Annotated in this window: 50 protein-coding genes and 2 tRNA genes (2 of these 52 cut by a window edge); 34 read left to right on the top strand and 18 right to left on the bottom strand. The window is 63.4% G+C overall.

All coding sequences use genetic code 11. The features are described from left to right. From ACXAG6_RS14115 to ACXAG6_RS14125, 3 genes are all read left to right on the top strand, one after another. Window positions 1-226, top strand: the 3' end of a protein-coding gene (locus tag ACXAG6_RS14115) for a lipid-binding SYLF domain-containing protein (RefSeq protein ID WP_140014089.1). The gene continues 335 nt to the left of window position 1, outside the view; only the last 226 of its 561 coding nucleotides appear in the window; its start codon lies beyond the left edge, outside the window; it ends in the stop codon at window positions 224-226. A gap of 132 nt (window positions 227-358) precedes the next feature. Then, window positions 359-2,431 (top strand): DEAD/DEAH box helicase, encoded by a 2,073-nt coding sequence (locus tag ACXAG6_RS14120; protein ID WP_475338368.1) that lies wholly within the window; start codon window positions 359-361, stop codon window positions 2,429-2,431. Between the two features lie 84 nt (window positions 2,432-2,515). Next, window positions 2,516-4,147 carry a tannase/feruloyl esterase family alpha/beta hydrolase gene (locus ACXAG6_RS14125; RefSeq protein WP_475338369.1) on the top strand — a complete coding sequence of 544 codons (1,632 nt, stop codon included), beginning with the start codon at window positions 2,516-2,518 and terminating at the stop codon, window positions 4,145-4,147. A gap of 36 nt (window positions 4,148-4,183) precedes the next feature. On the opposite strand, the gene ACXAG6_RS14130 is transcribed toward ACXAG6_RS14125, so the two are convergent. From ACXAG6_RS14130 to ypfJ, 5 genes are all read right to left on the bottom strand, one after another. Next, window positions 4,184-8,887: a Hint domain-containing protein gene (locus ACXAG6_RS14130; protein ID WP_475338371.1), complete on the bottom strand. Its 4,704-nt coding sequence runs from the start codon at window positions 8,885-8,887 to the stop codon at window positions 4,184-4,186. Window positions 8,888-9,214: 327 nt separating this feature from the next. Beyond that, window positions 9,215-11,062 (bottom strand): Hint domain-containing protein, encoded by a 1,848-nt coding sequence (locus ACXAG6_RS14135; RefSeq protein ID WP_475338372.1) that lies wholly within the window; start codon window positions 11,060-11,062, stop codon window positions 9,215-9,217. A 441-nt stretch (window positions 11,063-11,503) separates the two neighbouring features. Next, window positions 11,504-16,066, bottom strand: a complete 4,563-nt coding sequence (locus tag ACXAG6_RS14140) for an Ig-like domain-containing protein (RefSeq protein WP_475338373.1) — start codon at window positions 16,064-16,066, stop codon at window positions 11,504-11,506. 1,004 nt (window positions 16,067-17,070) lie between these two features. Further along, window positions 17,071-17,156, bottom strand: a tRNA-Leu gene (locus ACXAG6_RS14145). 57 nt (window positions 17,157-17,213) lie between these two features. Continuing rightward, window positions 17,214-18,062, bottom strand: coding sequence for a KPN_02809 family neutral zinc metallopeptidase (gene ypfJ / locus ACXAG6_RS14150; RefSeq protein WP_475338375.1), 849 nt, complete (start codon window positions 18,060-18,062; stop codon window positions 17,214-17,216). A gap of 84 nt (window positions 18,063-18,146) precedes the next feature. Between ypfJ and ACXAG6_RS14155 the strand changes: the two genes are divergently transcribed. Continuing rightward, on the top strand, window positions 18,147-18,725 hold the full coding sequence (locus tag ACXAG6_RS14155) for a YqaA family protein (RefSeq protein ID WP_475338376.1): 579 nt from the start codon (window positions 18,147-18,149) through the stop codon (window positions 18,723-18,725). Beyond that, window positions 18,725-19,195 carry a disulfide bond formation protein B gene (locus tag ACXAG6_RS14160; RefSeq protein ID WP_475338377.1) on the top strand — a complete coding sequence of 157 codons (471 nt, stop codon included), beginning with the start codon at window positions 18,725-18,727 and terminating at the stop codon, window positions 19,193-19,195. Before ACXAG6_RS14155 ends, ACXAG6_RS14160 begins: the two co-directional genes overlap by 1 nt. A 26-nt stretch (window positions 19,196-19,221) precedes the next feature. Here ACXAG6_RS14160 and ACXAG6_RS14165 read toward each other — a convergent pair whose 3' ends face one another. Beyond that, entirely contained in the window at window positions 19,222-19,491 is a 270-nt protein-coding gene (locus ACXAG6_RS14165) for an usg protein (protein ID WP_140014079.1), read from the bottom strand. Between the two features lie 216 nt (window positions 19,492-19,707). Here ACXAG6_RS14165 and gyrA point away from each other — a divergent pair, with 216 nt between their 5' ends. From gyrA to gluQRS, 7 genes are all read left to right on the top strand, one after another. Continuing rightward, complete coding sequence (gene gyrA, locus ACXAG6_RS14170; RefSeq protein ID WP_475338379.1) at window positions 19,708-22,488, top strand: DNA gyrase subunit A; 2,781 nt, start codon at window positions 19,708-19,710, stop codon at window positions 22,486-22,488. Continuing rightward, window positions 22,485-22,694, top strand: coding sequence for a hypothetical protein (locus ACXAG6_RS14175; protein ID WP_475338380.1), 210 nt, complete (start codon window positions 22,485-22,487; stop codon window positions 22,692-22,694). Before gyrA ends, ACXAG6_RS14175 begins: the two co-directional genes overlap by 4 nt. Window positions 22,695-22,899: 205 nt before the next feature. Continuing rightward, window positions 22,900-23,766, top strand: coding sequence for a LysR family transcriptional regulator (locus tag ACXAG6_RS14180; RefSeq protein ID WP_475338381.1), 867 nt, complete (start codon window positions 22,900-22,902; stop codon window positions 23,764-23,766). 177 nt (window positions 23,767-23,943) lie between these two features. After that, entirely contained in the window at window positions 23,944-24,345 is a 402-nt protein-coding gene (locus tag ACXAG6_RS14185) for a hypothetical protein (protein ID WP_475338382.1), read from the top strand. A gap of 358 nt (window positions 24,346-24,703) precedes the next feature. Next, window positions 24,704-25,492 carry a hypothetical protein gene (locus ACXAG6_RS14190; protein ID WP_475338383.1) on the top strand — a complete coding sequence of 263 codons (789 nt, stop codon included), beginning with the start codon at window positions 24,704-24,706 and terminating at the stop codon, window positions 25,490-25,492. A 39-nt stretch (window positions 25,493-25,531) separates the two neighbouring features. Then, entirely contained in the window at window positions 25,532-26,896 is a 1,365-nt protein-coding gene (trmFO, locus tag ACXAG6_RS14195) for a methylenetetrahydrofolate--tRNA-(uracil(54)-C(5))-methyltransferase (FADH(2)-oxidizing) TrmFO (RefSeq protein WP_475338384.1), read from the top strand. Next, window positions 26,893-27,738, top strand: coding sequence for a tRNA glutamyl-Q(34) synthetase GluQRS (gene gluQRS, locus ACXAG6_RS14200; protein WP_475338386.1), 846 nt, complete (start codon window positions 26,893-26,895; stop codon window positions 27,736-27,738). The genes trmFO and gluQRS overlap by 4 nt, the downstream gene beginning before the upstream one ends. Here the strand turns inward: gluQRS and hisI are convergent. Next, complete coding sequence (gene hisI, locus ACXAG6_RS14205) at window positions 27,735-28,097, bottom strand: phosphoribosyl-AMP cyclohydrolase (RefSeq protein WP_475338387.1); 363 nt, start codon at window positions 28,095-28,097, stop codon at window positions 27,735-27,737. The genes gluQRS and hisI overlap by 4 nt on opposite strands. A 64-nt stretch (window positions 28,098-28,161) precedes the next feature. Between hisI and ACXAG6_RS14210 the strand changes: the two genes are divergently transcribed. Next, on the top strand, window positions 28,162-28,602 hold the full coding sequence (locus tag ACXAG6_RS14210; protein WP_475338388.1) for an iron-sulfur cluster assembly scaffold protein: 441 nt from the start codon (window positions 28,162-28,164) through the stop codon (window positions 28,600-28,602). Between the two features lie 50 nt (window positions 28,603-28,652). Here the strand turns inward: ACXAG6_RS14210 and ACXAG6_RS14215 are convergent, their stop codons facing one another. The 5 genes from ACXAG6_RS14215 to ACXAG6_RS14235 all read right to left on the bottom strand — a co-directional run bounded on the left by ACXAG6_RS14215 (window position 28,653) and on the right by ACXAG6_RS14235 (window position 32,313). Beyond that, window positions 28,653-29,756, bottom strand: coding sequence for a cystathionine gamma-lyase (locus ACXAG6_RS14215; RefSeq protein ID WP_475338389.1), 1,104 nt, complete (start codon window positions 29,754-29,756; stop codon window positions 28,653-28,655). A gap of 6 nt (window positions 29,757-29,762) precedes the next feature. Continuing rightward, entirely contained in the window at window positions 29,763-30,278 is a 516-nt protein-coding gene (locus ACXAG6_RS14220) for a hypothetical protein (protein ID WP_475338391.1), read from the bottom strand. After that, the gene (locus ACXAG6_RS14225; protein ID WP_475338392.1) at window positions 30,275-30,817 is read right to left on the bottom strand and encodes a hypothetical protein; all 543 of its coding nucleotides are present in this window, start codon (window positions 30,815-30,817) and stop codon (window positions 30,275-30,277) included. The genes ACXAG6_RS14220 and ACXAG6_RS14225 overlap by 4 nt, the downstream gene beginning before the upstream one ends. Further along, entirely contained in the window at window positions 30,814-31,767 is a 954-nt protein-coding gene (gene lipA, locus ACXAG6_RS14230) for a lipoyl synthase (protein WP_475338393.1), read from the bottom strand. Before lipA ends, ACXAG6_RS14225 begins: the two co-directional genes overlap by 4 nt. Window positions 31,768-31,875: 108 nt before the next feature. After that, complete coding sequence (locus tag ACXAG6_RS14235) at window positions 31,876-32,313, bottom strand: N-acetyltransferase family protein (RefSeq protein WP_475338395.1); 438 nt, start codon at window positions 32,311-32,313, stop codon at window positions 31,876-31,878. A gap of 226 nt (window positions 32,314-32,539) precedes the next feature. On the opposite strand from ACXAG6_RS14235, the gene ACXAG6_RS14240 reads away from it, so the two are divergent. Next, window positions 32,540-33,088, top strand: a complete 549-nt coding sequence (locus tag ACXAG6_RS14240) for a redoxin family protein (protein WP_475338396.1) — start codon at window positions 32,540-32,542, stop codon at window positions 33,086-33,088. Between the two features lie 110 nt (window positions 33,089-33,198). Here ACXAG6_RS14240 and ACXAG6_RS14245 read toward each other — a convergent pair whose 3' ends face one another. Then, window positions 33,199-33,930: a GNAT family N-acetyltransferase gene (locus ACXAG6_RS14245; RefSeq protein WP_475338397.1), complete on the bottom strand. Its 732-nt coding sequence runs from the start codon at window positions 33,928-33,930 to the stop codon at window positions 33,199-33,201. A 102-nt stretch (window positions 33,931-34,032) separates the two neighbouring features. Here ACXAG6_RS14245 and msrB point away from each other — a divergent pair, with 102 nt between their 5' ends. Beyond that, the gene (gene msrB / locus ACXAG6_RS14250; RefSeq protein WP_140014062.1) at window positions 34,033-34,425 is read left to right on the top strand and encodes a peptide-methionine (R)-S-oxide reductase MsrB; all 393 of its coding nucleotides are present in this window, start codon (window positions 34,033-34,035) and stop codon (window positions 34,423-34,425) included. 54 nt (window positions 34,426-34,479) lie between these two features. On the opposite strand, the gene ACXAG6_RS14255 is transcribed toward msrB, so the two are convergent. After that, window positions 34,480-34,902: an outer membrane protein assembly factor BamE gene (locus tag ACXAG6_RS14255; protein WP_254695475.1), complete on the bottom strand. Its 423-nt coding sequence runs from the start codon at window positions 34,900-34,902 to the stop codon at window positions 34,480-34,482. 159 nt (window positions 34,903-35,061) lie between these two features. Here ACXAG6_RS14255 and ACXAG6_RS14260 point away from each other — a divergent pair, with 159 nt between their 5' ends. The 8 genes from ACXAG6_RS14260 to ACXAG6_RS14295 all read left to right on the top strand — a co-directional run bounded on the left by ACXAG6_RS14260 (window position 35,062) and on the right by ACXAG6_RS14295 (window position 41,196). Further along, window positions 35,062-35,577, top strand: coding sequence for a YceD family protein (locus tag ACXAG6_RS14260; protein WP_475338398.1), 516 nt, complete (start codon window positions 35,062-35,064; stop codon window positions 35,575-35,577). A gap of 271 nt (window positions 35,578-35,848) precedes the next feature. Next, the gene (rpmF, locus tag ACXAG6_RS14265; protein ID WP_140014059.1) at window positions 35,849-36,055 is read left to right on the top strand and encodes a 50S ribosomal protein L32; all 207 of its coding nucleotides are present in this window, start codon (window positions 35,849-35,851) and stop codon (window positions 36,053-36,055) included. Between the two features lie 24 nt (window positions 36,056-36,079). Beyond that, the gene (plsX, locus tag ACXAG6_RS14270; RefSeq protein WP_140014058.1) at window positions 36,080-37,174 is read left to right on the top strand and encodes a phosphate acyltransferase PlsX; all 1,095 of its coding nucleotides are present in this window, start codon (window positions 36,080-36,082) and stop codon (window positions 37,172-37,174) included. Window positions 37,175-37,192: 18 nt separating this feature from the next. After that, window positions 37,193-38,167, top strand: coding sequence for a beta-ketoacyl-ACP synthase III (locus ACXAG6_RS14275; RefSeq protein WP_475338400.1), 975 nt, complete (start codon window positions 37,193-37,195; stop codon window positions 38,165-38,167). A 194-nt stretch (window positions 38,168-38,361) separates the two neighbouring features. Then, the gene (ihfA, locus tag ACXAG6_RS14280) at window positions 38,362-38,664 is read left to right on the top strand and encodes an integration host factor subunit alpha (RefSeq protein ID WP_140014056.1); all 303 of its coding nucleotides are present in this window, start codon (window positions 38,362-38,364) and stop codon (window positions 38,662-38,664) included. Between the two features lie 50 nt (window positions 38,665-38,714). After that, complete coding sequence (locus ACXAG6_RS14285) at window positions 38,715-39,896, top strand: MerR family transcriptional regulator (RefSeq protein WP_475338401.1); 1,182 nt, start codon at window positions 38,715-38,717, stop codon at window positions 39,894-39,896. Between the two features lie 74 nt (window positions 39,897-39,970). Beyond that, a tRNA-Pro gene (locus ACXAG6_RS14290) sits at window positions 39,971-40,047 on the top strand. A 63-nt stretch (window positions 40,048-40,110) separates the two neighbouring features. After that, window positions 40,111-41,196 (top strand): 2'-deoxycytidine 5'-triphosphate deaminase, encoded by a 1,086-nt coding sequence (locus ACXAG6_RS14295; protein ID WP_475338403.1) that lies wholly within the window; start codon window positions 40,111-40,113, stop codon window positions 41,194-41,196. An 18-nt stretch (window positions 41,197-41,214) separates the two neighbouring features. On the opposite strand, the gene ACXAG6_RS14300 is transcribed toward ACXAG6_RS14295, so the two are convergent. Continuing rightward, window positions 41,215-42,129, bottom strand: a complete 915-nt coding sequence (locus ACXAG6_RS14300) for a hydrogen peroxide-inducible genes activator (RefSeq protein WP_475338404.1) — start codon at window positions 42,127-42,129, stop codon at window positions 41,215-41,217. 175 nt (window positions 42,130-42,304) lie between these two features. Here ACXAG6_RS14300 and ACXAG6_RS14305 point away from each other — a divergent pair, with 175 nt between their 5' ends. After that, window positions 42,305-42,970, top strand: coding sequence for a VIT1/CCC1 transporter family protein (locus tag ACXAG6_RS14305; protein ID WP_475338405.1), 666 nt, complete (start codon window positions 42,305-42,307; stop codon window positions 42,968-42,970). Window positions 42,971-43,045: 75 nt separating this feature from the next. On the opposite strand, the gene ACXAG6_RS14310 is transcribed toward ACXAG6_RS14305, so the two are convergent. Next, a complete protein-coding gene (locus ACXAG6_RS14310) occupies window positions 43,046-44,182 on the bottom strand; it encodes a DUF6456 domain-containing protein (protein ID WP_475338406.1) in 1,137 nt (378 codons plus the stop codon). Between the two features lie 219 nt (window positions 44,183-44,401). Here ACXAG6_RS14310 and ACXAG6_RS14315 point away from each other — a divergent pair, with 219 nt between their 5' ends. Beyond that, the gene (locus tag ACXAG6_RS14315) at window positions 44,402-44,746 is read left to right on the top strand and encodes a DUF6477 family protein (protein ID WP_475338408.1); all 345 of its coding nucleotides are present in this window, start codon (window positions 44,402-44,404) and stop codon (window positions 44,744-44,746) included. 216 nt (window positions 44,747-44,962) lie between these two features. Here ACXAG6_RS14315 and ACXAG6_RS14320 read toward each other — a convergent pair whose 3' ends face one another. Beyond that, window positions 44,963-46,504: a trimethylamine methyltransferase family protein gene (locus ACXAG6_RS14320; protein ID WP_475338409.1), complete on the bottom strand. Its 1,542-nt coding sequence runs from the start codon at window positions 46,502-46,504 to the stop codon at window positions 44,963-44,965. A gap of 178 nt (window positions 46,505-46,682) precedes the next feature. On the opposite strand from ACXAG6_RS14320, the gene ACXAG6_RS14325 reads away from it, so the two are divergent. The 4 genes from ACXAG6_RS14325 to ACXAG6_RS14340 all read left to right on the top strand — a co-directional run bounded on the left by ACXAG6_RS14325 (window position 46,683) and on the right by ACXAG6_RS14340 (window position 50,939). After that, entirely contained in the window at window positions 46,683-47,399 is a 717-nt protein-coding gene (locus ACXAG6_RS14325) for a DUF2270 domain-containing protein (protein ID WP_475338410.1), read from the top strand. Window positions 47,400-47,490: 91 nt separating this feature from the next. Continuing rightward, window positions 47,491-49,080 carry a glutamine-hydrolyzing GMP synthase gene (gene guaA / locus ACXAG6_RS14330; RefSeq protein WP_475338412.1) on the top strand — a complete coding sequence of 530 codons (1,590 nt, stop codon included), beginning with the start codon at window positions 47,491-47,493 and terminating at the stop codon, window positions 49,078-49,080. A gap of 71 nt (window positions 49,081-49,151) precedes the next feature. Then, a complete protein-coding gene (locus ACXAG6_RS14335; protein ID WP_475338413.1) occupies window positions 49,152-49,940 on the top strand; it encodes an FkbM family methyltransferase in 789 nt (262 codons plus the stop codon). A 54-nt stretch (window positions 49,941-49,994) separates the two neighbouring features. Then, window positions 49,995-50,939, top strand: a complete 945-nt coding sequence (locus ACXAG6_RS14340; protein ID WP_475338414.1) for a glycosyltransferase family 8 protein — start codon at window positions 49,995-49,997, stop codon at window positions 50,937-50,939. Here ACXAG6_RS14340 and ACXAG6_RS14345 read toward each other — a convergent pair. Further along, window positions 50,923-52,512, bottom strand: a complete 1,590-nt coding sequence (locus tag ACXAG6_RS14345; protein WP_475338415.1) for an AMP-binding protein — start codon at window positions 52,510-52,512, stop codon at window positions 50,923-50,925. The two genes, ACXAG6_RS14340 and ACXAG6_RS14345, sit on opposite strands and share 17 nt — an antisense overlap. Window positions 52,513-52,725: 213 nt before the next feature. Here ACXAG6_RS14345 and ACXAG6_RS14350 point away from each other — a divergent pair, with 213 nt between their 5' ends. The 5 genes from ACXAG6_RS14350 to ACXAG6_RS14370 form a co-directional block, all read left to right on the top strand. Next, on the top strand, window positions 52,726-53,010 hold the full coding sequence (locus ACXAG6_RS14350) for a putative quinol monooxygenase (RefSeq protein ID WP_475338417.1): 285 nt from the start codon (window positions 52,726-52,728) through the stop codon (window positions 53,008-53,010). Window positions 53,011-53,099: 89 nt separating this feature from the next. Then, entirely contained in the window at window positions 53,100-53,933 is an 834-nt protein-coding gene (locus ACXAG6_RS14355) for a DMT family transporter (protein WP_475339069.1), read from the top strand. A 161-nt stretch (window positions 53,934-54,094) separates the two neighbouring features. After that, entirely contained in the window at window positions 54,095-55,192 is a 1,098-nt protein-coding gene (locus tag ACXAG6_RS14360; RefSeq protein WP_475338418.1) for an OmpP1/FadL family transporter, read from the top strand. Window positions 55,193-55,307: 115 nt separating this feature from the next. Then, window positions 55,308-56,222, top strand: a complete 915-nt coding sequence (locus ACXAG6_RS14365) for a DMT family transporter (RefSeq protein ID WP_475338419.1) — start codon at window positions 55,308-55,310, stop codon at window positions 56,220-56,222. A 59-nt stretch (window positions 56,223-56,281) separates the two neighbouring features. After that, window positions 56,282-56,591, top strand: partial view of an ATPase gene (locus ACXAG6_RS14370; RefSeq protein WP_475338420.1) — the 5' portion only. 563 nt of this gene lie beyond the right edge of the window; the window shows 310 of its 873 coding nt (coding positions 1-310); its start codon is at window positions 56,282-56,284; its stop codon lies beyond the right edge, outside the window.

Consider the following 56,591-nt stretch of genomic DNA (forward strand, 5'->3'; position numbering starts at 1 on the left):
CCATGCGCTGTTTTTCATGACCCCGGCGGCGCTGCGCGAGTTTCGCACCTCGACCGGCTGGTCGGTGGGCGCGGATGCCGAATATGCGTTGAACGACAATGCTGGCAACCTCTCTGCCGAGACGCTCACCGCGCTGGCACCGGTTATCGCCGTGGTCTTTGGCCAAGCCGGGCTGATCCTGGGCGCGACGCTGGAAGGCTCCAAATACAACCGGATCATTCCCTGATCCTGCTCTTGAGGCCGCGATAAGGCACGGGCTGTGCACCCCCGCGGGGGTGTGCGGCGTCTTCGTGCTATACAAAGCGCGTGCCAGCCTGTAGAGAGCGCGGCTTACGCCCTCTCTCCCCGGACAATCACCTTGAAACAAGCTCTCGCCGACGCCATCGCAGACCGTGGCTATACCCAATTGACCCCCGTGCAGGAGGCCGTTGGCGCTGCCGAGCATGAAGGCCGTGACCTGTTGGTTTCGGCGCAGACCGGCTCTGGCAAGACGCTGGGCTTCGGGATTGCCATCGCCCCGCGCCTTCTGGGTGAGGCGGAGACCTTTGAGGAGGCCGCCGCCCCGCTTGGCCTTGTCATCGCCCCCACCCGCGAGCTGGCGATGCAGGTGAAACGCGAGTTGGCGTGGCTCTATGCCCGCACTGGCGCTGTGTTGGCCTCGACCGTGGGCGGGATGGACTATCGCGATGAGCGCCGCGCTCTGGCGCGTGGAACGCATATCGTCGTCGCCACCCCGGGCCGCCTGCGCGACCATATCGAGCGTGGCTCGGTCGACCTTTCGTCGCTGCGTGCGGTGGTGCTGGATGAGGCCGACGAAATGCTTGATCTGGGCTTTCGCGAAGATCTTGAATTCATCCTCTCCCAAGCGCCAGAAGAGCGCCAGACGCTGCTGTTTTCGGCCACCGTTCCGGCTTCTATCGCGGCGCTCGCCAAGGGCTATCAGCGCGATGCTGTTCGGGTGGAGAGCCGCGCCGAGACCTCGCAACACGCCGATATCGACTATCTCGCTATGGCCGTCGCCGAGCGCGACCATGAGAACGCGGTGATCAACCTGCTGCGCTATCACGAGGCCCCGAACGCGATTGTCTTCTGCAACACCCGCGCGACGGTTTCGCGGCTTACGTCGCGGCTTTCCAACCGGGGCTTCCGTGTGGTGGCGCTGTCTGGCGAGTTGTCGCAACAGGAGCGCACAAATGCCCTGCAAGCCATGCGTGACGGCCGTGCACGTGTGTGCGTGGCCACCGACGTTGCGGCGCGTGGCATCGACCTGCCCAATCTGGACCTTGTGGTGCATGCCGAGCTTCCCGGCAGCCATGAAACCCTGCTTCATCGCTCCGGGCGCACAGGCCGCGCCGGGCGCAAGGGCACCTCGGCACTAATCGTCACACCCCGCGTGCGCAAGAAGGCGCTGCGGGTGCTTGGGGCTGCCAAGCTCACCGCACGCTGGGCCGAGCCGCCCTCTGCCGAGGCTGTGGCCGCGCGCGACTGGGAGCGGATGCTGGAAAGCCCCGATTGGCAGGAGCCGGTATCGGACAGCGAGGCCGCGCCTGTGGCCGAACTGGTGGCCCGTTTCTCGCCTGAACAGATCGCTGCGGCCTACATGCGCCTGCATGCCACCCAGCATTCCGCGCCAGAGGAGCTTTCGGGCGAAGACCCGGCTCCGAAGCCGCGCGTCGAATTTGGCCCCTCCGCATGGGTGAGCATTGCGCTTGGGCGCAATCAGCAGGCCGAGCCGCGCCGCCTTTTGCCGATGCTCTGCAAGGCCGGTGGGCTGACCAAGGGCGACATCGGTGCGATCCGCATCGCGGGCGACGAAAGCTTCATCGAGATCCGGCAGCCGAGCCTCAAGGGCTTTCTGGATCATCTGGGCAAGGAGCGGAAGGTTGAGGGGGCCGAGGTGCGCCAGCTTGATCGCCCGCCCGAGGGGCTTGACCGTCCGCCTGCTCGCCGCCCTGCCCCGCGCGGCGACAAGCCTGCGCGCCAGGAGAAGCCCGCCCGCCCACCGCGCGCCCCTCGCCCACAGAGCGAGGCCAAGGCAGCGCCTCAGGCGCTCGTGTCGCCAGCTCCTACGCCGGAGCCGGAGGCCCCGCATGTGCCGCGCCAAAAGGAACGCAAGCCCCGAGCCAAAGCCGGCGCGGCGGAATCGACTCGTCATCGCCCCGGTGCGGCAAACCCCTCGGCCTCGATGAAGCCCGGGCGAAAAGGGCCGCCGCCGCCCAAGGGCAAACCTTCGAGCAAGAAGAACAAGGCGCGCGCTGAGGGCCGCGCCGAGTTTGGCAAAGGCCCCGACGGGCCTCCGCGCCGCTCCGGCAAAGGCCCCGGAAAGCCGGGTGGCAAGCCGTTTGGCAAACCCGGTGGCAAGTCTTTCGGGAAGCCGGGCGGCAAACCCACGGGCAAATCCACGGGCAAGCCGCACCGGGGGAAGAGCTAAGCATCTTCTCTCCCGGTGAGGCCCGAATTCGCGCTGACAAGGCCCGGCGCGGGCGCTAAGATACAACCAGGAGGAGAGATTGCCATGAGACTTGCCCCACGCCGCGCAGGGGCCGCCTGCGCCCTCGCCATTCTGATGCCCGGCACCGCCGTGGCGGCCACGGACTGCGCCGATATGGCCGGAACCGCGCCCGCAGGGGTGACGATCACCGAAGCCATCGCGCTGCCCGAGGGCGATGACCATTCGATGGTGGCGCAATGCCTGCTGCGCGGCACAATGGCTGAACGCATCGGCGCGGACGGCAGACCCTATGCGCTGCGCTTCGAGCTGCGCTTGCCAGCGGCTTGGGAGGGGCGCTTTCTGCACCAGTTCAACGGCGGCAATGATGGTGAGGTAAAGCCTGCAACCGGCGCAGGCACCGGCGTGGGCGTGCCTGCCTTGGAGCGGGGGTTTGCCGTTGTCAGCTCGGACGCGGGCCATGATGGCAAGGCCAACCCCGAGGCCGGGCTTGTAGGCGGCAACCTCTTTGGCCTCGATTTTGAGGCGCGGCGCGACTACGGCTATGGGGCCGTGGCCAAGCTACACCCGGTTGCCCTGGCACTGACCGAAGCGCACTACGGCACGGTGCCCGCCTATGTTTACGGGTACGGAACCTCCAATGGCGGGCGTCATGCGATGGTGGCCGCTGAGCGGATGCCGGAGGCCTTTGACGGGCTGCTGGCTGGCTACCCCGGCTTCCGCCTGCCCCGCGCGGCGATTCAACATGCGTGGGATGTGCAGCAGCTACGCTCGGTCGCGCCGACATTGGCCGAGAGCTTCAGCCCGGCGGAACTGGGGCTGGTGGCCGAGAAGATCAACACGGCCTGCGACGGGCTCGATGGGCTGGAAGATGGCGTGGTGGCCGATACGGCGGGGTGCCAGCAGGCCTTCAACCCCGCCGATATGGTATGCAAAACGGGCCAGAACTCCGCCTGCCTGAGCGCCGAGAAGGTGGCGGCACTGGAGGCAATGCACGCGGGGCCGACGGACGGGGCTGGCACGGCGCTGTACAGCGATTGGCCGTGGGATCCCGGCATTGCTTCGGGCAACTGGCGGTTCTGGAAGATTGAAAGCACGGTGCCGCCTTGGGGCATGCGGCCGATCATTGCGGTGATGGGCGCGGGCAGCCTTGCGCATGTGTACTCCACCCCGCCAACGATGGTGGAGGGCAGCCCCGAAGCGCTGGAGGCCTACCTGATGGGCTATGATTTTGACAGCGAAGCCGCCAAGGTGGATGCGGTGACCGAGGCCTTCCCCGAAAGCCCGATGCAGGTGATGAGCCCGCCGGGCGCTAGCAACCCGACGCTTGAAGGGCTGGAAGCGGCGGGCGGCAAGCTGGTTGTCTTTCACGGCACGGCTGACCCGGTGTTTTCGTTCAACGACACCGCCACCTGGTTTGAGAAGCTGACCGCAAACACGCCCGGGGCCAGTGCCTTTGCGCGGTTCTACGCGATCCCCGGCATGCCTCACGGACGCGGAGGCAACGCTGCCGACAGCGCCGATCTGCTGGGGGCGCTGATGGCTTGGGTGGAAGGCGATACGCCGCCGCAGGCCGTGCCAACCACATTTCGGGCCGGAAACGTGGAGGCCGGCGAGAATGCGGGCGGCGAGCGTATGCTGTGCCCCTGGCCGCAGGTTTTGCGGTTTTCGGAAGGGGTGTTTGCCTGCGCCGAGTGAGCGCAGGCAGGCCCGGGCGGGCCGAGAGCCGCCCGGTTAGTAGAGGAGCGCGGCCACTTCGCGCTTTTTCAGCGACATCCGGGCGGTGACGACGGCATTTGCATCTTCACGCAGTTCGGGGAAGATCTCGAAGATTTCCTCGCGCTGTGGGTCATCCATCTCACCCATGACATGGGCACCCGGCTGGTAGCTTTCGGTCCATGCGCCTTCGGCCATGACGATTTCATGGGCGTCGAACATAATGTGGACGTAAACCACCTCATCCACCGTCACCTGTTCAATCCCGGGCAGCCCGACCAGATGGACGGCCGAAACCAGCACCTCATGCTCGCCAAAGAGCATTTCGGCGCGGGCGTCGGAGATCAGCATCTTGTGCTGTGGGCTGACCATGATGTCACGCTCCGGCAGGCCATAGCCCAAGGCACCGGCCTTGATCCGCACCGGCTGAAGGCGCGGGTTGGCGGCGAGGTGGTGGGTGTTGAGCAGGCGCTGGCCGACCCATTGCAGGCGCTTGACGCCGTTGTCACGGGTCAGCACCCTGTCGCCCGGGCCGAGGTCTTCCACCGGGCGCGGGCCATCGGGCGTGGCAATCAGGGTGCCCGGCGTGAAGCAGGGGATGAAATTGACCGTCTCGATCTCGGAGAAGGTCATGGTGCCGGTGACGTTGCCGAACCCGTCGAGGAACTGGACAGTGCCGCTTTCGGGATCGTTCTCGTCGTAGAGAACCCGCGTGGGGCCTGCTGTTGTGAGGTCGAGCACGTCGGCATCCGCGCCGCCTTCACCGCCTGCCACGTGGTCGCCGTTGCCCGCGATGAAGGTATCGGCGTCATCGCCGCCGAGCAGAATATCGGCGCCTGAACCGCCCACCAGCACGTCATTGCCTGCACCTGCATCTGCGGTGAATCCTGCAGTGTTGGCAGTGCCGGTGATCACATCGTCACCCGCGCCGGTTTCGACCCGCTCGATCTCGGAGAAGCTGGCCGTGTCGGTGCCATCGGTGATGGTGCCTGCTTCTGCGCCCGTGAAGGTTACGGTGGCGTCGCCGGTAAGGGCGGTGGCATCGAGCGTGTCGCCCGTGGTTTCGCCCGCCTCGCCGCCAAGGATGTCATCGGCGCCGAAGCCGTCTTCGAGCACAATGGTATCATCGCCCGCGCCAGCGTCGATCTCGTCAGCGCCCGCGCCGCCATAGATGGTGTCATCTCCGGCGCCCGCTTCGATGATGTCATCATCCACGCCTTCGCCGGGTAGAATCTCGTCACCTGCGTCGACCATGTCGCCGTGCGGATCGCCATCGTAGGAGGCGTCGATCACATCGTCGCCTGCGGTGCCGGACACGATGCCATCGCCCGGAATGCCCGCTGCGATCAGCCACATCGGATCGCCGGCTTCCACCGGATCCACCCCGACAAGGGTGACGCTTTCGCCGCCCGGGAAGCTCAGCACCGCGTTGCCGGAGCCGTCATCGGTGACGGTCACATCGTGGACAGACACCGGATCGCCGCCCGCGTCGGTCATGCCGCTCACATCAAGCTGGTCGGTGCCGTTATAGGTGCCGTCACCGTTGGATGTGGGGGCGTCGAAGTAGTGCACGGTATCGGAGCCGTCGCCATCGCCCATCACAAGGGTATCAACGTCGCCGTCACCCTGCCCGGTGCCATCGCCAAGGTCGATCTCGTCGTCGCCCGCGCCTGCCTCGATGGTGTCCGCACCGGTACTGGTGGCGAACATATCGTCGCCCGAAGAGCCGGTGACGGTATCATCGCCAGAGCCGGTCACGACCACCTCGACTTCGGAGAAGGTCACGGTGTTGGTGCCGTCGGTCAGCGTACCGCTCTCTGGCGCGCCGGACATATCGACCGTCAGATCATTGGTGACATCTGCGGCCCAGAGCGCATCGGTATCACCTCCGCCAGCATCTTCTCCGGCGGTAAAGCTGTCATTGCCGAAGCCATCGGAGAGTTGCAGGCTGTCGTTGCCTTCGCCGGTGACAACCACGTCATCGCCGGAGCCGCCGATAACGCCGTCATCCCCTGCCCCGGTGTCGAGGTTGACGCCCGAGGTGGTGGTGCTTGCGTCGATGGTATCGTTGCCGCTGCCGGTCGCAATGCGCTCGATTTCGGAGAAATCTGCCGCATTCGCGCCCTGGGTCACGGTGCCGCTTTCGTCGCCGGTGAAGGTGACGTCGACGCCAGAGGTCATGCCGCCCGCATCGAGCAGGTCGCCTGTGGTTTCGCCGCCTTCGCCGCCGGTGATGGTATCGTTGCCGAAGGCCTCGCCCAGCGTGATCACATCGTCGCCGCTGCCAGCATTGATGGTATCTGCGCCGGTGCCGAGGGCGATGGTGTCATCGCCTGCGCCGGTATCGACCGTTTGGTCGCCCGCGTCGCCGGTGACGGTATCGTCGCCCGCGCCGGTGGCCACGTTTTCGATCTCGGAGAAGCTGGCCGTGTCGGTGCCATCGCTCAGTGTGCCGGCTTCAGCGCCGGTGAAGGTTACGGTTTGATCGCCCGTCACCTGCACGGCGCTCAGGGTGTCGCCATCAGTTTCGCCGGTCTCGCCGCCGACGATCGTGTCAGCACCGAAGCCATCTTCGAGCATGACAGTATCGTCACCCGCCTCGCCGAACACCTCGTCATCGCCCAGACCGGCATAGATCGTGTCATCGCCTGCGCCGGCTTCGATGATATCGTCGTTCGCCGCCTCGCCGGGGAGGATCGCATCGCCATTGTCGACCATGTCGCCATGGGGATCGCCGGCATAGGCGGTGTCGATCACATCATCGCCTGCGGTGCCGCTGACGATGCCGTCACCGGGGATGCCCGCCGCGATCAGCCAGTTGGGATCGGCCGCGTCGGTGGCACTCACGCCCACCAGCGTCAGGCTCTCGCCATTGGGGAAGGTCAGAACGGCCGAGCCGAAGCCATCATCGGTGACAACCACATCATGCACCGAAACCGGGTCGCCGCCCGCGTCTTGCATGTTGCTCACGTCGATCTGGTCGGCGCCGGTGAAGGTGCCGTCGCCGTTGGGCGTGGGGGCCTCGAACTCGAAGACGGTATCGGCACCGTCGCCATCGCCCATCACCACGGTATCCACCGCGCCATCGGCTGCGCCGAGGTCCACGGTATCATCGCCCGCGCCCATCTCGACAGTGTCTGCCCCTGCCCCGGTTTCGATGTAGTCGTTGCCGGTGGAGCCGGTGACGCTGTCGTCACCAGAGCCGAGGCGCACGTTCTCGATCTCGCCGAAGGTGGCGGTGGCGGTGCCATCGCTGATGGTCCCGCCCTCCGGATCAGAGAAGGTGACTGTGAGGTCGTCGGTCACGGCCGTGGCGTCGATCTCGTCGCCAAAGGTTTCGCCGGTTTCGCCGCCGGTGATGGTGTCGTTGCCGAAGTCGTTCTCGAGGATGAAACTGTCATCCCCTGCCCCGCCTGTCAGAATATCGTCGCCCGTGCCGCCGGAGATATCATCATCGCCCGTGCCGCCGTCGATGGTGTCATCGTCGCTGCCGCCATCGAGGGTGTCATCGCCGCCGTAGCCATAGATTTCGTCATCGCCAGCGCCGCCGGTGACGGAATCATCGCCTGCGGTGTCGTCGGGGATGGTGGTGAACTCAACATCAGTGATCCAGAGCGCCTGCCCCTGACCACCGCCGTTCTGGTAAGACACGACAACCTGAGCGACCGGCCCCTCTACCGTGATAAGGACCGAACCGCCTGCCCCTCCAGGGGCATCGCTGCCTGCGCCGTTGATCGTGTCGGCGTCGTACATGGTTTCGTCGCCGTCGATCTGAAACGTGACGGGCACTTCGTTGCCGTCAGCATCATAGGCGACAACGGTGACGAGGTCGTCCCAGCCGCCCTGGTCGATATCGTTGATCCGGAAGGTGACATCGCCCACCTCATTGGCCATGCCGGACCCGGCAACCGGATCGAAATCGAGCGTAACAGTCGCGGTGTTGGCAAAGCCGCTTGTGTTGCTGCCACTGCCACCGAGATAGAGCGACGAATTGGTAGCGAAGGTCTCGCCGGCGCCGGTGTCGACATACTGGGTGTCGCTCGATACCTCGGCGTTGTTCAACCCGCCATCATCCGTGATGCCGACGGTCACGTTCATTGTGCCGGTGTTCTGGGTGAAGCCGCCGCTAACGTCGATGCCGTCACCTGCGTGGGTCGTCCAGCTGAGCGTTTCGCTGGTGGCGCTGACGGAGGCGTTGTCGGCATGAATCACATCATTGCCGCCGCCGCCCGAGATCGTGTCAGACCCGCTACCGGCGTAGATGCTATCTGCGCCGGTGCCACCATTGATCGTGTCATCGCCCGCGCCCGCAACGACGGTGTCATTGCCACCGCCTGCGTTGATCGTCTGGCCGGTGTCGTTGATCTCATCGCCCTGAGTGTCTTCAAAACGCCCGTCGATAACATCGTTGCCGCCGGTGCCATCGACCGGGCCGGGCGCGTTGGGCGTGTAGGTTGGCGCAGAGTTGGCTGTGGCCGAAGTGACAGTTTCGACGAAGTAATTGTTCGGCACAAAATAGACGAAGCCGTCGGACCCAAGATAGTAGGTGCCGGAATCGGTGATGTTATTATAGTTTGCGCCGTTTCCGGTGTAGGTGCCGGACCATGTCCAACTGCCGGTGCCGATCGTTTCGTCAATCGAAAACGCCTCCATCCCACCGACGATGGAGTCGCCGCTGTTCAGCGTTCCGTTACCAAGGCTTACGCGATACCCAATCGGCATTTTTTCTTCGTTCCTGCTTGCATCAGCGGTCGCCCACGAACCGCTTCGTTTCCGTTACATCTGGTCTTCTGGGTTAGGCGCAAAACAAGATTAGCCCCACGAGAAGAGCGCCTTTCAGCCGCCCGTATGGAGGACTAAAGCGGCAAGACTTTGATAAAACCTGAAAATGGCCGGGCAATTGCGCGGCAGAAATGTGGCCGCGTCCGGAAAATTCGCTTACTTTTCAGGCACAAAGCAGCATTGCGGCACGAGTTGCTTCGCGCCGCTCCAGGCATTGTTTGACTAAGGTCTTAACGGGCCCGTTTACGGGCGATTAAGAGCGTCATGTCACGCCTTCAGCAGAAGCGCCTCGTGGCGTTTGAGCGAGCGGCGCGCAGCACTGTAACCCTCGCGACCCTCTTTCTCCTTCAGTTCGGGGAAGAGCGAGAGGAGTTCCTCGCGTTGCTCGTTGTCGAGGCCCTCAAGGGTGTAGTCGCCGGGCTGGAAGCTTTCGGTCCAGGCCCCGTCGGAGAGCACCACCTCGTGCTGGTCGAACATGAAGTGGATGTAGGTCACGGAGGCCACATCCTGCGCTTCGGCAATGGCTTCACCGTTCATCAGGTGCTTGGCTGCGACCAGAACTTCACGCTCTTCAAAGTAGAGCGCGGCACGGTCGGAGGCCACCAGCACGCGGTGCTGCGGGCTTACCAGCATGTCACGCTCTGGGAAGTTGGCGCCGAGCGCGCCTTGGGCAATCCGGATCGGGCGCAAATGGGCGCGCAGCAGCAGATCGGCTGCGGACAGATCGCGCCGTCCGATCCAGCGGATCGGCTGCATCCCGTGGTCGCGGGTCATCACCATGTCACCGGGTTTGAGATCTTCCACCAGCACCTCGCCACGCGCGGTTGCGATGCGGGTGCCGGGGGTGAAACAGGGGATCACCTCTTCGATGTCGGTGAAGTTGATATTCACCGTTTCGCCGGTGTCGGGATTGACCATTTGAACCTGGCCGCTGAACCCGGGAGTGCCATTGTTTTCAGGGTTTTGCACGAGGTTCGTGATCTGGTACCCCTCGCTGCGGAGCGCGCCGAGGTTGAGCACGTCATAATCGTCGCCACCCGCGCCGCCATCGACGGTCGTGTTGCCCGGGGTGTCGACGAAAAACGTGTCACGATCATCGCCGCCCGAGAGCATATCATTATCGCCGCCGCCGTAGATCGTATCGTTGCCTGCGCCGCCTTCGACCTCGTCGGTTCCCTCGCCCGCCGTGAGCACATCATCGCCGGTGCCGCCGTCGATCACATCGTTACCAGTGCCGCCGTCTATGGTGTCGTTTCCGCCCTGACCGTAGAGCGTGTCATTGCCGTCACCGCCAAAGATCGTGTCGTCGCCATCAGGGATCGGCTCGACCACCGCATCGTCGATCAGGTCGCCGTTCATCGAAAAGCCCGACGGCGTGCCACGAGTGGTTAGCGTGAACTCGATGGAACTGCGGTTGTCGAACTCGGCCGAAAACCACGCGTCCTGATCGGTCGGACTATTCTGCTCGGTGCCTCGCGCCGTTACGAAGCCGGGGCCGGAACTGACCTGAAGCGAGGTGTCGGCGGATGTGCCGTAGGCGCCAAAGCTGTTTGCGTCCAGCGTGACGGCCTCAAAATCGTTGCTGCTGTTCTGATCGAGGTCGTTGAATGTGGCGGTGGAGTTGAGCGCAATCGGCTCGCCGGTTGCCGGATCGAAGAAATCCAGCCGGAAGGTGGCCTCTTCTCCCGCACGGGAGCTTCTGCCAGATGCGTTGAGCAGGATCTCGAAGCCCTGGCCGCTGGCGAGGTCCACATCCAGCCGGGAGTTGGACATGCTCACAAGGGTGAGCCGGGCCGAAACGCTGGTGCCATCCTCCAGCGTGGCGACGTTGTCATAGATCACCGAGTCGCCGGGCTGCGCATCATTGGCGCGGCCAGCCGTTTCACTGCCCGGGCGGACATTGTTGATCGACAGATTCAGGGGCGTTGCATCGTTGCCCGGCGCGGTCCCCTCGCCCGCATCGCCGAATACGGTGTCATCGCCGCTGCCCGCGTCGATCACGTCATCGCCGCCCTCGCCGGAAATGCGGTCATTTCCGCCGTTCCCGTTGATGACGTCATCCTCGGACGAGCCTTGGATGTTCTCACTGGTGTCATTTCCGTTGACAGTGGCCATGGCAGAGCCCCCTCAATCGTAGATACATGGTACAGCCCAGCAAAAACCGGCCCGGAGCAGAGCTGCCTCTAATACATCGCAAAGCTGCCGTGAATATCGCTCATTTTAGTTACGTTGCGGAATCTTGCTTGGATCAGCTCACGTTCGCTCAATTGCCGGTGAGACTTGGGCTGGAGGGTCATTCTTTCGGCACTGCAGCGACGGCACAGCCGCACAACACCTAAGCCATGAAACGCAGATGTCCGCGGGGCTCTCACCACGCGGACAAGCTGCATATGTCCCCTCGGGGATCGCCCGTTTCGGCTGCCTACCATGGGCCCTTGCGGGCCCGCCCCAAGGCAACCGGGGCGCGGATGAGTTGGAAGTCTCCCCAGCCGAAACATCCGGCGTGGGGGTGTGGTGCGCCCGGCGATTAACTGGGGTCGCCGGGCGCGTGCTCCGTCACTCGCTGAGCAGCAGAGCCTCGTGTTTTTTCAGGGTCTTGCGTGCAGCGGTGTAACCCTCGCGGCCCTCTTTCTCCTTCAGCTCGGGGAAGAGCGACAGGAGTTCCTCGCGTTGCTCGCTGTCGAGCCCCTCAAGGGTGTAGTCGCCGGGCTGGAAGCTTTCGGTCCAGGCCCCGTCGGAGAGCACCACCTCATGCTGGTCGAACATGAAGTGGATATAGGTCACGGAGGCCACGTCCTGCGCTTCGGCAATGCCTTCACCGTTCATCAGGTGCTTGGCTGCGACCAGAACTTCACGCTCTTCGAAGTAGAGCGCCGCACGATCGGAGGCAACCAGCACGCGGTGCTGCGGGCTCACCAGCATGTCACGCTCAGGCAGGTTGCCGTCGAGCGCGCCTTGGGCAATGCGAACCGGGCGGAGTGCGGGGCGCTTCAACAGCTCCACCGTGTCCACATCGGTCCGGCCCAGCCAACGGATCTCTTGGATGCCGTTGTCGCGGGTGATGACCTTGTCGCCGACCTTCAGCTCTTCGACGGCCACTTCGCCACGCGGCGTCGCAATCAGCGTGCCGGGGGTGAAGCAGGGGATGACATTTTCGATTTCCTCGAAGGTCATCGTGCCGCCGTCCTCGAAGTGGACGATACCGTCTTCTTTATCGGGCGAAGTGTACTCGATGTAGTCGACGTTGGAGCCGGTCAGGTCGAGCGTGTCGAAGTCATCGCCGCCGTCGCCGCCGTCAACGTGGTCGCCCGCGTTGCCGCCGATGAAGGTGTCACGGTCGTCGTCGCCATAGAGCTCGTCTTCGCCCTCGCCGCCGATGATCGTGTCATTCCCGGTGCCGCCGTAGATTTCGTCGTCGTCCACACCGCCGTCGATGATGTCGTCACCCTCGTCGCCGTAGATCAGGTCGTCATCGTCCTGGCCGTAGATGGTGTCGTTGCCGGCACCGCCGTGGATGACGTCATCACCGTTGTCGGGGCGAAGGTCGCCCTCTTCATCGGGGATGTTCAGCACGTCAGGGAAGGCCGGGTCCAGACCACCGTAAATGGTGTCGTTGCCGTCACCGCCGTCGATGATGTCGTTGCCTTCGCCGCCAACAATGTAGTCATCGCCGGCACCACCAAGCACGGTGTCGTCGTCGAAGCCCGCGTCGATGGTGTCGTCGCCGTCGCCGCCTTCGATGTAGTCGTCATCGTCGCCGGTGATGATGGTGTCGTTGCCGGCACCCGCATAGACGGTGTCTTTATCATCGTTCGGATTGGCATCAGGCGCCCAGATGCCCGGGTAGCCCTGGTCGGGCGAACCGGAAACGCCGAAAGCGTCGATATTGCCGGAGGTGTCGATGTAGTCGTCACCGGAGCCCGCATCCACAGTGTCATTGCCATCACCACCAATGATGGTGTCGACGTTGTTGTGGCCGATCAGCTCATCGTCACCTGCGCCGCCGTCGATGTAGTCATTACCGCCGCCGCCGAGGATGTAGTCGTCGCCTTCACCGCCGGTGAGGGTGTCATCGCCGGACATGCCGTCGATGGTGTCATCGCCGTCACCGCCTGCGATCACATCGGCATCTTTGCCGCCGCGGATCCAGTCGTCGCCCTCGCCACCGTCGATGGTGTCGTTGCCACCCTGACCGTAGATGATGTCGTCGCCCTCACCGCCGTCGATGGTGTCATCGCCGGTGTTACCACGGATATCGTCGTTGCCGGTGCCACCGTCGATGGTGTCGTTGCCGCCACCACCGCGGATGAAGTCGTCGCCAGCGCCGCCATCAAGGGTGTCGTTGCCTTCACCGCCGTCGACCTCGTCATCACCTTCGCCGGCCATCACGATATCGTCGCCAGCGCCTGCGTGGATGATGTCATCGTCGGGGTTGCCGCCGAAGATGTTGTCGCCGCCGTCGACCACATCGCCTTCCGGGTCGCCGGTGTAGCTGGTGTCGATCACGTCGGCACCCGAGGTGCCCTCGACGATGCCGTCCTTCAGGGTCAGCGTTACGGTGGCCGTGTCGAAGCCGCCGTTACCGTCGCTAACGGTGTATTCGAAGGTCACATCGCCATCGACCGTGCCATCGGGCGTGAAGGTGACGGTGCCATCGCCGTTGTCCACCACGGTGCCGCCCTCGGCGGGCTGGGTGATGCTGTCGATGGTGAGCGTGTCGCCATCCGCGTCGGTGTCGTTTTCGAGCACGTTGATTGTGACCGGGTTCAGAATGTCGCCGCTGGCAACATCGTCTTTCGCGTCGGGATCTTCGTTCACGTCATTGACGGTCACAGTCACGGTGGCGGTGTCAGTGCCGCCCTGCCCGTCGCTCACCTCGTAGGTGATGGTGTCTTCACCGGTGAAGCCGTCATTCGGTGTGTAGGTGATGGTGCCATCGCCATTGATCGTGACGGAGCCGTTCCCGGCAGAGGCATCGGACACGGTGAGCGTGTCGCCGTCCACGTCGGTGTCGTTCTCAAGCACCGGAATGTCGATGCTTTCGCCCTCATCCACCTCGGCCAGATCGTCATTGGCTTCCGGATCGTCGTTCACCGGGTTCACGGTGACGGTGACGGTGGCGGTATCGGTGCCACCCTGACCGTCGCTTACCTCATAGGTGATCGTGTCGGTGCCGTTGAAGTTTTCGTTCGGCTCGTAGGTGATCGTGCCATCGGCGTTGACGGTCACGGTGCCGTTGTCGGCATCTGCGCTTTCAACGGTGAGCGTGCCGCCATCGGGATCGCTGTCATTGGCAAGCACGGGGATGGTAACGGAGCCGTCTTCATCCACCTCGGCCAGATCGTCATTGGCGACCGGCAGCTGGTTGACCGGCGTGCCGTTGATGTTTTCGATCTCGGTGAAGGTCATGGTCTCGCCGGTCGGCTCGCCGTCCGCATCGAGATAGACGACCGTGCCGTTCCAGCCATTGCCGTTGGAGTCTTCTTCCAGATCGGTCAGGTAGAAGGGATCGCCGAGAGACAGATCGAGGGTGTCGTTGTCGTCGCCACCGGCACCGCCGTCGACCACATCGCCCGCACCGCCGATAATGGTGTCGGCATCGTCGCCGCCCAGCACCGTGTCGGCACCTTCGCCACCGTCGAGGGAGTCTTCGCCGCCGTTGCCTTCGATGTAGTCGTCGCCAGCGCCGCCGAGGATCACATCGTCACCGGCCTCACCCGAGCCTTCGCCCTCGGTAATGGTGTCGAAGTAGATGTCGGTGACGTTCACGCCGCTGTCGCTGTGGCCATCCTGAACATGGGTGATGACGATTTTCGCCACCGGCCCGGGAATGCTGACCAGACCGGAATAATCCGGCGAAGTGTCAGCTGCGCCGCCGCCGTTGGAAACGGCAGTCTCGAAGCCGGCCACGCCATCGTTGTCTTGCAGGGTCACCCCGCTGCCCGCTGAGATATCGACCGGCACCTCGTTGCCATCGGCATCATAGGCGGTCACCACCACGGTGCTGTCAAAGTCGATGTCATTGACGCGGAACGACACGTTTTCGGCGTCTTTTTCGAACTCCAGCGTGTAGGTCTGGCTGTCGCCCTCGTAATCCAGCTCGCTTTCGAGCGAGGAATGCGGGTTGGCGCCGGGCAGCTCGCCGGTGTCGATCGAGTGGACCTTCTGCTGATCGGTCGAGAACCGGTTGTCGTAGGACGTTTCCAGCGTCAGCGTTACCGTGTTTTCGCCGGTGTCCTGAGTCTGGCTGGTGATTTTCTCGCCGTCAGACAGATGGCCGCCGTGTTTGTCGTCCAGTTCAGACCACTTGAAGACCTCTTGGGTCTCGGTGCCAGCGCCAGCGCCGTCGCCATAGTCCCCGCCGTCGTCACCGATCAGAATGTCGTTCCCGTCGCCGCCCTCAAGGTGGTCGGAACCGCCGTTGCCATAGACCTCGTCGTCGCCCTCACCGGCCAGCACCGTGTCGTCGCCGTCGCCGGCCACCACGATGTCGTCATTGGAGCCGACGTTGCCGATCAGCGCGTCGTTGTTGTCGATCATGTCGCCTTCGGGATCGCCAGTGTAGGTGACGTCGATCAGGTCGTCGCCGCCCGTGCCTTCTACGATACCGTCACCTTCGGGCGCGGGGGTGGTGTACGACACGTTGTCGACCGCGCCTGAGCCGTTGAAAACAACCTCAACCCTGCCAACACCTTCAATGTTGCCGAAGTCCACGTTGCACTGGCCGTTGTTGGCCGTGGTGACGTAATGATAGCCCATGTAGTGGCCATCATCGTCGTAAAACTTGATCTTGGCGCCCTCTTCCACGTCAAGCAGGGTCAGCGAGTGGAAGGTGACCTCGTCGGTGAAGTCGAACACAAGCTTGCCGCCGCAGGCTTCGTCATCGGGGTCGTTCGAGTCGCCATCTTCGGAGATGATCAGAACATTGCCGAGGTTTGAGGTGGCCAAGTCATAGTCGCCGCCCGTCGGATTGGACGAGTCGAAGATCATCGCCGGGCTCTTGTAGTAGTTCACCTTGCCGTCCACGACGGAAGATATGGTTACCCCTTTTGCCGCGTACTCGTCATCAATGACGGTGCCTGCACTCTTCCCTTCGAAGTCCAAAGTTACTTTGGTCATCAGATCTTCCCCTGCAGTCTAGCGGATACGGTCAGCAGCGACCCCGCGCGTTTCATCTCTAGTTCGGTCTCTCCAGCGAAACCGTATTGAATACTTTGGGATCGAGGCAGCTGGGCGTGTGCGCCTGGCGCCTCCGCTGAAATGAGCTTTGCTCTCTCTGCCGTTTCCATCGTCATCCAAACGTTCCTTCACCTTCACCCGATCGAGCGGCGTTTCCGGCCAATAGCGGATCCGCGCGACGTGCACTCACAAGCCAAAGGGGAGCGGTGACCGGAACGCGAGTAAACGCGCCGGTTTGTACATTGGAAGCGTGCGGCCCAGGGGCCTATCGCTTCCGCAGCTATCGTGTTCGGCTGTCAATTCGGGACAGCAGACACGCACCGAACCCGCAGAAACTTGTCCTGCGTCGTCGTGCGGCCGCCCCCGCAGCCAGCAAACATCGCCCCCCAGTTGGGCAAGGTCGGTATACCTTCGGGTAGCGCTGCGCCGGAAGCGAAAAGTGGCGCGATTGGGGCGGAAGCGTGCCGGGCGCCGCTGGTCTTGCCCTGATCTTGACCTTTTTCTGACGCTCGGTGAAGACCGTCGCCACATTTCATCATGGGCTGGAAGGTAAGGCCAAGGAGTCAGGTTTTTGTTTTTTTTCAGCGCTTTAAGAAATGTTCGGCGACTTCCCGCCCGCTGCGGTGCGGAACACAATATACGAACTTTGCCGAACTTTGTTTCACTGACTGCAACAATTAACCGAACACATCACATTTTTCGCCTGACACATTGCGGCAGGACTGTGGCGGCCAGAAATGTTCTCGATTTTGCATCAATCCCCGGACAGAGCGTCGATTGGCGGCTGAGCACGGCAAATTTTACTCGAATCGATTCTCGTGACCCTCCGGGAGAGACCGTGCGCGCTGCTGCAAGGCATTGGCGAGGCACGCCTTTTTCACACAACCATAGCGGTTCCCCTCCCGCCCGGACGGAGAGGTGGTGATTTTTCAATACGGAAAAGCTGGTGCCGGTGGAGAGACTCGAACTCTCACGATGTTGCCATCGGGGGATTTTGAATCCCCTGCGTCTACCATTCCGCCACACCGGCCAGCGGGTGCTTCCTAAGCTGCGCTCCCTGCCCCGTCAACGACTCGCTTGCAGGCTTTTAGAGCTGAGAAGCGCCAAAAGTGTCGCAGTCTTCCACCGCGCCGCGGTTATACCCCCGGGCAAACCAGCTTTGCCGCTGTGCAGCGGAGCCGTGGGTAAAAGTGTGCGGCATGGGCGTGCGCCCGGCGTTTCGCTGGAGCACGTCATCACCGATCGACCGTGCCGCGTTGAGCGCCTCATCCAGATCGCCCGGCTCAACCGTGCCCAGCCGGTCTTCAGCGAAGCGCGCCCAGACACCGGAGAGGCAATCGGCCTGAAGCTCGGTTTGCACGCTCAACTCGTTGCGCCGCCGCTCGCCGGCGACGGCCTTGGCCTTATTCACCTGCCCGAGAATCCCAAGCTCGTTTTGCACGTGATGGGCAATTTCATGGGCCACGACATAAGCGGCGGCAAAATCGCCCTTGGCACCGAGGCGGTTTTGCAATGTGGCAAAGAACTGCGTGTCGAGGTAGGCGCGCCTGTCGGATGGGCAGTAGAACGGGCCTGTGGCGGCGCTGGCCCCGCCGCAGCCGGAGGCGACCCTGCCAGAGAAGAGCACGAGATGCGGCGGGCGATACTCGCGCCCCAACTGCTCGGGAAAGATCTGGCTCCAGACCTCCTCGGTATCGGCCAACACGACCGATACGAATTGCCCCGCGGCCTCTTCCTGCGGGCTCAGCTCGCGGCTTTCACTGGTTTGCACCGGCACGCCGCCGCCGCCAAGGAATGGGGTGACATCAATGCCGAGATACCAGCCGACCACCAGAACGATCACCAGCCCAATGCCACCGAGGCCGCCCGCCTTGCCCGCGCTCACCCCGCGCCGGTCGATCACATTTCGGCTGCCGCGCCGCCCTCTCCACTTCATCGCATTCTCCCTTCGGGCACCGCCGCCCTTGACCTCTCGGGGCCCGCATGGTCACTGGCCGCAAATCAACAACAGGCCACACGCATGTTGCGTTCCCTTTATGACTGGACGATTTCGCTGGCAACAAGCCGCTATGCGCTTTGGGCGCTTGCGGTGGTGGCCTTTATTGAAAGCTCGGTCTTTCCGATTCCGCCCGATGTGTTGATGATCCCGATGATCCTGGCCACGCCCCATAGGGCATGGTTGATCGCCGGGGTGGCGACCGTGTCTTCGGTGCTGGGTGGGCTGCTTGGCTATGCCATCGGGGCGCTGCTGTTTGACAGCGTGGGTCAGCCGATCCTCGCCGCGCTCGGCAAGGGCGATGCGGTGGCCGAGTTCAACACCCGTTTCAACGACTTCGGGTTTTGGGCGGTGCTGACGGCGGGGCTGACGCCCTTCCCCTTCAAGGTGATCACCATCATGTCGGGCTGGACGGGCATGCCGCTGGCCACCTTCATCATCACCTCGATCATCGCGCGGGGCCTTCGCTTCTTTATCGTGGCGGCGCTGCTGTGGAAGTTTGGCACACCCATTCGTGACTTCATCGAGAAGCGGCTGGGGCTCATGTTTACGCTGTTCGTCGTCATCCTAGTCGGAGGCTTCTTTCTGGTGAAATACATCTGATGCTTAAACGATTTTCTGCCCTCGCCGGTCTCGGCTCGCTGGCCATGGTGCTTGGCGCATGGGTCTTTCAATACGGGTTTGGCATGGCGCCCTGTGCGATGTGCTTCTGGCAGCGCTACCCGCATTGGGCGGCCTTTGGGATTGCGGTGCTGATCGTCGTGCTACCCGGCATGCATGCCGGACACCGGCTGCTGGCCTGGCTGGGCGCTCTGGCGGCAGCGACCACGGCGGGAATCGGGGTGTTTCACACCGGGGTCGAGCGCAAGTGGTGGGAGGGCCCCTCCTCCTGCACCGGCTCGGGACTGGGCGATCTCGATGGCGGCTCGCTGATAGACCCGACCGGCGCTGCGCCCGTGATGTGCGACCAGTCTGCTGGCGAGTTCCTGATGCTGTCGATGCCGAGCTGGAACGCGATCTTCTCGCTGATCCTCGTGGCGATCTGGATCCGCGCCGCAACCCGCCGCGCGTAGGGTGGGCAATCCTGCCCACCACCAGGTCAGTGCAGGGTGAACTCGCCCGTCACATTGCGCCATTCGCCCGATGCAATCATCTTGCGATGGGTGAAGCGCACCGAATGGAGCGGACCTTCGATCTCGTCCTGCCAGAATTCGATGAACTTGAAGAGCCTAGGGTGATCTGGCGCGAGGTCATACTCCTGCCAGATGAAGGTGTTGATAACGCTCTGAAAATCGGGCATCCGGTAGAACAGCTCTGCCGTGGTGAGCCCGTATCCTTTGAGCATGAGTTCGGTTTCCGATTCCGCCATTCTGCGTCTCCTATCCGCCTCTCGATGTCTCCCCCCTGTTACAAAGCTTGCCACGAACCAATTACTTTTCAATAAAAACAATGTTCTACTGTGCCCCTGCGTTGCAGTTTTGCCTAATAGGGCGGCGCAGGTTGCACCCCATATCGTGTTGACTGTATAAATCGCCAACAAAATCTAGAAGCGCCCAAGCCATGCGGCGCCGATGCGGGAAACCTTATGAGCGACACGCCAGAACCTCCTGAAAATACAGAGGATAATCCGCCCGAACGGCCCGAGCACCACGGGCCGTCGATTACGATTGAGGAGGAGATGAAGGCCTCCTACCTCGATTATGCGATGAGCGTGATCGTCAGCCGTGCAATCCCCGACCTGCGCGACGGGCTGAAGCCGGTGCACCGGCGTATTCTCTTTGCGATGCACGAGGTGGGCAACACCCACGACAAACCCTACCGTAAATCCTCGCGCCCCGTGGCCGATGCGATGGGTAAATATCACCCGCATGGCGACCAAGCGATCTATGACGCGCTGGTACGGATGGCGCAGGACTTTTCGATGTCGCTGCCGCTGCTCGATGGGCAGGGCAACTTTGGCTCGATGGACGGCGATAAGGCCGCGGCCTTCCGTTACACCGAGGTCCGGATGGACAAGTCGGCTGGTGCGCTGCTGGCTGACATTGATAAAGACACCGTCGATTTCATCGACAACTACGACGGCAAGGACCAAGAGCCTGTCGTCCTCCCTGCCCGCTTCCCCAATATGCTGGTCAACGGCGCGGGGGGCATTGCCGTGGGCATGGCCACCAACATTCCGCCGCACAATCTTGGCGAAGTGATCGACGCGACGCTGGCGCTGATCGAAGACCCGGACCTCGATTCCATGGCGCTCACCGAATATGTGCCTGCGCCCGACTTCCCCACCGGCGGCATCATCCTTGGGCGCTCCGGCGCGCGGAAGGCCTATCTAGAGGGGCGTGGCTCGGTTGTTATCCGTGCCAAGACCCGCACCGAGGAAGTGCGCAAGGACCGCTACGCGATTGTCGTCGACGAGGTGCCCTATCAGGTCAACAAGGCGGCGATGATCGAAAAGATCGCCGAACTGGTGCGCGACAAGAAGCTTGAAGGCATTTCGGGCATTGCCGACGAATCCGACCGGCATGGCGTGCGCGTGGTGATCGAGCTGAAGCGCGATGCCACGCCCGAGGTGGTGCTGAACCAGCTGTTCCGCTTTACCCAGCTGCAAACCTCCTTTGGCTGCAACATGCTGGCGCTGAACGGCGGGCGGCCTGAAACGCTGACCCTGCGCGGGTTTCTCACGGCCTTCATCGGCTTCCGCGAAGAGGTTGTGGCGCGTCGCACCGCTTATGAGCTGCGCAAGGCGCGGGAACGCAGCCACATTCTGTGTGGCCTTGCTGTGGCGGTTTCGAACGTGGACGAGGTGGTGGCCACCATTCGGGCTAGTGCCGATGCCGCCGAGGCCCGCGAAAAGCTGATGACGCGCCGTTGGCCGGCTGAGGCGATTGAGGGCTACATCCGGCTGATCGACGACCCCAGCCACACGATGAACGATGACGGCACCTATAACCTGTCTGAAATGCAGGCCCGGGCCATTCTTGAGCTGCGGCTCCAGCGGCTGACCCAGATCGGGGTGAAGGAAGTCACCGACGAGCTGGAAGAGCTGGCAGGCAAGATCAAGGATTACCTTGATATTCTGCGCTCGCGTGACCGGATCATGGAGATCATCTCCAACGAGCTGAAAGAGGTGCGCGACGAGTTCGCCGTGCCGCGCCGCACCGAGATTGTCGACTGGTCCGGCGACATGGACGACGAAGACCTGATTGAGCGCGAAGAGATGGTCGTGACCGTCACGCAATCGGGCTACATCAAGCGCACCCCGCTGGCCGACTTCCGCGCGCAGAAGCGCGGCGGCAAGGGCCTTTCGGGCGGCGACCTCAAGGAAGAGGATGTTGTTACCAACCTCTTTGTCGCCAATACCCACACGCAGCTGCTGTTCTTCACCACCGATGGCATGGCCTACAAGCTGAAGACATGGCGCCTGCCCCAAGGCGGGCGCACCTCGCGCGGCAAGGCGATCGTGAATATCCTGCCGATTCCGCAGGGCGTTTCGGTGGCCGCCATCATGCCGGTGGACCGCCCCGAGGAAGAGTGGAACGACCTTCAGATCATGTTCTGCACCGATAAGGGCACCGTTCGGCGCAACCGCCTGAGCGACTTCACCAACGTGAAGGCGAACGGCAAGATCGCCATGAAATTCGAGGATGAGAACGCGGGCATGAGCTTGATCAATGCCCGCATCTGCTCGGAAGACGATGACGTGATGCTGGTGACCGACGCTGGCCGGGCCATCCGCTTCCCCACCACCGATGTGCGGGTGTTCAACTCGCGCAACTCGGTCGGTGTGCGCGGCATCAAGCTGGCTGAGGGTGACAAGGTGGTATCGATGTCGGTGATCCGGCACTTCGAGGCCAGCTCCGAAGAGCGTGTGGCCTACCTCAAACAGCGCCGCCTCATGGCCGGGCTGACCGAGGAGGAAGAGCCCGACGAGGAAGAGGAAGCCGTGGCCGAGGGCCAGCTTTCGCAAGAGCGTTATGCAGAGATGTCGGCTGCGGAAGACCTGATCCTGACGATCACCGCGAGTGGCGCAGGCAAGATCTCATCGTCGCATGATTACCCGATCCGGGGCCGTGGCGGCTTGGGCGTGACTGCATGGACCAAGGGCATGCCCCATGGCCCGATCGTAGCCTGCTTCCCGGTTGATATGTCGGATCAGGTGATGCTCGCCACTTCCACCGGCCAATCCATTCGGTGCCCTGTTGATGGCATCTCGTTCCGGTCGCGCTCTGCGGGCGGGGTAAAGGTGTTCAACACCGGCAAGGGCGAAGAGGTGGTTTCGGTTGCTTGGATCGCCGAGCAGGATGAGGACGTGGAAGAGGCAGGCGCCGACTCTGCGGGCGGCAGCGAGGGAAGCGAGCAGGAATGATGGCAAACGGCGGCGCGCTTCAGATCGTGTTGGCCTTCATCCCCCTGCTGCTGCTCGCCGCCATTATTGGCGGCGTGCTCTTTGTGACCGGCCAGCGCGCTGCGCGACAAGCCAAGCTCCTTCAGCGTTTGCTGGAGGAGAATGAGCGCCAGACGACTCTTCTCAAGCGGGTCGAAGCGGCGCTGAATTCAGGCGAACGCCACTAGGCTTTCACTCCCATGATCGGAGCGCCGCTCCTTACGCCGAGTAAAGCTTCACGTAAAATTCGCACTTTTTCAACACACTATATAGTTGTGCGTAGCTTTTGGAAGACAGCCTATTGTAGGGGGTCGCACATTAGTGCAAAACCGTAATGTTAAAAAGTGAAGCCTTGATTCGTAGACAGCGGAAACCTCTGGACTGGAAGTCAAAATGCCAAGCTGGGACGATCTCAAATACGCTCTTGCTCTCTCGCGCCATGGCCGCATGAACTCGGCGGCACAGAGCCTTGGGATCAATGTCGCGACCATGTCACGTCGGATCGAGCGCTTGGGCGAAGTCTTGGGTCAGCCGCCGTTTGTCAAAAAAGCAGACGGTTGGGAGCCGAGCCCAACCGTTTTGGGGCTACTCGAGATCGCGGAAGAGCTCGAGCAGAGGCTCGAAACCGAGATGAACAGCATCCACGCTGGCACAGCCGGACAAAGCACCCGCCTTTCTATCGGTTGCCCGCCCATTGTTTCGCTAATGATGCTTTACCCGAACATCGGCAACCGCGACCCCAGCCTGAAGAACGTAAACTACACTTTTACCCAGCGGGTGATGGAAGACGGACTCGGCGAGAACGATTTGGTCATCCAGTACAAGCGTCCAGAATCGGGCCGCGTGATCACCCAGAAAATTGCCACACTCACGTCCAGTATATACCGGCGCAAAGGCACGGCTGGAGAACAGGGCTGGGTCTCGCTGAGCGAGCATTTCGATGCCACGCCGTTCAACCAGAACACCTATGCGTATTTTGGCACCCCTCCGGCAATGCGGGTGCAATCAATGTATGAGCTTTACGAGATTGTCGTCGGCACCGACATTCAGGGCCCCCTGCTCGATGCCATCGCCCACGACCATCCGGAGCTTGAGCGCGTTCCGGGCGGAGAAGAGATTTCTAGCGCTGATATGTATTTGCTCTACCATGTGTCGCGGAAGGGCGACCCGGTTGTTGAGGGCACCGTTGCTTGGATCAAGGACAGTTTTGCACGGGTACAAGCACATGGAGGCGATGTTATTCGGCTGAAAACAGCTTAGGCGCGAGTTTCGCTGGAGGCTTGAAAACAAGGGGTTTGAAAGCGTGCAGCAAGCACGGATATGTGCGGAATACACATTTTGCGTTTTCAGGTTTGCATTATTTTCTATTTTCAGGATCGACTTATAGGGCCATGCTCAACTCAACGATGAAAAATCATCACTTGAGGCAGTGTAGAAATGACCCTGACACCTATGGTGCAATGTGCCTTCCGGCTCGCGTTTGCTTTCCTCCTGGCAAACCAATCCCTATCAACGCTCGTCGTGCCCTCGCTCGCGGCCGAGGCCTCCACTGGAACTTCCGAGTTCCGGGCCCCGATCGAGACAGCACAGTTTATCGCCGTTAACGCGCTTCTGATCGTAATTGCGATCTGGGTCGCTTTTGGCATTCGTACCCGCCTCGTCGCGGCCATCGGCCTGACGATTTACACGGGTTACACCCTCGCAAGCGGTGGAATTCAGGCTGATAACCTCGGCATTGGAATCTTCGTGGCATTCGGTCTTGCGCTTCCGCTCATCGTTGCGGGCGGCGGGGCCTTTGCTCTCTACCGTAAAGGATGGTCCGGCTTGACTGATCTCTAGCATCATAACCGCACTGGTCGAACGGACTTTACTCAGGGGTGTCGCGTGTTTTGCGACGCCCCTTTTTTCTTGGTTTGGAGGGGGGCCTTGATTGGTTGGCCCAGTTGGACGTCTGGTGAGGCAGAACCATTTGCATGCGCGTCGTAGCTCGGGAGTCAGAGGGTAGAAATAAGCTCCTACCGCCCTGCCCGCCGCGTCTGACACGACACCATCGAGTAAAAATGACCGCAGTCATAATTTACTCCGGTTAACCAACTTTCTCAAAATTCATTCAAATTTGGCAAGTATCGCGGCAGAAATGGAGCTGCACGACAGAGCTGGTGATAGGGGCTCCGTCTCTCGACCTGAGGATCACACCATGAAGAGCCGCTTCACCACGGCAGCCATTGCCGTGGCCGCCCTTCTGTTGCCTGTTGGAACCGCCGAGGCCCAAAGCTCCGGCATCGGCTTTTCGGGCGCGGAGCTCTCTCTTGGCCATCTCTCGGGTGACACCCCCGTTACGACATTCGACGGCACTGCCGATTTTATGATTACCGCCCAGCACGGCTTTCAGCTGGATGTCGGGATTGCGGATTATGGGGATGTCTGGTTTGGGAACCTCGCCGCGCATCTCTACCTGCAACCAAGTCCCAGTGCCAAATACGGCCTGTTCCTCGCTTATTCGGACGCCAATGACACCGAGGCGAGCACAACGGAGATGGGGGTGGAAGGGATCTGGAGCCTGTCGCAGAGCGCCACTTTGAGTGCGCGCGCAGGTTTGGGCCGGGCTGACCCTTCTGAGATCGACTATATCTTCGCTTCGCTTGGCACCAGCCTTGCTGCGACAGAGCACCTCGCCCTTAACGGTGCGCTTGGGGTGGTTGATACAGAGGAGGCGAAGACTGCGCTGACGGCGGTGACGCTGGATGTTGGGCTGAGCTATGTGCTGCCTCAGGCGCCGGTTTCGCTGCATGTTGGGGCAATCCACACCCGGATATCCGGCACGCGCGATGCAGAGGACACCCGCCTTGCGGTGGGGCTGACGGCTGCCATTGGCGGGGCGCGCGGTGCCCGTGCACCGGCGGCGGCGCGCAACTTTGCCCCGGTGCGGCCCCTCCGCCCCCTGCTGGAGCGCGCGATGGTGTGGGAGTTTGTCGGCACCCGCTGAGGGCTTTCCAAATCGGGGCGGAGCGCCTATCTCCGCCCCATGACCAAACCACTCCATATCATCGGCGCAGGCATGGCCGGCTCCGAGGCCGCGTGGCAGGCCGTGACAGCCGGCCAGCCCGTGGTGCTGCACGAGATGCGCCCTCACGTTGGCACCTTTGCCCACCAGACCGGCAACTTTGCCGAGATGGTCTGCTCTAACTCCTTCCGCTCGGACGATGACGAGCAGAACGCCGTGGGGTTGCTGCATTGGGAGATGCGCGCCGCGCAGGGCCTCGTGATTTCTGCCGCTGATCGCCATGCGCTGCCTGCGGGATCGGCGCTCGGGATCGACCGTGAGCCCTTTGCAGAATGGGTGACAGCGCAGCTGAAGAACCATCCGCTTGTCACCGTGTCGGAGCGCGAGATCACCGCCCTGCCGAAGCCGGAGGACGGGCCTGCCATAATCGCGACCGGCCCGCTGACCTCAGGTGCGCTGGCCGAGGCGATTGCCGCCGAAACCGGCGCTGAGGCGCTCGCCTTCTTTGATGCCATTGCGCCGATTGTTCATGCCGATACCGTCGATATGTCGGTTGCATGGATGCAATCGCGCTATGACAAGGGCGAGACCGAAGAAGAGCGCACCGCCTATATGAACTGCCCGATGAACAAGGCGCAGTATGAGGCCTTCATCGACGCGCTGCTGGAGGCCGACAAGACCGAGTTTCGTGAAGGCGAGACGGCGAAGTATTTTGACGGCTGCCTGCCGATTGAGGTGATGGCCGAACGGGGGCGCGAGACGCTACGCCACGGGCCGATGAAGCCTGTGGGGCTGACGAACCCGCATGACCCCGAAGAAAAGGCCTATGCCGTTGTTCAGCTGCGGCGCGACAACAAGCTGGGCACGCTCTTCAACATCGTCGGTTTCCAGACGAAGATGAAATATGGGGCGCAAACGACTGTTTTCAAAATGATCCCCGGGTTGGAGAACGCCAGTTTTGCGCGCCTTGGCGGCATTCATCGCAACACGTTTCTCAACTCGCCCACGCTGCTGGATGCCGAGATGCGGCTGAAATCGCAGCCTCACATTCGCTTCGCAGGCCAGATCACCGGGGTGGAAGGCTATGTGGAAAGCACCGCGATGGGCCTGCTTGCGGGCCGCTTTGCGGTGGCCGAGCTGCGCGGCGACACGCTGCCCCCGGTGCCGCAGACCACCGCGATGGGCGCGCTTGTCACCCATATCACCGGTGGTGCCGAGGCGAAGACCTTTCAGCCGATGAACGTGAACTTCGGGCTCTTTCCGCCGGTTGAGGCCAAGGGCGGGCGGCGCGGGCGCAAGGACCGCTACAAGGCCTATACAGACCGCGCCAAGGTTGATTGGCAGGGCTGGCTGAACGCTGCCGCCCAACCCGTTGAGCCCGCGTGACATTTACCACCCGCTTCGCCCCATCGCCCACCGGCCCGCTGCACCTGGGCCATGCCTATTCGGCGCTGCTCGCGCATGACAGGGCCCGGCAAGCGGGTGGGCGTTTCTTGCTCAGGATTGACGACTTGGATCAATCCCGCTCGCGGTCTGAGTGGGAAGCCCAGCTGAAGGGTGATCTGGCCTGGCTCGGCCTTACATGGCCCGAGCCTTGCCGCCGCCAATCCGAGCATTTGCCGGACTATCGGGCAGCATTGGAGCGGCTGAGCGCCAAGGGCCTTACCTACCCTTGCCGCTGTTCACGGCGCGACATTGCCAGCGCGGCCTCGGCCCCGCAGGAGGGCGCGGCGCATTTTGGCCCGGACGGGCTGATCTACCCCGGCACTTGCCGTGGGCGGTCGATGAGCGAGGCCGAGCCCGGCGATGCGATCCGCCTCGACATCCAGAAGGCTCTTGGCGAGGGGCCACTAACCGGATTTACCGAAACCGGCCGCGCCCATGCTGGCCAGCATCTGCTGACCGCAGATTACCTGCTCACTGGAATAGGCGACCCGGTGCTGGCCCGCCCCCACATGGGCGCGAGTTATCACCTGTCGGTGGTGGTGGATGACGCGGCGCAGGGGGTCACGGATGTGATCCGGGGCGAAGACCTGTTTACAGCCACCTTCCTCCACCGGTTTCTCCAGATGCTGCTGGATTTGCCGGTGCCGCGCTACCATCATCATCTGTTGGTGCGGGACGAGGCCGGAAAGAGGCTGGCAAAGCGCGATGATGCCCGCGCGATTGCCCGCTACCGGGATGACGGGCTGAGCCCTGATGCGATACGCCGCAAGGTCGGGCTTTAGCCCTTCATCGGGGCCATGATCTCCACTTCCGCGCCGTCTCGCACAGCGGTGTAGAAGCAGCTGCGCCGGTTGGTGTGGCAGGCTGGCCCTTCCTGCTCCACAAGCACCAGAAGGCAATCGCGGTCGCAGTCTACCCGTAGTTCCACCAGCTTTTGCACGTGGCCCGAGGTTTCACCCTTCACCCAAAAGGCCGCCCGTGAGCGTGACCAATAGGTGACCTTGCCGGTTTCCAGCGTTTTGGCCACCGCCTCGGCATTCATCCAGGCCATCATCAGCACCTCGCCGCTTGCGGCATCCTGCGCGATGGCGGGGATCAGCCCCTTTGCGTCATAGACCAATGTCTCGGTGTCAAACGACATGCCCGCTCCTTTGCAATCGCTGCGCCCGCCGCTATCTATGTTGAGCACGTGCCGGAGGCCAGCCATGAATGCCGAAAACGACCTGATAAAGCTCTATTCGGGCCGTATCCTTTCGCTTGCGGGGGATATCCCGTTGACCGAGCGGCTTGCCGAGCCTCAGGCAACGGTGAAAAAGCGCTCGCCGCTCTGTGGCTCAACCGTGACGGTGGATCTGGTTGTGGAGGGCGGAAAAATCACCGCGTTTGGGCAGGATGTGAAAGCCTGCGCCTTGGGGCAGGCCTCGGCGGCAATTCTTGGTGCGCAGGTGATTGGGCGCACGGCGGAAGAGATCACCGCCGCCCGCGATCAGCTCAAGGCCATGCTGACGGAAGACGGGCCAGTGCCGGAGGCCCCGTTCGAGGGGTACGAGGTGCTGCTGCCGGCGCGTGGCTACAAAAACCGCCATGCCTCGATCATGCTGTCACTGGAGGCCACTGCCGAAGCGATGGCGCAGGCCACGGGCTGACTCGGCCAGCCCTTTCGGAGCAGTTGACGCCCGATGGCAACGACATCACGTTAGAGCCTATCCAACCCCTCTTTCAGAGCGGCCCAGAGCGGCTCTTGCGGCTCGCAGCCGACTGAAAGCCGCACGAAGCCGGGGGCAACATCGTCGCCCCAGCGCGCCCGGCGTTCGGCAGAGCTATGGACTCCGCCGAAGGAGGTGGCGGGGCGCAGGAAGGGGCAGCCGTCGATGAAAGCCTCGGCCATTGCGGCGTCTTTGAGGGTGAGGCCGATGAGGAAGCCGTTGGTTTCCATCTGAGTGGCCGCGAGATTATGCGAAGGGTCGCCGGGCAGGCTTGGGTGACGGCAGAGGGCGATGGCCGGGTGGGCGGCGAGACGGGGGGCCAGCGCCTCTGCCGTGGCACACATGGTTGCAAAGCGGAGCGGCAGGGTTTCGAGGCTGCGGTGAAGCAGCCAAGCCTCGAAGGGGCCGGGAATGCCGCCCGCAACGGTGCGCCAGCTGCGCACGCGCTCCATCAGCGCGGGATCGCGGCTGGCGACATGGCCCATCAGGTTATCGGAATGTCCGCCGGGGGCCTTGGTATCGGAGGCGACGACCATATCGGCCCCCAGCTCCAACGGGCGTTGGCCGAGCGGGGTCATCGTGGTGTTGTCAATCACGGTGATGCCCCCTGCCCCGCGTACGGCCTCGCAGGTGGCGGCAAGGTCCACCAGATCAAGGCCGGGGTTAGAGGGGGTTTCGATGAAGACGACAGAAATGCCCTCGAAGCCGCCCTCGGCAAAGGCGGCTGTGGGGCGTTCGATGACCTCCACTCCGAGGCCGCTCAGGAAGAGATCGGCCAGCTTGCGCACGTTGTAATAGCCATCCGAGGGCACCAGCAGCTTGTCGCCCGCGTGGAGCGTGGCAAAGAGCGCCGCCGAGATTGCGCCCATGCCAGAGGGGAAGAGCAGCGCGGGGGCGTCCTCCAGATGCGAGAGCAGGTGTTCGGTTGCTTCCCATGTTGGCTGGTCAGCGCGGCCATAGCCCGGCACGCCGCCCGGCTCGCCGGGAAGGTGATACATGGAGGCCAACGTGATCGGCGGGGCTATCGGATCGCCCTTGGTGAGGCTCTGGCCCCGCAGGTGCAGGAGTTCGGCGGCTTTGGTCTCGGTGGTCATGGGGGCCTATGGCATGAAGTTGCAGGAAAGGAGCCGGCTCATCGCCGCGTCGCTCTCGCTCACGGCAAAGCGGGCCAGCAGTTCGATATGGGGCGTGGCATCGGGCTGGGCCACAAAGACGGTGGGGCCCTTGAAGATCTCGCTTACGAAGTGCTCCATGTCATCGAGGCTCGCGAAGAAATGCACGAAGCTCCCATGATCGTCCCAACTGCGGAGCCTGCCGGTGATCGGCGTGCTTCTTTTGCCCAGCGAGGCGAAGGAGAGGAAGGTTTTGCCATCGGGCACGCCGATGGTGGCCCGGGTGCCCTTGGCGAGCCGCATCATCAGGGTGAAGCGGGATTTGCGCCCACGGTCATCGAACATCGAAAGCTCGATGGTGGCGCCATTGTCGGCCGTGGCGGTGAGCGCGCATTCGCCCGCCCCGGTCCCGGCGGCGGGGCGCTTGATGAGCTTCCAGCCCTCGGCCTGCGCGGCGGGAGCCGTAAGGATGAGGCCCAGCAGGGCTGCGAGACATCTCTTCATTGCAAGCCTTCCGGGCTGGGATCACAAGCGAGCAGCAGGGCGAGCGCCTCTTCGGCCCCGTCCTCAGTCACGAAGCCAGCTAGAACACCCGCCTCGGGATGAAAGATCGTCAGCCGCCCGGCGCGGGTGGCGAGCATGAAGCGGGCGGCGTCCTGCACCGAAGCGAAGGCGTGCGAGAAGCGCCAGAAGGCGGCATCGGGGGCGAGGGTGCCTTCGAGCTGCACAGCGGCGGCGCCTGCCGGACGGAAGGCCATGGCCGTGTCGCCATCGGGCAGCGGCAGCAGCTCGCGCAGACCAGCAGAAAGCCAGAGGTCAAGCCGGAAGGGCGGCGTGTCTGGGCTGGCCTCTGCCACGGCGGGGGCGATGATGGCCAGCGCTGCGCCCTCCTCAGAGGTCAGTGCGGCGGTGCATGTGGCCTTGGCGGAATCGGTGCTTACCGTCCAACCTGCACCGGCGCTCTGGCCCGTTGCCGGGGCGATGAGCGAAGGGAAGAGTGTGGCGCTCGCGACGAGCGCAGCGATGAGCCCCCTGCCCGTCATGCTCCGGCGAGTTTGGCCAGACGGTTCTCGCGCAGGCGGGCGAAGTCATCCCCCGCGTGATAACTCGACCGGGTGAGCGGGCTGGCGGAGACCATGAGGAAGCCCTTGCCGTAGGCGGCTTTTTCGTAGGCGGCGAACTCCTCTGGCGTCACGAAGCGATCCACCGCGTGGTGCTTGGGCGTGGGCTGGAGGTATTGGCCGATGGTCAGAAAGTCGATGTCGGCGGCGCGCATGTCTTCCATCACCTGAATCACCGCCTGCCGATCCTCCCCGAGGCCGACCATGATGCCGGACTTGGTGAACATCGTCGGGTCCAGCTCTTTCACCCGTTGCAGCAGGCGCAGGGAGTGGAAATAGCGGGCACCGGGGCGGACCTCTGGGTAGAGGCCGGGCACGGTTTCGAGGTTGTGGTTGAAGACGTCAGGCTTGGCCTCCACGACGATTTCCAGCACCGAGGGGTCTGCGCGGATGAAATCGGGCGTCAGAATTTCGATAGTGGTGCCGGGCGCCTGCTTGCGGATGGCGCGGATCGTCATCGCGAAGTGCTCTGCGCCGCCGTCCTCCACATCGTCACGGTCCACGGAGGTGATGACGACGTGGTTGAGGCCCAGCTTCTTCACCGCATCGGCCACCCGGCCCGGCTCGAACACATCGAGCGCCTCGGGCGGCTTGCCGGTGGCGATGTTGCAGAAGGTGCAGGCGCGGGTGCAGACCTCGCCCATGATCATCATGGTGGCGTGGCCCTGGCTCCAGCACTCGCCCACGTTGGGGCAGCCCGCCTCTTCGCACACCGTTGTCAGGCGGTTTTCGCGCATGATCTTGGCGGTGGCAGCATAGCCCTTTGAGGTCGGGGCCTTCACCCGGATCCAAGCCGGTTTTTTCGGCTGGGGATTGTCGGGCTTCTTCGCCTTCTCGGGGTGGCGCAGGCGGGGTGGGCTTTGGTCGGTCATCTTGTCGGGCCTTTCGGGGCGCGTTTGGCCCCTAGATAGCGCGTGGGCAGGCCCGGGGAAAGGGCCTGCGACGGCGGCCATGCGCGGGGTGCAGGGCTGGGGCGAGGCTTAGGCAGGGCTTGTCCAGAGATGCTCGACATTCATCAGCCCGGAGCCCTCCTCGCGCTCGCGACACAGCTCGACAAAGCCCTCGCGGCGGTAGAAGCGGCGGGCGGCGCGGTTCTCTTCATAGGACCATGCGATCATTTGGCTTTGGCCGGCGCGGGCAAGGGTCAACAGCTGGAGGCCAACACCCCTGCCCCGCGCGGCGCGGGCCACGTAGAGACCGCAGAGGTGGTAGCCTTCCCGGTTGGAGAACCCGATGACCTCGCCCGCCGCCTCGGCGATCCATGTGGGGTGCGCGGCAAAGACCTCGGCCCAGAACGCGGCCATCGGCTCCAGCGCATCCATCGGGTCTATCCAATCCACCTCTGCGCCCCACGCGCGGATGATGCGGGCGCAGGCTGTTGCGTCTTCAGCGGTGCCGGGGCGGTAGGTGACGGGCATGGATGCAGGCTACCGCGCCGCCCTCGCCCGGTCTACAGCGGGACGCTCGCCGCGCAAGCCATGCGTTGCCTGCATGGGTTGCGGTGGAGCGGTTGCGGGGCCGTTGGAATCGTTCTAGGCAGAGCGCGAGGAGGAGTGCCGCCCCGATGGGGTGGCGTATCGGATGAAACAGGACCGGTTGCTTCTCGCTATGGGTTGCGCCGGACGAGCTATGCGAGGCAAGCCCATGAAAACCGGAATGAAACTTCCCGATGTCACCTTCCACACCCGCGTGCGCGACGAGGCCGCGGGCGGCCCCAACCCGTTCCGCTGGGAAGACAAGACAACGGCGGATTACTTCGCCGGCAAGCGCGTGGTGCTGTTCTCCCTGCCCGGTGCCTTTACCCCCACCTGCTCCACTTACCAGCTGCCCGGTTTCGAGAACGGATTTGCCGATTTCGCCGCCGAGGGTGTGGATGCGATCTACTGCATGAGCGTGAACGACAGCTTCGTGATGAACCAGTGGGCCAAGGCGCAGGGGCTGGAGAACGTGCAGGTCATCCCCGATGGCTCGGGTGAGTTCACTCGCCGCATGGGGATGCTGGTGCGCAAGGACAACCTCGGCTTTGGCCTGCGCTCGTGGCGCTATGCGGCCGTTGTGAAGGACGGCGTGGTGGAAGCGTGGTTTGAAGAGCCGGGGCTGTGCGACAACCACGGGGAAGACCCGTATGGCGTGAGCTCGCCGGAGACCGTGCTGAACTGGCTGAAAGAGGCCAACGCGGCCGTCGCGGCTTAAGGGCTTTTGCCGTGGTGGGCAGATTGCCCACCCTACGGGCGCGGGGCTTTGGCTTCGCGCCTTTTCTTTTGCGTGCCGCGCTTCAGGACGAGGCCCGACCTGAGGGGCTATCAGACGGTGGCGCGGAAGGCGGCGGCGCGGTTGGGGGGGATTGCCTCGATCTCCAGCCCGGTGAAGACGTGGAAGGTGCCAAGATCCTCATCCACCACCCCATGATCGGAAACCCAGCCGCCCAGCATCAGGAAACTGCGCAGCAACGGCGGCATTTGCAGGGTTGCGCGGCGCTTGTCGGGGGTGTGGTCGGGCAGATCGGCAAAGCGATGCACCTGCGATGATTTTATCTCTGGCCGCCACTCCGGCGGGCCGATGTGGCGGGCCCGCAGCAGGGCGAGCGCATCCAGATGCTCCGACAGATCCGTGCCGTGGAAGGAGGAGCAGCCGAAGAGAAAACGCACATCATGACTGTCGATATAATCGGTCATGCCGACCCAAGCGGTGCGCAGAATATGGGGGTCGCCCCGGAAATCGGGGTTGATGCAAAAGCGGCCCATTTCCAGCACCGGCCCTTCGTAGCTGGCCAGCGGCGCGGTGCCATAGAACTGCGCGGTGTAGCCCGAGGCAATTTCGGCCCCACCTGAGAGCGACAGAAGGCGAAAGCAGCAGGCGAGTTTGTTCTGGCTCAGGTCTTCGACCAGCACATGCAGCGCGCGGGCATCGAAGGCATCGGCGTCTGGCGCGTCGGCATCGCCGCGAAACACCGCGCCGCGCAGGGCGAAGATGGCAGGCAGATCTTCTTCCCCGGCCAGTCGCACCTGGTAACGGCCTTTTGTCAGCGCCCTCATCTGCCCGGCCTCCTCGCGTGTTTGCGAAATCTGGGTGTGCCCCTAGATATGGTTGGGCGCGAAGATAGGCGCAAGTTGTGACGGGAATATGGAAGGGCGAGCATGGCCGAGATCGAGAAAACGGACGAGGAATGGCGGGCGCAGCTTGGCGATCTGGCCTATAAGGTGACGCGCAAGCACGGCACCGAGCGGGCCTTTACACATGACGACTTTCCCAAGGATCCGGGCGTTTTTACCTGCACCTGCTGCGGCGCTCCGCTTTTTGACCAAGGTCAGAAATTTGACAGCGGCACCGGCTGGCCGAGCTTTTGGGCCCCGAAGGAGGGTGCCCAAGTGGGTGAGAGCGTGGACCGCAAGTTTTTCATGACGCGCACCGAGGTGCATTGCGCGCGCTGCGAAGCGCATTTGGGCCATGTTTTCCCTGACGGTCCGGAGCCGACCGGGCTGCGCTATTGCATCAACGGGGTGGCGCTGGAGTTTGAGCCGGACGCGTGAGTGCAGCTTGGCCCCCAACCTGCCGCAGATGCGTCGGGTTGGGGCGGATTTCGCTTAGTCGAGGAAGTCGGAAGCCTGGAAGCGCCCGAGGTTGCCCAGCAGCTGGCGCAGGAAGCTGACGCCCTTGACGTTGCTGACGGTCACACGCCGCGACAGGGCCACAACATTGCCGTCCCGCAGGGTGAACCGCTCGATATTGCTGACGCGGCCAGCCTCGGTGAAGGAGATTGCCACAAGCTGACGGTCAACAAACTCGGGCTCGCGCGGCCCCCATGTGCGGGTCCGGGCGGAGAGGTAGTAATAGCCGCTTTCGCGCAACACGCCGTAGCCCGCGGGCGAGCCCACTGCCTCGATCACGCTTTCGCGGGTATCTACACCCACTTGCAGCGCGGCAAGATCGGCATCGGAGGGCGTGTAGCCGTGATTGCGCATGCGCGCCGTGCAGGCCGCAAGTGACAGCACAAGTGCCAGAAGCACCAGCCCTCTTGCTGCGCCGGAGCCTGCCCTCGACAAAGCCGCCATCTTCCCCTCGTGCCTCAGTTTCTTTTGTCTGGTAATCGGCTTACAGAAGGATGGTGCCTACATCAAGAAAGGAAGCACATGGTCTCTGCACGTGATCCGGCCGGGAATCCCGACATGATCCGCCTCTCTGACCTGCCTGTGAAGCGGCCCACGCGATTTGCGCTGGAGCCGGAGCAAGGCGAGCTTGCGAAGTTCGCTGACGGGCTGGGCCTGCTCGGCCTGCGCAAGCTGCGCTTTGCCGGAACACTCTCGCCCATGGGCCGACAGGATTGGGCGCTGGAAGCGGACCTGGGTGCAACGGTTGTGCAAAGCTGCGTGGTTACACTCGAGCCGGTGACAACGCGGATCGAGGAGAAGGTGGTGCGCCGCTACCTCGCCGAGTTTTCCTTCCCCGAAGAGGAAGAGGCGGAGATGGGCGAGGATGACGAGGCAGAGCCGCTGCCTGCCGTGCTCGATTTGACAGAGGTGATGCGCGAGGCGCTTGCGCTTGCCCTGCCCGCTTTCCCCCGCGCCGAGGGCGTGGAATTGGGGGAAGCGGTGTTTACCGAGCCGGGCGCGGAGCCGATGACCGAGGAGAAGGTGAAGCCTTTTGCCGGGCTGGCCGAGTTGAAGAAGCGGATGGAAGAGTAGGCAGGCGGCGGAGCCTCGCTGATGCGGCTGGCTCGCGGCGGATAGGTGAGGTCGGCAAAAGGGCCGGGTGCCGCCGTTGAGAACGGGGTGCCACGCCCGCTCGCCCACCAAAACTCCGGGCTTGCTTTTCAAGAAAACTTTCGTATTTTGCCGCCTCCCTGCGGATCGGCGCTTGATCGGTGCTGCGGGGCGGCGTATGACGCGCCGGACGAGATTCCCGAAGACGCCGGGGCCGCAGATGATGTGCCCTGCCCAGACCCGAGGTTGAGACATGGCTGTCCCTCAGAATAAGATCACGAAGTCGCGCCGCAACATGCGCCGTTCGCATGATGCGCTCGTGGCCGACAATCCCGCCGAGTGCTCCAACTGCGGCGAACTCAAGCGTCCGCACCACGTGTGCGGTGCCTGCGGCCACTATGCCGACAAGGAAGTTGTCGCTGCGGCCGATGAGATCGACTTCGACGAAGACGCTGCTTGAGTGTGAAGGATCGCGCGCGCGGACATGAGTGACGCCGCCGAAACCCAAGCTCCAATGCTCCCGGCCCTTTCGGGCCGGGTTGTCATTTCTGTTGATGCGATGGGGGGAGACCTCGGCCCGGCTGCCGTTGTGGCCGGTATTGCGCAATCGGCAGACAAGAACCCCGACATCGGTTTCATCCTGCATGGTCCTGCCGACGAGCTGCGACCGCTGATCGAGAAGCGGCGGCTGGCGTCGCGCGTTGTGATTCGTGATGCAACGGGCGTTGTGCAGATGGACGACAAGCCCAGCCACGTGATGCGCCACGGCAAGGGCACCTCCATGTGGTCGACCATCGAGGCCGTCAAAAAGGGCGAGGCCGCTGTGGCTGTGAGCTGCGGCAACACCGGCGCGCTGATGGCTGTGAGCATGCTGCGGCTGCGCAAGATCGAGGGCGTGAACCGCCCCGCCATTGCCTGCCTCTGGCCGTCACGCAACCCCAACGGCTTCAACATCATGCTCGACGTTGGCGCCGATATTCGTGCTGACCAGCAGGACTTGCTGCAATATGCTCTGATGGGCATGAGCTATGCCCGCAACGGCATGGGGCTGTCGCGCCCGCGTGTGGGGCTGCTCAATGTCGGCACCGAGGAAACCAAGGGCCGCGCCGAGCTGAAGGTGGCCCATGACCTCATCGACGAAGCGGCGGTGAAGAACGACTTTGACTTCGTCGGCTTTGTCGAGGGCGGCGACATCCCGAGTGACCGGGTTGATGTGATCGTTACTGATGGGTTTACCGGCAATATCGCGCTGAAAACCGGTGAGGGCACCGCCAAGCTGATCGGAGACTTGCTGCGGCAGGCCTTCAAGCACACCCCGCTTTCGCGCCTTGCCGCCCTGCTGGCGCTGACCTCGCTGAAGCGGCTCAACAAGCGGATTGACCCGCGCCGGGTGAACGGGGGCGTCTTCCTTGGGCTGAACGGCACGGTCGTCAAAAGCCACGGTAGCGCTGATGCCACCGGGGTCTCCTCCGCGATCAAACTGGCCTTCCAGCTGGCCCAGTCGGGCTTTACCGAGCGCCTCGCCGCACGCCTTGCATCGGTGGGCCACGCGGGGCAGGATGCGCCGCATAACGAATGAGAAGAGGCAGCTGAGAGCATGGTGGTTCGGGCCGTTGTAAAGGGCGTCGGGCATTATCTGCCCGACCGCGTGGTTCCGAACGCTTGGTTCGAGGATCGACTGGATACATCCAACGAGTGGATCGTTTCGCGTTCTGGCATTGAGCGGCGGCATTTTGCGGCGCCGGGCGAAACCACGAGCCAGATGGCCGCCAAGGCCGCGCGCGCCGCACTGGCGCAGGCCGGGCTTGAGCCCTCGGACATCGACGCGATCGTGGTCGCCACCTCAACGGCCGATTTCACCTTCCCCTCTGCCGCGACGATGGTACAGGCCGAGCTGGGCATGGAGAACGGCTTTGCCTTTGACATCCAGGCAGTGTGCGCGGGCTTCGTCTTTGCCTTGTCCAACGCGCAGGGGCTGATCCTGGGTGGTCAGGCCAAGCGGGTGCTGGTGATCGGCGCCGAAACCTTCAGCCGCATCCTCGACATGGAAGATCGCTCCACAGCGGTGCTGTTTGGCGATGGCGCCGGGGCGCTGGTGCTGGAGGCCGAAGAAGGCGCTGGCACCTCGGAGGACCGGGGCGTGCTGGCGACCGACCTCAACAGCGACGGGCGCTATCGTGAGTTGCTCTATGTTGACGGCGGCCCCTCGGCCACCCGCACCACCGGCTTTTTGCGGATGCAGGGCAAGGAAGTGTTCCGCCACGCGGTGGAGAAGCTTGCTGCCACTGCGCATACCGCGCTGGATAAGGCCGGGCTGGCTGGTGGAGACGTGGACTGGCTGGTGCCACATCAGGCCAACCTGCGGATCATCAGCGCCACCGCCAAGAAGATGGGCCTTCCTATGGAGAAGGTGGTGGTGACGGTGCAGGACCACGGCAATACCTCTGCCGCCTCGATCCCGCTGGCGCTGTCGGTGGGCGTGGCCGAAGGCAAGATTCAGCCGGGGCAGGTTGTGGTCTGCGAGGCCATCGGCGGCGGTCTGGCGTGGGGCGCGGTGGTGCTGCGCTGGTAGGCCGGCCCATTGGCGGGCCTTCGCTTGATTCCATGCTCACAACGCAGCCCGTTTCGGCACAATCTGTGAACACGCCAGCCCCGAGGGGCGTGAACCGGCTAAATCCAGTGAATAAACAGCACCTTCCAACCTGCTGATATTGACTCGGAATTTCCTCTGCCCCATCCTCTCCCGAAACCAACGGGGGACTGAACATGGCCGGCAAGACACTGACGCGGATGGACTTGAGCGAAGCGGTGTTTCGCGAGGTCGGCCTCAGCCGCAACGAAAGCGCACAGCTGGTAGAGAGCGTTCTGGCCTATATGTCAGACGCGCTGGTGGCCGGTGAGAGCGTGAAGATCTCGTCCTTTGGCACCTTCTCGGTGCGCGAAAAGGCCGCCCGTGTGGGCCGCAACCCCAAGACCGGACAGGAAGTTCCGATCAGCCCCCGCCGTGTTCTCACCTTCCGCCCTTCGCACCTGATGAAAGATCGCGTGGCCGACGGGAACCGCAAGTAATCCTGCCGCAGACGCAGGCTGGCACGAGGGAACAGAGCAAGGGATAGCCCATGGGAAAAGCGCCCGACGCCTTTCGCACGATCTCCGAGGTGGCCGACTGGCTGGGCGTGCAGACCCATGTTCTGCGCTTCTGGGAAAGCAAGTTTTCGCAGGTCAAACCGCTGAAGCGCGCCGGAGGGCGGCGCTATTATCGCCCTGCCGACATGGAATTGCTGGGCGGAATCCGCAAGCTGCTGCATGAAGACGGGCTGACGATCAAAGGGGCCCAGAAGTTTATCCGCGAGAACGGTGTTAAGGCGGTGGCCGAGCTGTCGCCCCCCGTGGACGGGGCCGAAGCGCCTGCGGTGGAGCCTCCTGCCTCTGGCCTAGAAGCTGCGGCGGCCATGGTGCCGGAGACGGAGGCTGAGGTGCATGTACACCCGGCGCCGGAGGAGCCCGCGCCTGCCGTGGAGGTTGCCGGAGAAGAGCCAGCACCTGCGGTAAGTGAGCCGGAGCCCGATGTGTTTGACAGTGCCGTCAGCATGGAGGGCGAAGAGCCCGCCCCGGCTGCCGAGCTGCATATTCAGCGCGATGGACCGGGCGAGGCGGTGGATGTGACCGGCGAGGAGCCCGCACCCGCTGTGGAGCCGGAACCCGATATATTCGATAGCGCCGTCAGCATGGAGGGCGAGGAGCCCGCCCCGGCTGCCGAGGTGCATATTCAGCGCGATGGGCCGGACGAGGCGGTGGATGTCACCGGCGAAGAGCCAGCGCCTGCTGCTGAAGTGCTGGTGCTTGATGCGGGCGAGGCGGAGGCTGCGCCGGAGCAGAAGGCCAACATCTTCGGCGACGTGGACGGTGACGGTGACGACGAAGACGAACTGGAGCTGCCCAGCTTCATTCGCAAGCCGATGGAGGGGCGCGAAACCACCATCCCCCCCGTCACCCCCGGACCGCCGCCGTTGGCGGAGACAGAGGCAACAGCCAAGGAGGATGCGCGGTTTGAGGGCGTTGGAGCCGGGTCTGTGCCAGACCGTGAGCCGCCCGAGGAGACCGAGGCGGTTGAGGAGAGCGTGGAGCACGAGGCTGACACCCCTGCCCTCGCGCCGGTAGACTTTGCTGCCGCTGCTTCACCTGACACGGAGATGCCTGTGCCACCGCCATCGAGCGCCACGCCCGAGGCGGACATTGACCGGGCTCAGATCCTCCCGCTCTACGAGCGTTTGCTGGCGTTGCGGGCGCGGATGGGATGAGCGAACGGCGGAGAAACGAGGGCAACCGATCTCCCCTTGCATGGGACGCAGAATCGTCTAAAAAGCCCGAACGTCGGGCTATGGCGCAGTCTGGTAGCGCGTCCGTCTGGGGGACGGAAGGTCGCAGGTTCAAGTCCTGCTAGCCCGACCAACAGTTTCACGAACGCCCGCACCCGAAAGGGTTGCGGGCGTTCGCTTTGAAGGGGAGCGATAGGTGAGCGACGAGCCCTTGGGCGTGCTGCCCGGACAAGCGATTGCCGCGATGATCGCGCGGGGCAGCCTGCGCGGCGAACCTGCAGTGGGTGACGCCCAGATCCAACCCGCTAGTCTGGATTTGCGTTTGGGAACCGTGGCTTACCGGGTGCGCGCCTCCTTTTTGCCGGGCAAGGGCGCCAAGGTTTCGGAGCGTCTGGATGAGTTCGGGATGCATGAGGTCTCGCTAGAAGGCGGTGCGGTGCTGGAAAAGGGCTGCGTCTATCTTGTACCGCTGATGGAGAGCCTCGCGCTGGAGCCGGGGCTGACGGCGGTGGCCAATGCCAAGAGCTCCACCGGGCGGCTCGATTTGCTGACCCGGCTTGTGACCGACGAAGGCGTGGAATTCGACAGGGTGCCTGCGGGATACGAAGGCCCGCTTTATGCAGAGATTTGCCCGCGCAGCTTTTCGGTGCTGGTGCGGCCCGGGATGCGGCTGAACCAGCTGCGCTTTCGCCGGGGCCAAGCTGTGCTGGATGACGCCGCGCTGCGCGCCCTGCACCAAGAGGTGCCGCTGGTGGACGGACCTGCGGTGATCGACGAGGGCCTCGGCTTTTCGGTCGATCTGCAGCCGGGAGAGGCCGGGCTGGTAGGCTACCGCGCCAAGCCGCATACCGGCATCATTGATCTTGACCGGATCGGCGAATACCGCGCGGCGGAGTTCTGGGAGCGGATCGAGACCGACGAGCGCCGGATCATCCTTGATCCCGGCGCGTTTTATATTCTGGTCAGCCGCGAGGCGGTGACGATACCGCCGATGTATGCCGCCGAGATGGCCCCCTACCTTGCATTGGTTGGAGAATTTCGGGTGCATTATGCGGGCTTCTTTGACCCGGGATTCGGCCACGCGGAGTCGGGCGGCGCTGGCTCCCGGGGCGTGCTGGAGGTGCGCTGCCATGAGGCACCGTTCGTGCTGGAGCATGGGCAGGTTGTGGGGAGGCTGGTGTATGAGCGCATGGCTGAGCGGCCTGAGCAGCTTTATGGCGCTGATATTGCCTCGAACTATCAGGGCCAGGGGTTGAAGCTTTCAAAGCATTTCAGGGCCTGACGCGGCGCGCACTCCGGCTCACACCGGGGCTTGCGCAAGCCGGGTTTGCCCCGCTTCTCGGAGGATCTGTGCAAGGCCGCTGAACCAGCCGTCATCCATCGCGGTGCGTCGGCGCAGCAGGCCGATGCGGCGGGCAGGTTCGGGCGCACCGAAGCGGCGTAGGGCGAGATTGGGGGAGGCCGCGCATTCGGCTGCGGCGGCGAGCTCTGGCAGGAAGGTAAAGCCAAACCCCTCGGCCACGAGGCCGGAGAGGGTTGCGAGAGAGGAGGCACCGAGATCGACCCGGGTATCGGTGCGGCGCAGGGCGCAGACCTCCAGCGCCTGATCGGCGAGGCAGTGCCCCTCCTCAAGCAGCATCAGGCGGCCCGGATCGAGCGCCACGGGGCGCAGGCCCGCGCCCTGCCCTGCCAGCGTGGCGGCATTGCCTGCGAGCAGGAAGCGATCTTCGAATAGCTCTTCTTCCACAAGCCCGGCACGCCCCGAGGGCAGCGCAACCACCGCCGCGTCCAGACGCCCGGCTTCGAGCGCATCCAGCACCCGCTCGGTCTGGGCCTCGCGCACGCGAAGCTCCAGCCGCAGGTTGCGTGAGCGGATCAGGGGCAGAGCGACTGGCAACAGGTAGGGCGCGATGGTGGGAATCACCCCAAGAGACAGCCGACCGCCCAGCCCCTCCTGCCAGCGGGCGGCCTGTTCCAGCGCGTCCATCGCCTTTAGCACCGCCTTGGCATGGGCGAGAAGCTCGTGGCCAGCCGGGGTGAGCACCGCGCGGCGTGGCTGGCGCTCCACAAGGCGGAGCCCTGTTTGGCTCTCCATTTCCTTGATTTGCTGGCTCAGGGCGGGCTGGGAGACATGCACGATTTCTGCGGCGCGCACGAAGCTGCCGGTTTCGGCAAGAGCCACGAAGTATCGAAGTTGGCGGAGCGTGAGGTTCATAAGGCCATCTAATGGCCTTGCTCGTCACATGCAATTTTTGATTATGATCGGCGCGTGGCATGTTGCTCGCTGCGCGCTGGGTGGCACCCGTCGCTTGACCTCGCGCAAGGTGCTATGCACGGGGCTGAGCAAAGCTGCAGATGCTCTGACCAATAAAGCGAGGCATCCTCCCGCCATGCGCCTGACCCCACACCTCAAACAGATCACCTATGGTGGCAATGACGGCATCGTCACCACCTTCGCCATTGTGGCGGGTTTTGCTGGCGCAGGGGCCGACGGGGCGGCCGGGATTGGCGCGCTGGCGGTTTTGGTTTTCGGGCTGGCCAATCTCTTTGCCGATGGGGTGTCGATGGGGCTGGGCGAATTTCTATCGACCCGCTCGGCGCGGGCGCTCTACCGGACAGAACGGGCGCAGGTGCTGGCAGGCGCGGATGCGGCAGCGCTCGTGCGGATGTTGCAGGCGCGGGGGCTGAAAGAAGAAACAGCCGCGCAGGCCGCCGCCTACTTGAAAGAAAGCCCCTCGCTTGTGGCCGACTTGCTGGCCGGCGCGGGCGTGGCCATGCCCGACATGCGCGGCGCTCAGCCCGCGCTGGATGGGCTTGTGACCTTTCTGGCCTTCATCGCCTTCGGCTTTGTTCCACTGTTGCCCTTTTTGCTGGCCGGGCCGGAGGCGGGCAGCCTTGGCACCTCTGTTGCCGCGTCCTTGGCAGCGCTGGTCGCGCTTGGTGCCTTGCGAGCCCGGGCCACCGGCGAGGCGCTGTGGCTGGCGTTGGCAGAGGTGCTGGGCGTGGGGTGCCTCTGCGGCCTTGTGGCCTTCGCGGTTGGGGCTCTGGTTGGCTAAAAAACCCGCGCAGGGCGCACCCCGCGCGGGCTTCTGGGGAAGAGGCTGCTCACCTCAATCCATTAAACGGAGCGATCAGCCGATCATATGTGCCTCGGGGCCGTAGGCATCTTCATAGTGGCGCTTAAGCCGTTGCAGCGCGATACGGAGCACGATCTTTCCGGACCGGGCAGACCAGCCCATCCGCTTTTCTGCGGCCTCCAGCCCTTCGAGAAAGCAGCAGCACCGCAGCACCATATCACCAAGGCCGGGGCCAAGATCGCGCAGGGCCTGCGCCACGCGCTCACGGCTGGCCGCCGGGCCATTGGCCGGGCCGCTGGAGCCGCCAAACTGGCCGCGCGTGCCTGCGGTGAGGAAGTTATCCCAGTTCTGGGCAACGCGCGGGCCCATCTGCGCCATCTCGAAGTCTTCGCGCAGACGCTCGGCAGCGGCGACGAGATCGGCGGAGAGGAAGGGTTTGCCATCTTTCTCGCGGCGGCGGGAAAGCGCGGTGACAGGGCTTTCGGCGCGGTTGTAGCGAATCTTGCGGGGCCGGTCCTCGCCAGCGTCACGTGCCTCCATATCGGCGTGCTGCATGGCGAAGGGTGTCATCGCTTCGGCAAAGCCCCCTGCCCCGCAGTCGGTTTCAGCGAGCATCCGCTTGAGTGCGGTGCGGCCCGCAGCGGTGATGGCATAGCTGGCCACCCGGCCCGGCTTGCGCAGGGCAATCCACTCTTTCAGCGCGAAGGCCTGGGCCACTTCACGGTCGACAACCGCGGTGCGCGTTGAGCGGCCATCGGCGAGGCTGCGCACAACAGCGGCCTTTTCCATGTCAGCTGCGATGGCGAGCACCGCACCGCTCTCGGACAGGCGGCGCAGGATGCGGCGGCCTTCGCGGGCCACGGTTTCTTCGTCACAGATCTTGCGGTCGGGGGTGAAGTGGCGGCTCATGGTCAGGGTCTCCTTGGCGGCCCGGGTCTGCCCCGTGGCGTCGCTGAACTTGAAGTGAGCTTGCCCGAGGCTGGCAAGAGCCTCATCGACAAGCGGGTCATCACGACGCTGTTCAAACCGCCTGATCCGCCTGAGCATGGTGGAGGCGTGTACCCCTTCTGATCGCGCGAGCCCGCGGATCGTCCGGCCTGCCTCGATATGGCTCAAGTAGTTCAAGGCACTTCTGGGCACCCAATCTGGCACCATCTCGGAGTCCTCCACGTCTCCGTGAATTCCGGTCATTCCGTCCGTCCCCTTCGGCAGTCTTAACTCTTTATATATGTCTCCAGCATATACAACCTAGAGGCGAATTGGTTACCCAGAAGTTAACAATGCGTCGTAAGGCTAAGAATTGTCTAAAATTGATGAGAAATGCCTGCAGGTCCGTGCGCTCTCCCACAAATCGCGCAACACCCGCTTAGGTTGTGTGAGGATGCGATGGTCAAGCACAGGAGATAGACCATGGCCGACGACACCCCCATCTGCAACAGCGACGCAAAAACCGGAAACCAGAAGCGCAAAACCCTCGGCCCGCTCAGCGGCCTGCGCCGCCCAAGCCTTTTGATCCGCGCGGCGCGGCTCGGACTGACAGACTACTCCCGCACCCGCGACCTGAAGCGGATCATGCGCGTCACCACCCTGCCCGCCCCGACCCGCGCTGTGCGTGACCTGCTGGAAACCGAAGCCGCGATGGAGGAAGGTCGGCAGGAGGGCCTTTCGACCTATTCGGTCATTCGCCACGTTGAGGTGATGATCGCGCTGATGGCCGAGGCCCGACTGCTGCCGCAGGGGCCGGTGGAAAGCTGACGCCCAGACAGCTGCAGGCCGCCTCACATGCGGTGCCAGGCTCTGTCAGATTGCACGGCTGCGCGCTGTCTGGCGCAGCCTATGCCAGCGCCACTAGGCGGCTGGTGCGGGTGCCGTAGGCGGATACCTCATATCCATTTGCCGTGGATTGCTTTTGGATATGAGGGGCTTAAGAGCACAAGTTCTCTCCGCCTCGGTGCTCTGTATCAACAACGATTACGACATGGAGTCCGGCAGCACTTCCTTGCGCTTGGCGACGAAGGACTCGAGCTCTTCGCGGATGCCGGCGTCGAGCGGCGGGGCCTCGTAGGCGGCGAGCAGTTTGGTGACGCGCTCGGAGGCGAGGGCTGCGGTATCGCGCCCGCCCTCCTCTTCCCAGGTCTCGAAAGGTTTGTAATCAAGCACTTCGGACTTCCAGAAGGCGGTTTGGTAGTTGGCTTGGGTATGGGCGCATCCGAGGTAATGGCCGCCGGGGCCGACTTCGCGGATGGCATCCATCGCCTGACCGTTGTCATCCACCGCCACCGGCGCGGCGAGACGGTGGAGGATGCCGAGTTGGTCGGCGTCCATCACGAATTTTTCGTAAGACGACACGAGGCCGCCTTCGAGCCAGCCGCAAGCGTGGAGCATGAAGTTGACGCCCGAGAGCAGGCCCATGTTCAGCGAGTTCGCGGTTTCATAGGCCGCCTGCGCGTCGGGCAGCTTGGAACCGTTGAAGGAGCCCGAGGAGCGGAACGGCAGGCCCATGCGGCGGGCGAGCTGGCCCGCGCCATAGGTAACTTGCGAGGCCTCGGGGGTGCCGAAGGTGGGGGCGCCGGAGTTCATGTCGATCGAAGTCACGAAGGCGCCGAAGATCACCGGCGCGCCGGGTTTGATGAGCTGGGAATAGGCCACGCCCGCCATCACCTCGGCCAGCACCTGGGTGAGCGTGCCGGCGACCGAGACGGGGGCCATCGCCCCGCCGACGATGAAGGGCGAGATGATGCAGGCCTGCCCCGCCTCGGCATAGGCCTCCAGCGCGCCCATCATCACCGAGTCAAAGGTGAGCGGCGAGTTGATATTGATGAGCGAGGTCATCGCGCAGCGCCCATCGAGGCCACCAAACAGAATGTCGGCCATGGCGACGGAATCGGCGGCGCGGGACGGCTCGGTGACGGAGCCCATGAAGGGTTTGTCGCTGAGAGTGATGTGGCTCATCAGCATATCAAGGTGGCGCTTGGCGACGGGAACATCGGTTGGCTCACAGACCGTGCCGCCAGAGTGATGCAGCCATTTGCTCATGTAGCCCAGTTTCACGAAGCAGTTGAAATCATGCATCGTGGCATAACGGCGGCCGCCCGAATTGTCGCGCACGAAGGGCGGGCCGTAGACCGGAGCGAGCACGAGGTTCTTGCCGCCGATCTCGACGTTGCGCTCGGGGTTGCGAGCGATTTGCGTGAATTGGCCGGGCGCGGTGGCGCAGAGCTTGCGGGCAAGGCCACGGGGAATGTGGACGCGCTCGCCCTCAACGGTGGCCCCGGCCTCGCGCCAGCGCTCCAGCGCCTTTGGATTTTCGACGAAGGCCACGCCAATCTCTTCGAGCACCGTTTCGGCGTTGGCCTCGATGATCTCCAGCGCTTCCTCGTTGAGGATTTCGAGATTGGGAATGGCGCGGGTGATGAACTTCGCCGCCTCGATCTTCATCCCCGTCCGCTCGGCCCGGCGCGCCGCTCCGCCGCCCGAGCGCCCGCGCCGCCTGCCTGCCGCTGCTTCGACCATATGCGAATCCTCTCCCTGAAAAGGGTTGCCTTTTGAGCCTGATAGCCGATGGCGGGGCCGCACCGAGGCCGGATTGCGCCACCTCAGGGGGAAATGCGACATGTGGGCCCGGCCCGCCCACTTTGACCGAAGCCCTCCGCCTGTGCACAATGGCCCTCCATCGCGGAGGGAGGCCGCCATGACAGCACCCGCCACCACCGCCCCATCGCGGGAGGCGCGGCGCGGCACCGAGGAGCGGCTGACGCTGACCTCCCCGGAGATCACCGCGCTGGCGCATCTCTATCGCGGCGAGGTTTATCGCAGCACGATCTGGCGCACCCGGCTCGATACCACCACCAACTGGGCGGTGGTCACGCTGGGCGTGGCGCTGTCGATTTCGTTTTCCTCGCCCGGTGCCTCACCGCTGCCGCTGGTTCTTGTGGGCGTGTTGATCCTGTTGTTTTTGATGCTGGAGGCCCGGCGCTATCGCTACTTCAACGTCTGGCGGGCACGGGCGCGGTGGATGGAAACCCACTTCTACGCCCCCATGCTATATGACGGCGATCTGCACATGGAGGATGAGTGGCAGAAGGTTCTCAGCGAGGATTACCTGCGCCCGCGCTACCATGTGTCGATGTTCGTGGCGCTGGGGCGGCGCATCAGGCGCAACTACCTGTGGATCCTGCTGATTCAGTCGTTGGCCTATGGTGGCAAGCTGGTGGTGCACCCGACCTCGGTGGAGAGCTGGCAGCAGGTGATTGCGCGGGCCGACGTGGGGCCGCTGCCCGGTGAGGTGGTGATTGGTGTGGGCGTGTTTTACGTGCTGAGTTGGGCGGGGATTGCGTTTTGGAGCTATCGCCACGATGCGGCGCTTGCCGAGCGGCGAGGCAAGAAGAGTTCCAGCTCAATGGGCTAGCAGCGTGGTGGGAAAATTGCCCACCCTACGGGGCCTCGCCCGGTGCTTTGCAGGCTTGCACCCTGCCCCGCAGCGCAATATTGCCTCAGCCATGAGCACGATCCATCCCGAGCGCCACCACGAGCGCCTTCTCATCATCGACTTTGGCAGCCAAGTGACACAGCTGATCGCGCGTCGCCTGCGCGAGTTGAATGTTTACTGCGAGATCCACCCGTTCAACACGGTGGACGATGCCTTTCTGGCCGAGTTCGCGCCCAAGGCCGTGATCTTCTCCGGCGGGCCGGATTCGGTGACCCGCGAAGGCTCCCCGCGCCCGCCTGCCAGCGTTTACGAGCTTGGCGTGCCGATCTTGGGAATCTGTTACGGCCAGCAGGCCATGATGGACGACCTCGGCGGCACGGTGCATGGCGGCAAGAACACCGGCGGCGGCGGCACGGCGGAATTTGGGCGGGCGAAGGTGACGCCCTCGGACGACAGGCTGCCCCTGCTTGAAGGCTGGTTCCTCGACGGGCCGGAGCAGGTGTGGATGAGCCATGGCGACCACGTGGCCAAACTGGCCCCCGGTTTTGCCGTTTACGGCACCTCCCCCAACGCGCCCTATGCGATCACCGCCGATGTGAGCCGCAACTTCTTTGCCGTGCAGTTCCACCCAGAGGTGCACCACACGCCCAACGGCAAAACGCTCTACCAGAACTTCGTGACGCTCGCTGGTTTTGCCGGCGACTGGACGATGGGGGCCTACCGCGAGGAGGCCGTGGCCAAGATCCGCGAGCAGGTGGGCGATGCAAAAGTTATCTGCGCGCTGTCAGGCGGAGTCGATTCTTCGGTTGCGGCGGTGCTGCTGCATGAGGCGATTGGCGATCAGTTGACCTGCGTGTTCGTGGACCACGGGCTGATGCGCAAGGACGAGGCCGCCGAAGTGGTTGGCATGTTCCGCGAGCATTACAACCTGCCGCTGATCCATGCCGATGAGGCCGACCTTTTCTTGGGTGAACTTGACGGCGTAAGTGACCCGGAAACAAAGCGAAAAATCATCGGAAAACTCTTCATCGACGTGTTCCAGAAACATGCCGACGAGATCGAAGGTGTGGAATATCTTGCGCAGGGCACGCTCTATCCGGATGTGATCGAGAGTGTCAGCTTCTCCGGCGGGCCTTCTGTGACAATCAAGAGCCACCACAACGTGGGCGGGCTGCCCGAGAAGATGGGGCTGAAGCTGGTGGAGCCGCTGCGCGAGCTGTTCAAGGACGAGGTCCGTGCGCTTGGGCGCGAGTTGGGCCTGCCCGACAGCTTCATCGGCCGCCACCCCTTCCCCGGCCCCGGCCTCGCCATTCGCTGCCCCGGTGAGATCACCCGTGCCAAGCTCGACATCCTGCGCGAAGCCGACGCGGTTTATATCGACCAGATCCGCAAGCACGGGCTTTATGACGAGATCTGGCAGGCCTTTGTGGCCATTCTGCCGGTGCGCACCGTGGGCGTGATGGGCGACGGGCGAACCTATGACTATGCCTGCGCTCTGCGGGCAGTCACGAGCGTCGACGGGATGACGGCGGATTACTATCCGTTCAGCCACGACTTCCTAGGTGAAACGGCCACGCGGATCATCAACGAAGTGCCCGGGATCAACCGGGTGACCTATGACATCACCTCGAAACCGCCGGGGACGATCGAGTGGGAGTGACCGCGTAATCGTAACTGTGTTTCCGGTACATCGCCGCCGGGAACCTCGTGTTGTAGAGGGGCGGAGGCGAAATGGGGGGCAAGAAAAACTCCGTTTGGAAACGGTTGGTTACGTGGGTGCGCATTCGGCTTGGCGCGGTTAAGCCCTATTTGGCTGAACACTTTGGGTGGTTCGTAACCAGCTCCTACTACGGCCCCAAGCTGGTTTCGAACCGAGTTGACCAGACCTTCAAGTTTTACCTGCGCGGCAGCTACGGCAATTTTTACTGGGATCGCGTCACTGCCTTCAGCACCGCTTTCGTTTACCTTGATATCGGTGCCAACCAAGGCCTCTATACAATCGGCGCTGCGCAAAACCCGAACTGCGTTGGCTGCTTCGCCTTCGAGCCCGTGCCGCTGTCTTTTCGCTTTCTGCAAGCAAACGTTGCGCTCAATGGTCTGACCGAACGCTGCACCCTGATCAACAAGGCAGTATCCGGGAACGCAGGCACCGCCGAAATTGCTATCCAGCCAGCGCATAGCGGCGCCGCGAGCCTCAACCACGCACAGGGCACACCTGATGCGCCCTCCAAGAGCCGCTTGCAAATTCAGACCCTCACAGCGAAGGAACTAGACGCTTTACTGCCGCAAGACGGCCCGCCGATCTTTGTAAAGATTGATGTGGAGGGGCATGAGCCCGTTGTATTGGAGCAATTGCTCCAAACCCATTTTGCCAAGCGTATAGCCGAGATTTTCTTTGAGGTGGACGAAACCTGGTATGATATTCAACCGATCAGGGCCTTGCTGACGGGGCGGGGATTTTCCAAGCTGCATCGGCATGGTGAAGGGCACCACTATGATATGCTTGCACTGCGCGCCTAGCGCCGAAAAAGCGGCTTTGCTCGGTTTCCCCAGGAGCGAGGGGAGAGGTGAACCATGGGAACAGTGAACGTTGCCTATATGTGCGACGGCGGATTCGCCGCGCTGACGATAGTGTCTGCTTATTCCCTGCTTCAACGCTGCAGCCGACCCGTAGAGGTGACGATCTTCCTCTCGGAGGACTGCCCCGAAGCCTGTGCATGGGCCGGACGCCTCGATGCCGCCTTCCCTGCCGCTACGGTGCGCACGCGTCAGGTTGATCTGGAGCCTGCCCCGCCAAACTACCACGGGCGACTGCCGATTTCATCCTACCTCCGGCTACGTCTCGTAGAGTTCTTTGACAGGCGCACGCTCTATCTGGACGGCGATACGCTGCTGCGGGCAGATGTGAGTGAGCTTTTTTACGCCGATCTGGGCGGACATCCCCTGGGCGGGGTGCAAGATATCATATTACTGCGCGCCATCGAGCGGGAGAAACGCCGTTGGCTGCCGTTCGGACCCAAACGCACTGGTACGGACCGTCAGGCGGCGTTGTTGCGCCAATGGGTCGATCTGGCGCACTACGTAAATACAGGCGTTCTGCTCCTCGACCTCGAAAGCGAGGCAAGCCGGGCCCGACATCACGCGATGAACGATTTGCCTGCCGCGCTCGAGTTCAAGTTCAAGACGCAGTCAATCTATAACGATCAGGATTGGCTGAATTATCGGCTGGAGGGCGACAAGGCCAGTTTGCCCTATGCGTGGAACCTTCTTGCCTCGATGGAGCCCCGGAAGCTTAAGCAACTCCCTGCGCGCGATCGGGCGGAGGTGCGAGAGGCGATGCGTGCGCCGAAACTACTCCACTTTGTTGGAGACACAAAGCCCCACCTTCATGCCGCGCCGCCTGCGGGCGAGCCTAACGCCAGTTGGTGGCATTGGTTTCATGAAGAGCTCGACGCGCTGACCAAGATCACCGGCCCGGGCGTGAAGCAAGCGCTGCTAACGCCTAGCCTCGCGTCTTGAACCTGCGCAGATCATGGATTCCCTGCCGTTGGCGTGGGTCTTCTCCGGGGGCGAAAAGCGCGTGTTTCTGCACTTTCTGGGTGCCCGTGACCGGGATGTCCTCCACGAAGAGCACCCAGCCCGGCGGCTTGTAATAGGCCATGCGAGCGAAGGCCGCGTTGAAGATGGCGCGGGCGGTTTCGGCGTTTGGCGCGTGCCCGTCGGCCAGCTTGATTGCGGCCAGCACCTCTTCTTCGCGGGTCTCGTCGGGGCATGGCACCACCGCCACATTCTGGACCGCCGGATGCTCGAAGAGCACGTTTTCCACCTCTGCGGCGGCGATGTTCTCCCCTGCCCTTCGGATAATATTTTTCTTGCGATCCACGAAGGTTATAACGCCATCTTCACCCATCATGACGGTATCACCGGTATGAAACCAGCCACCTGCCCAAGCCTCTTCGGTTGCCTCCGGCTTGCCGAGGTAGCCGGAGAAGAAGCCGCGACGCGGGGTGCGCGCCGAGTGACGGATGACCATCTCGCCTGGGGTGCCGCGCGGGCACTCGCGGCCTTCGTCATCCCAGACCTGCACCTCAAGATCATCGCGGGCCCGGCCCATGGCGCGGGTCTCGGGGTGGCGCGGCTCCTCTTCCATCGAGAGCACCCGGCACATCTCGGTCATCCCCCAGAGCTCCACTAGCGGGATGCCAAAGCGGGCCTCAAAGCCGAGGTGCAGCGCCGGCTCAACCCCTGCGCCCAACCCGACTCGCAGCCTGCCCAGCTTTGCCGGACCGGCATCGCGGTCGGCCATCAGCACCGAGATCACCACGCCGAGATAGTGAAAGACGGTCGCCTGCGTCTCGGCGCAATCCTCCCAGAACCGTCTGGCCGAGAACCGTTTCGGCTGGATCAGGCAGCCGCCCGCCAGCATCACACCGAAGAAGGTCAGCACCCCTGCGTTCACGTGGAAAGCGGGCAGCGGGTTGAACACCCGGTCGGCTCCCGTCACCGCCATTGCGCCTTTGGGCCGAAGGTAAGAGGCGCCCATCAGCAGCTCGTAGTCATGGCTGAGAATGCAGCCCTTGGGCCGCCCTGTGGTACCAGATGTATAGAGCAGGCTGGCCTCGCTCTCGGGGGTGAGCACACCGCCCGGCGCGGGGGTGCGCGCATTTGGAACATCAAGGCCGCCCGTAAAGATACTGATAAGGGGCGGTTTTTCCATCTCCGACATGGCGGAGCGCACCAGCGCATCATGGGTTGGCCCGGCGATGATCAGCTCCACGCCGGAATCCTCCAGCACATAGGCCAGTTCGCCCGGGCGGTAATCGGGGTTGATCGGGACGAAGGAGATGCCGAGGGCGTTCATCGCAAGTTTCAGCAGGTAGTGAGTGGGCTGGGTGCCGACGAGCACCGCCACGCGATGGCCCGCGCCGTAGCCTGCGGTTGCCAGCACCGCCCGCATTTCTTCGACGGACTCGGCCACCTCCCGGTAACTCAGTGAAACGCCGCCGGGGGCGGCCAAAAACTCTGCCTCGGGGGCCCGTGCCACCGCCTCGGCAAAGACCTCGCCGATGAGCCGACCTTCGATTTGCAGCATCCTCTGTCCTCCCCGCGGCAAATCTGCCGCGAACTCTGTTGCTCTACAACTTGCATTTCATCGGGTCGCGCTGCCGCCCGCCCCGCATCTGCGGGCCGAAGACGCCGCCGGGCAGCCCACCACCAGCGGGTCGGTTAACAACCGGGCCCCTTGCCTTCGGCTTGACCTTCACTGAAGCCCGCCCCACCTTCGCGCCACCAGAGGGAGGGCATCATGGGAAAGATCCAAGTCACCGGCAGGCTCATCTGCACGTCCGAAGCAGATGCAGAGATTGCCCGCACCCATTTGCCGGAGCATATTCGCCTATCGCGAGCCGAGCCGGGCAATATTCGGTTTGATCTGACCCAAGGCGATGATCCGATGATCTGGCACCTCGATGAGCTGTTTGAGAGCCCGCAAGCCTTTGAGGCACATAAGGAACGCACGAAAGACAGCGCGTGGGGCCGGGTCTCTGCCAGCATCACGCGGGACTTTATCGTCACCGAGTTAGAGGCGTGAGCGCCACGCCTCCTTCTCCCGGCGAGATCGCCCCTGCAGGCACGGCAACCCGCCCCCGCGGCCCGGAGGCGCATGCGGTGCTTCCCGCGATGGCTTGGATGGTAGGGGCGATTGCCTCTTTTACCACCATGGCCGTGGCCGGGCGCACGGTGAGCGAAGAGCTCGACACGTTCGAGATCATGACCTACCGCAGCTTTGTGGGCATCGCCATCGTGGTGGTTGTCGGGCTGGCGACCCGGCAGTTGCGCCAGATCAGCACCCACAAGCTGCACCTGCACTTTGCCCGCAATGTCTTCCACTTCGCCGGGCAGAACCTGTGGTTCTTTGCCATTGCCTCGGCTCCGTTGGCGCAGGTGGTGTCAATCGAGTTCACCTCGCCGATCTGGGTGATCCTGCTGGCCGCGCTGTTCTTGGGCGAGCGGTTTACCGCCTTGAAGCTGGCAACCGCCGGTATGGGCTTTTTGGGCGTTCTTGTCGTCGCCCGCCCGGATTTTGCCAACCTCGACCCGGGGCTGACGGCGGCGGCCGGTGCTGCCATCGGCTTTGCGCTCACTGCCGTCTTTACCAAGGTGCTGACCCGGCAGGCCTCGGTGCTGTGCATTCTGTTCTACATCACCACGATGCAGGCCGTTTTCGGCCTGATCTGCGGCTTTCTTGACGGTGAGATGGTTTGGCCCTCCAGCGCTGCAATGCCTTTCGTGGTGCTCATCGGCATTGCCGGGCTCTCGGCTCACTTTTGCCTCACCCGCGCACTCTCTCTGGCGCCTGCATCCATCGTCATGCCGATGGATTTCTTGCGGCTGCCCCTGCTGGCCTTTGTCGGCATGGCCTTCTATGGCGAGTCGCTCGATGTCTGGGTGGTGCTGGGCGCGGCGCTGATCCTGACCGGCAACTTCATCAACCTACGCGCGAACGCACGGTAGCGCCCACGCGGGCTGGCATGTGTGCCCAAAGGCACGCATAGTGCAGAATTGGCACGACCTCGGGGCAGTTTTGCGCTCTGACGCAGGGTAACAAATTGACGACAAATCACGCGCTGCTCAAAAAGGTGTTAGTTGGGAAATACTTCGGGGAGGAGACCGAAATGAAACGCACCATATGTGCCGCCACGGCCCTTATGGCCACCGCCACCGCCGCCTCTGCCGGCGGAATCGAGCGGACCACTCAATCCATCGGCTTCATGTATGAGCCGGGCAGCTACGGCGAATTTTCCATCAGCCGGGTCAGCCCCGATGTGTCTGGTGTCGCAACCAGCGGCCTTGGCCCCTTTCCGGCCGGCCCCGACTCGGGTGACATGACGGGCGACTACACCTCGCTCTCTTTCGCCTTCAAGACCGATGTGAACGACCGCCTTTCCATCGGCTTCATCTACGAGATGCCCTACGGTGCAGATGTCTACTATCCTGCAAACACCGGCTACGCCTATGCAGGGTCCAACGCCGACCTCAACGTCGACGAGATCAAGCTGATCGCCAAGTATAAGCTTGATGGGGGCTTTTCGATCCACGGCGGCCTGCGGATGCAGCAGGTCAAGGGCAACGTGGCGCTCTTCAATGGCTACACTCTTCAGGCCCCGACGAGCTCCGAGCTGGGCTATTTCATCGGTGCGGCCTATGAGAAGCCGGAAATCGCCATGCGGATCGCGCTGACCTACCACTCCGCGATCACCCATGAGCTGGCAGCCATCGAAAACGGCAACCCTTCGCTTCCGTTTGAAACCACCTTCCCGCAGTCGCTGAACCTTGAAGCACAGACCGGCATTGCTGAAGGCACCCTGTTGCTCGCCTCGGTCCGCTGGGTCGACTGGTCAGAGTTCGATATTACGCCCTTCGGCTACAACCTCCAGACCGGCAGCTCGCTGGTGGATTACGAGGATGACGTGATCACCTACACGGTGGGCGTTGCGCGCCGGTTCACCGATAACTTCGCCGGGATCGCCACCGTCAGCTACGAGGCCCAGAACGGCGGGTTCTCGGGCAACCTCGGCCCAACCGATGGCCGCACCTCCATCGGCCTCGCAGGGCGTTACACCGTTGGCAACGCCACCATCACCGGCGGCGTGAACTACAGCTGGATCGGCGACGCCGAAACCGAAAACCCCACCGCCCCCGGCACCACGTTCGGCGACTTCTCCGGCAACACCGCCGTAGGTGTCGGCCTCCGCGTTGGCTACAACTTCTGATCGCCGGTCGCGACAGAAAGAAACAGGGAAAGGCCCCGGGCAGCACGCCCGGGGCCTTTTCGTTTGGCGCAATTTCCGGGTCGCTCCGCCATGCGCGCCGCGCTAGTCCACACGCATGACCCAATCCACCGAGATATCCACCCGCGCCTGGGCCGAAATGCTCTTGCTGGGCCTGATCTGGGGTGCCTCGTTTCTTTCGATCCGTGTCGCGCTTGACGAAGTGAGCGTTCTCTCATCTGTATGCCACCGGGTCGGTTGGGCCGCACTCGCCCTTTGGGTAATGGTCTGGCTGCGTGGAGAGACAGTGCCGCGCGGGTTGGCGATTTGGGGGAGTTTTGCGGTGATGGGGCTGCTGAACAACGTGCTCCCCTTCACGCTGATGGCATGGGGGCAGCTCTCGATCGAAAGCGGGCTGACCTCGATCCTCAACGCCTTCACCGCTGTGGCCGGGGTGCTTGTGGCCGCGCTGGTCTTTGCCGACGAGCGCCTCACCGCCCGCCGCCTCACCGGCGTTTGCCTCGGGTTTGCCGGTGTCGCCGTCACCGTTGGCCCGGCGGTGCTGGCGGGGTTTTCGCTGCGCTCGCTGGCGCAGCTAGCGGTGTTGGCGGGCACGCTCTGTTACGCATTTGCCGGAGCCTGGGCACGGGTGCGGCTGCGGGGGCTCTCGCCGCTGGTGGCCGCGGCGGGCATGCTCACCAGCTCCACCCTCATGCTGATCCCCCTGACGCTGGCGCTGGAGGGCGGCATCGACCTGCCCGCCACCGCTCGGGGCACCGTCGCCATCGCCTATTACGCGCTGATCGCCACTGGCTGCGCCTACCTGCTCTACTACCGCGTGCTGGCCATGGCGGGCGCGGGCAACCTGCTGCTCGTGACCCTGCTGATCCCGCCCGTGGCCATAGGCCTCGGGGCGCTGGTGCTGGATGAGGCACTGCACCCGCGCGCCTATGCGGGGTTTGCCCTGCTCGCGGCCGGCCTTATCGTGCTTGATGGGCGGCTCCTGCGCCGCCTGCGCCCTGCCCCATCCTGAAACCGCTGGACGCTCCGCCTGCCCCGCGCTACCCAACAGGGCAAAAGACGAGGGACGGCATGATCTACGACACCGCGCAAGACTGGCTGGATGCGCCGCGCAAGAAGGTGCTGCTCTTTGGCATGTCGGGGCTCGGCAAGACCCACCTCAGCCAGCTTTTGCGCGACAGTGGCGATTGGTTTCACTACTCGATAGATTATCGCATTGGCACCCGCTACATGGGCGAGCGGATCACCGACAACGCCAAGCGCGAGGCGATGAAGGTGCCGTTTTTGCGCGAGCTGCTGATGAGCGACAGCATCTACATCGGCTCCAACATCACCTTCCACAACCTCGCCCCCGTCTCCACCTACCTCGGCAAGCCAGGCA

This window comes from Vannielia sp. ABF1_015 (assembly GCF_056160745.1).

Coding starts and splice junctions, on each gene's coding strand:
- ACXAG6_RS14125 (WP_475338369.1), top strand. CDS start 2,516: ATGAGACTTGCCCCACGCCGCGCAGGGGCCGCCTGCGCCCTCGCCATT.
- ACXAG6_RS14130 (WP_475338371.1), bottom strand. CDS start 8,887: ATGCCGATTGGGTATCGCGTAAGCCTTGGTAACGGAACGCTGAACAGC.
- ACXAG6_RS14135 (WP_475338372.1), bottom strand. CDS start 11,062: ATGGCCACTGTCAACGGAAATGACACCAGTGAGAACATCCAAGGCTCG.
- ACXAG6_RS14140 (WP_475338373.1), bottom strand. CDS start 16,066: ATGACCAAAGTAACTTTGGACTTCGAAGGGAAGAGTGCAGGCACCGTC.
- ypfJ (WP_475338375.1), bottom strand. CDS start 18,062: ATGAAGTGGAGAGGGCGGCGCGGCAGCCGAAATGTGATCGACCGGCGC.
- ACXAG6_RS14155 (WP_475338376.1), top strand. CDS start 18,147: ATGTTGCGTTCCCTTTATGACTGGACGATTTCGCTGGCAACAAGCCGC.
- ACXAG6_RS14160 (WP_475338377.1), top strand. CDS start 18,725: ATGCTTAAACGATTTTCTGCCCTCGCCGGTCTCGGCTCGCTGGCCATG.
- ACXAG6_RS14165 (WP_140014079.1), bottom strand. CDS start 19,491: ATGGCGGAATCGGAAACCGAACTCATGCTCAAAGGATACGGGCTCACC.
- gyrA (WP_475338379.1), top strand. CDS start 19,708: ATGAGCGACACGCCAGAACCTCCTGAAAATACAGAGGATAATCCGCCC.
- ACXAG6_RS14175 (WP_475338380.1), top strand. CDS start 22,485: ATGATGGCAAACGGCGGCGCGCTTCAGATCGTGTTGGCCTTCATCCCC.
- ACXAG6_RS14180 (WP_475338381.1), top strand. CDS start 22,900: ATGCCAAGCTGGGACGATCTCAAATACGCTCTTGCTCTCTCGCGCCAT.
- ACXAG6_RS14185 (WP_475338382.1), top strand. CDS start 23,944: ATGACCCTGACACCTATGGTGCAATGTGCCTTCCGGCTCGCGTTTGCT.
- ACXAG6_RS14190 (WP_475338383.1), top strand. CDS start 24,704: ATGAAGAGCCGCTTCACCACGGCAGCCATTGCCGTGGCCGCCCTTCTG.
- trmFO (WP_475338384.1), top strand. CDS start 25,532: ATGACCAAACCACTCCATATCATCGGCGCAGGCATGGCCGGCTCCGAG.
- hisI (WP_475338387.1), bottom strand. CDS start 28,097: ATGTCGTTTGACACCGAGACATTGGTCTATGACGCAAAGGGGCTGATC.
- ACXAG6_RS14210 (WP_475338388.1), top strand. CDS start 28,162: ATGAATGCCGAAAACGACCTGATAAAGCTCTATTCGGGCCGTATCCTT.
- ACXAG6_RS14215 (WP_475338389.1), bottom strand. CDS start 29,756: ATGACCACCGAGACCAAAGCCGCCGAACTCCTGCACCTGCGGGGCCAG.
- ACXAG6_RS14220 (WP_475338391.1), bottom strand. CDS start 30,278: ATGAAGAGATGTCTCGCAGCCCTGCTGGGCCTCATCCTTACGGCTCCC.
- ACXAG6_RS14225 (WP_475338392.1), bottom strand. CDS start 30,817: ATGACGGGCAGGGGGCTCATCGCTGCGCTCGTCGCGAGCGCCACACTC.
- lipA (WP_475338393.1), bottom strand. CDS start 31,767: ATGACCGACCAAAGCCCACCCCGCCTGCGCCACCCCGAGAAGGCGAAG.
- ACXAG6_RS14235 (WP_475338395.1), bottom strand. CDS start 32,313: ATGCCCGTCACCTACCGCCCCGGCACCGCTGAAGACGCAACAGCCTGC.
- ACXAG6_RS14240 (WP_475338396.1), top strand. CDS start 32,540: ATGAAAACCGGAATGAAACTTCCCGATGTCACCTTCCACACCCGCGTG.
- ACXAG6_RS14245 (WP_475338397.1), bottom strand. CDS start 33,930: ATGAGGGCGCTGACAAAAGGCCGTTACCAGGTGCGACTGGCCGGGGAA.
- msrB (WP_140014062.1), top strand. CDS start 34,033: ATGGCCGAGATCGAGAAAACGGACGAGGAATGGCGGGCGCAGCTTGGC.
- ACXAG6_RS14260 (WP_475338398.1), top strand. CDS start 35,062: ATGATCCGCCTCTCTGACCTGCCTGTGAAGCGGCCCACGCGATTTGCG.
- rpmF (WP_140014059.1), top strand. CDS start 35,849: ATGGCTGTCCCTCAGAATAAGATCACGAAGTCGCGCCGCAACATGCGC.
- plsX (WP_140014058.1), top strand. CDS start 36,080: ATGAGTGACGCCGCCGAAACCCAAGCTCCAATGCTCCCGGCCCTTTCG.
- ACXAG6_RS14275 (WP_475338400.1), top strand. CDS start 37,193: ATGGTGGTTCGGGCCGTTGTAAAGGGCGTCGGGCATTATCTGCCCGAC.
- ihfA (WP_140014056.1), top strand. CDS start 38,362: ATGGCCGGCAAGACACTGACGCGGATGGACTTGAGCGAAGCGGTGTTT.
- ACXAG6_RS14285 (WP_475338401.1), top strand. CDS start 38,715: ATGGGAAAAGCGCCCGACGCCTTTCGCACGATCTCCGAGGTGGCCGAC.
- ACXAG6_RS14300 (WP_475338404.1), bottom strand. CDS start 42,129: ATGAACCTCACGCTCCGCCAACTTCGATACTTCGTGGCTCTTGCCGAA.
- ACXAG6_RS14305 (WP_475338405.1), top strand. CDS start 42,305: ATGCGCCTGACCCCACACCTCAAACAGATCACCTATGGTGGCAATGAC.
- ACXAG6_RS14310 (WP_475338406.1), bottom strand. CDS start 44,182: ATGACCGGAATTCACGGAGACGTGGAGGACTCCGAGATGGTGCCAGAT.
- ACXAG6_RS14315 (WP_475338408.1), top strand. CDS start 44,402: ATGGCCGACGACACCCCCATCTGCAACAGCGACGCAAAAACCGGAAAC.
- ACXAG6_RS14320 (WP_475338409.1), bottom strand. CDS start 46,504: ATGGTCGAAGCAGCGGCAGGCAGGCGGCGCGGGCGCTCGGGCGGCGGA.
- ACXAG6_RS14325 (WP_475338410.1), top strand. CDS start 46,683: ATGACAGCACCCGCCACCACCGCCCCATCGCGGGAGGCGCGGCGCGGC.
- guaA (WP_475338412.1), top strand. CDS start 47,491: ATGAGCACGATCCATCCCGAGCGCCACCACGAGCGCCTTCTCATCATC.
- ACXAG6_RS14335 (WP_475338413.1), top strand. CDS start 49,152: ATGGGGGGCAAGAAAAACTCCGTTTGGAAACGGTTGGTTACGTGGGTG.
- ACXAG6_RS14340 (WP_475338414.1), top strand. CDS start 49,995: ATGGGAACAGTGAACGTTGCCTATATGTGCGACGGCGGATTCGCCGCG.
- ACXAG6_RS14345 (WP_475338415.1), bottom strand. CDS start 52,512: ATGCTGCAAATCGAAGGTCGGCTCATCGGCGAGGTCTTTGCCGAGGCG.
- ACXAG6_RS14350 (WP_475338417.1), top strand. CDS start 52,726: ATGGGAAAGATCCAAGTCACCGGCAGGCTCATCTGCACGTCCGAAGCA.
- ACXAG6_RS14355 (WP_475339069.1), top strand. CDS start 53,100: ATGGCTTGGATGGTAGGGGCGATTGCCTCTTTTACCACCATGGCCGTG.
- ACXAG6_RS14360 (WP_475338418.1), top strand. CDS start 54,095: ATGAAACGCACCATATGTGCCGCCACGGCCCTTATGGCCACCGCCACC.
- ACXAG6_RS14365 (WP_475338419.1), top strand. CDS start 55,308: ATGACCCAATCCACCGAGATATCCACCCGCGCCTGGGCCGAAATGCTC.